We start from the raw sequence: 57,671 nt of genomic DNA, 5'->3' as shown, positions 1-57,671 counted from the left end.
TAAATTAGGAAAACTGCATAATCTAATGCTCCCAGTGTTTTCATAAGTTCCGGTTATAGGCTTAATTAAATATGTCTGTTGATCAGATTTTCCAGGAATTCCTGTCTGCCGCTTAAAGTTTGTGGCTCACCATTCTGGATTGCATAATCGCGCAGATCTTCAAGGGTTAAACTACCGTTTTCAAAATCTTTTCCTTTACCGCTATCGTAAGATGCATATCTATCTGTTCTGATTTTTTTATAATCAGAGTTTTGAAGAATATCATCAGCTACAATAAGTGCGCGGGCAAACATATCCATGCCACCAATATGTGCATAGAACAAATCAGCCTGATCAGTCGAATTTCTGCGGATTTTAGCATCAAAGTTAATTCCACCCTGACTAAAACCACCTGCTTCAAGAATGATCAGCATAGATTCAACCAGTTCGTTTATGTTATTTGGGAACTGATCTGTATCCCATCCATTTTGATAATCGCCTCTGTTTGCATCGATAGATCCAAGCAAACCTGCATCAGCGGCTACCTGTAGTTCGTGTTGGAAAGTATGGCCGGCAAGAGTTGCATGGTTTACTTCAAGGTTCAGTTTAAAATCACCAAGAAGATCATATTTCTGAAGAAAACCTAAAACTGTTGCGGCATCGTAATCGTATTGATGTTTGGTAGGCTCACATGGTTTTGGCTCAATTAAGAATGTGCCTTTAAATCCATTCTTTCTGGCATAATCTTTTGCAGTATGAAGGAAACGTGCAAGGTGCTCTTGCTCTCTCTTCATATCTGTATTTAATAATGACATGTATCCTTCTCGACCGCCCCAGAATACATAATTCTCGCCACCTAATGCAATAGTTGCATCTAAAGCAGCTTTTACCTGCGCAGCACCATGCGTTAATACATGGAAATCAGGATTTGTTGCCGCACCGTTCATGTATCTTCTGTGCGAGAACAGATTTGCTGTACCCCATAATAATTTAACGCCGGTCTCGTCTTGTTTCTTACGAGCATAGTCAACCAATGCCTGTAGTCGTCTTTCATTTTCTTTGATGTCGTTACTGTAATCTACAATATCCACATCATGAAAGCAGTAATATGGGATGTTAAGCTTGGTTAGAAACTCAAACGCCGCATCCATTTTATCTTTTGCACGTTCTACCGGATCGTTTTTTTCGTTCCATGGAAAAATATGACTTGCTTCGCCGAAAGGATCTGCACCATTACCACAGAATGAATGCCAGTAAGCACCTGCAAAACGAAGGTGATCTTTAAGTGTTTTACCAGCTACAATTCTTTCAGGATCATACCATTTAAACGCAAGAGGATTATTGCTTTCACGCCCCTCGAAATTAACCTTACCGATATTTTTAAAAAATTCGCTCATAGTGATTGTTTATTTGTTGAAATACTATTTATTTAATGGTTCTAATTGTTGTTGAAGAAGTTTTTTCCAGGCTTGATACTCGTCTTCCAATGTTTCTTTTGTTGGTTCAACAAGCTTAACAGGCTTTTTATTGCTAAATGCTTCGCTTACGGTTTTAAATATGTTTGCGCCGATACCTGCCCCTACAGCCGCACCGTAACTGCCATCGTTTTCATACAGCTCAACAGGCACTCCGGTTACGTTAACAAAGGTTTGAGAGAAAATATCACTCATGAAAAGATTTGATCTGCCCGCCCTGATAACCGAAGGCTGCATTCCATTTTCGCGTAAAATATCTAATCCATAACGGAAAGAGAATGCTATTCCTTCCTGTACTGCACGGAAAATATGGGCCTGAGTATGCAGGTTAAGATCTATATTTTGTAAATGTGCACCTACTATTTTATTATTTAGCATACGTTCTGCACCATTACCAAATGGAAGTACATATAGGCCATTGCTGCCAGCTGCAATATTACTTGCCGCATTATTCATAGCAATGTAGTTAGTTGATGAACCTATCAGATCTCTTGTCCACCGGTTCATACTTCCTGTTCCGTTTATACAAAGCAAAACTCCCAAACGCTGATCCTGAGCCGTATGATTTACGTGGGCAAAGGTATTTACGCGTGATTGTTTATCGTACAGAAGCTGATCTGTAACACCATAAATAACTCCTGATGTTCCGGCTGTTGCAGCCACCTCTCCGGGTTGAGTTACGTTTAATGAAAGAGCATTATTCGGCTGATCTCCTGCCTTATAAGCAACAGGAATACCAGCCTTTAAACCTAGTTTTTCAGCAATCGATTCCTTTACTTTTCCATGTTCAGAAAACACTGGTTTAATTTCAGGAATAATACCTGATGAAAAACCAAACTGTGCCATAATATGAGCAGAAATAGTGTTGGTTTTAAAGTCCCATAGTATCCCTTCTGATAAGGCAGAATTACTTGTTGTAACCTCTCCTGTAAGCTTCATGGCAATAAAATCTCCGGGCAGCATCATTCTGGCTACTTTACTATAAGTTTCGGGCTCATTCTTTTTAACCCATGCCAGTTTTGAGGCAGTAAAATTACCTGGCGAGTTAAGCATATGGCTCAATACCTTTTCTTTTCCTAAAGCATTAAATGCTTCTTCGCCGGTTTCAACAGCCCTACTGTCGCACCATATAATACTGTTCCTCAAACTGTTTTGAGATTCATCTACAATAACAAGTCCGTGCATCTGATAAGCTATACCAATGGCTGCAATGTTTGCCGGGTTATATCTGCCCAGGCTATTGCATTTTAATATAGCTTGCTGAACATGCTCCCACCACATATCTGGCGACTGCTCTGCCCACCCTGACCTAAGCGAAATAATTTCTGATTCACTATCCGGATATTGAGCACTTGCAAGAATGTCGCCGGACTCAACATCAACCACCGAAACTTTGACAGATGATGTTCCTACATCAATACCTAATAGCAGCATGTTTTTCTTTATATATTTGGTTTGAGTTTAAAATTAATATTTGATAAAACGAAATTAGTAAATTATTTAATTTAAGCAATCGATTGCGGAAAAAATATTTTATCATATTTATCCAATTAATAAATTGTACTATTGCTTAACTTTTTATAAAAGAATATACTGATGAAAAATCAGAAAAGAACAACCATTTATGATATTGCCAAGAAGCTAAATTTAAATGCTTCCTCTGTTTCCAGAGCTTTAAGTAATAACAGTAATGTTAGCGAGGCCACGCGTAAGCTTATTTTAGATACTGCGAAAGAATTAAATTATAAACAAAATAGCCTGGCATCGAACTTAAGAAAAGGGCATAATCAGACTATTGGGGTAATTGTTCCGCGCATTAATCAAAATTACTTTGCAGATGTAATTGCCGGTATTGAAGAGGTTACCTATCAAAAAGGTTACAACCTTGTAATCTGCCAATCTAATGAATCTTCGGCAAGGGAAGTTAAATGTGTAAACACCCTAATTAATCAACACGTAAGTTGTATTGTAATTTCTATTAGTGCCGATTTTGAAGACGATAAACATCTTCAAACCATTAAAGAGCATGGCATTCCACTTATACAGTTTGACAGGGTGGCTGAGCATCTGGATACTTTTAAAGTATTAAATGATAACGAGCAAGCTTCTATTGATGCTGTTAGCCATTTAATTGAGCAAGGTTACAAAAGAATTGCACTTCTTGAAGGTCCACAAAATGTAAATATTTTTAAACAGCGGAAAGCCGGTTATCTTGCCGCATTAAAGAAACACAATTACCCTATCCTACCAGAGCTTATTAAGGAGAATGCATGGACAAAGGAGCTCGGGGCAGAATCAACCAAAGAATTACTAAGTCTTGCTGAACCGCCTGATGCAATATTTGCCTCTACTTCAGATTTCTCTGCACTTGGAGTTTTGGAAGTAGCTACAAGAATGGGTTTAAAAGTACCTGAAGAATTGGGAATTTGCGGCTATTCTAACGAAGCATTTACTGAGATAACCAGTCCTTCTATTACTACAATAGACCAATACAGTGTTAGCATGGGTAAAACAATTGCCAATTTGTATTTTCAGGAAATAGAATCATCGGAAAAAGACAATAATCCTAAAATAGTGAGCATAAAACCAAAGCTTATTATCAGATCGTCAACACTTAGAAACAAAACAGATTAGGTCTCACCAATTTATTACTGCCCAAACTTGTCTCTTAAATAATACAGTTTATCAATCACATACACATACAAATTCCTTTACCTTTAATATCATTAAAACAAGAAAAATGAAAACCTTAACAAAAAACTCTTTAACTAAAGCACTAACACTGCTGTCATTAATATTAATCATGTTCAGTGCCGTATCGGCATCTGCAAAGAAAAACCCGAAAATCCTTGTGTTCTGCAAAACAGCTGGTTTTCACCACGATGCAATTGAGTTTGGTGTTCCTGTTCTCCTTAAATTAGGAGCAGAAAACAATATAGACATTGATACTACTACCAATTCAGAAAAATTCACTGCTGAGAATTTAAAACAATATAAAGCTGTAATGTTTTTTAATACTACCGGTGATGTTTTAAATGACACTCAACAAGCTGTATTTGAAAAATACATTCAAGGTGGTGGTAACTTTATTGGGGTACACTCAGCTACCGATACTGAATATGAGTGGCCTTGGTATGGTAAACTTGTAGGTGCTTATTTTGTTAGTCACCCACATCAACAGGAAGCCTCTTTAAACGTGGTTAACCGCAATCATATCTCTACAAAACACCTTCCCGAAGTATGGAAAAGAAAAGACGAATGGTATAATTTTAAATGGGTAGCTGATGGCTTAAATGTATTAATATATATTGATGAGAACAGCTATGAGCCTGGTAATGGTAAAATGGGTGCTAAACACCCTATGGCATGGTATCATGAATATGATGGTGGTCGCGCTTTTTATACTGAACTTGGCCATACTAAGGAATCTTATAGTGATCCACTTTATCTTAAACACCTTTTAGGTGGAATAAAATATGCTTTGGGTGCAAAAAAATAAACACACCCTAAACCTAAAAAACACACAAAACCAAATATAATGAAACCAAATAAGCAATGGGTATTAGGCATGCTCGGCTTGTCTATGCTAGTTTACACCTGTAAAGTATCGCAAAATGCTTTAAAACGAGATGCAAACGGAAAGGTGATTGTTGATACCAACCCCTCTCCTGCCTATTTAACACCGCAGGAGAGTTTAAAAACCATACATCTCCCAAAGGGCTACCACCTTGAACTTGTTGCCTCTGAGCCCATGATACATGAGCCCGTAGCCATTACCTGGGATGGCAATGGACGTATGTATGTTGCAGAAATGAATACCTATATGCAGGATGCGGATGGAACTGGTGAGATGAAGCCTGCATGTACTATTAAAAGGCTGGAAGACACCGATGGCGATGGTAAAATGGATAAATCTGTAGTTTATCTTGATAAATTACTATTGCCGAGAATGATTCTTCCGCTTGATGACCGACTTCTGGTTGCAGAGACCTTTGACAACAGTATTTACAGTTACCGCGATACCAATGGAGATGGCGTGGCTGATGAAAAGAAAATGGTTTTCAAAAATGAATCGGAAAACAAAAGTAACCTGGAACATCAAAGAAGCGGACTGGTATGGAATCTTGATAATAAGATCTATGTAACCGTTGAAAATGTACGCTATAAGTTTGAGAATGGTTTATTAAAATCTGAGTTCCAGCATGAAGGATCAGGTGGCCAATGGGGACTTGCAAATGACAACTACGGCCGACTATTTTTTTCATCAGCAGGTGGCGAAGCTCCGGCAGTAAACTTCCAGCAAAACCCGTTCTTCGGATATTTAGATCTTGGTGGTCAGTATGATGAAAAATTTCAGGATGTTTGGCCTATAATCTCTACTCCTGATGTTCAGGGTGGTCTTGGCAGACTCCGTCCGGACAGCACTTTAAATCATTTCACAGCATGTACCGGACAATCAATTTTTAGAGGTAATTCATTACCTGAGGATCTTAAAGGAGACCTACTGATATGCGAGCCGGTTGGACGATTAATAAGAAGGGCTAAAGTTACCAATACGAATAGCAAAATAACACTTAAAAACGCTTACGAGAAAGAAGAGTTCATTGCCTCTACAGACATGAATTTCAGGCCTGTAAACAGTGTTACCGGACCAGATGGTTGTGTTTATATTGTAGATATGTACCGTGGAATTATTCAGGAAGGTAACTGGACAAGGAAAGGCACTTATTTACGTAAGCAGATAGACGACAAGAAGCTGGACAAAAATATTGGCAGAGGAAGAATATACAGATTGGTTCATGACGGTATAAAAAGGGATAAAACTGTCCCAAAAATGCTTGATCTTACCAGTGATAAGTTAGTTCCATATCTTTCGCATCCTAATGGATGGTGGCGTGATAATGCACAGAAAATTATAGTTGTGCGCGGAGACAAATCGGTTATACCTGCACTAAAAGAACTGGCTTTAAACTCACCTTTACAACTGGCAAGAATCCATGCATTATGGACAATGAATGGCCTCAATGGATTAGACAGACCTACCCTATTGGCAGCATTAAAAGATAAAGATGCTGAAGTAAGGAAAACTGCGCTATGGATAAGCGAGGAACCTTTAAGAAAAGGAGATGAAGCATTACTTACAGCGGTTGAGCCGTTAAAGAATGATCCAAGTGCAGATGTGCGTTTGCAACTTGGGCTGTCGTTAAGATTTAGCCACTTAGATAAAGCACAGCAGATTATTGCCGAGATTATTAAAAATCATCCGGAAGATCAGGTACTTGCTGAATCGCACAAAAAGTATCAGCGACAAATTGAGGACAAAGAGGCTGCAGAAAGAAATTCAAAATTACTGGCTGCTGCTGATCAAAAACTTATAAAAGAAGGCGCATTAATTTTCAAGCAGCTTTGTGCTACCTGTCATGGTTCAGAAGGTAAAGGAGTTATAAATGGTGGCAAGGATATGCCTGCTCCTCCATTGGCCTCAAACCATGATGTATCTGGCGATCCTGAAAAGATAATTCGCATTTTACTTCATGGCCTATCCGGACCTGTTAATGGCAAAGCCTATGCAGATGTAATGCCTCCGCTGGGAGGAAATACTGATGAATATATTGCATCGGTAATAAGCTATATCCGCAACGACATGGGAAACAAAGCCTCAACAGTTAAAGCTGATGACGTTAAAAAGGTAAGAAACCAAACCTCGGGAAGAACAAAAACATGGACCTGGAATGAGTTAAATTCCATTAAGAAATAGAAATAAACACCAATAAAAAAGGCCAATCATGAAGATTGGCCTTTTTTATTGTTTTACTTTATAAGAAGTTTAATGTGCAACTTCGGCAGCAGGAACAAGTTTTGTTTTCTTTTGCCAGAAGAAGAATATAAGGAACAATACTATCAGTATAGAAGGGAAGGCCAGCATTTTCACTAAAGTATCCTGACCTGCAGCCAACTCAAGAGCCCCTCCTTTTAAACCTAACGCTGTATTTTCTGCTCTTGCTGAATCAATCCAGCTTCCGATGAAAGGTTGAAAAATAGCTGTTGAAAACATACCTACTCCGCCAACAATCGACATTCCCAAAGCACCGCTCAGTGGAACACGTTGCGCAACCGCACCAATCATAACCGGCCAGAAATAACATACACCCAAAGCAAATATTACTGTGGCAACATATGCAAGTGGGCCGGTAACTACACTAAACATGTAAATACCTACCGCAGCAAGTATAGCCGACATTAATAATACCCCTGTTTGGCCTAATGTATGAACAACAGGGCCTGCAACAAATCTACCTAAAGCCATCAAACCGCTCGTAAGCGCAAGAATTAACATCGGGCTGGCACCACTGTTACTCATAATAACACTTACCCATTGGTTAGGTCCAAACTCGGTAATTGCGGTAAGCGCCATACAGATAAATAAAAATATAAAAACAGGATTAAGCATTGCTTTCAGGTTCTCGGCAATAGAAGTGCTTCCATCCTCTCTTGGTTCAACAAATTTCTTTCCGTAGAACAAAGCAGCATAGATAATAGTTGGAATCATGGTAACCCACATTTGAGCTTGCCATCCCATTCCAAAATCAGTCATAAATTTAGAGATAAGCGCTCCAATCAAAATCCCCCCAGGGAACCACATATGGAACCTGCTAAGCATTTTATTCATTTTTGGACCTGCATATGCATCAGCTATCAGCGGGTTACAAGCCGCTTCTGTACATCCGTTACCAAATCCAATAAAAAGTGTAGAAACAAGCAGTCCAACATACCCTCCTGCATAAATTGTTAATATAATCCCGATAGTGTGTGCTACAAAAGCAGCTTTCATAATATTTTTAGGACCAAAAGTATGGTATACCAAGCCCCCAATGATCATGGAAATAGGAAATCCTAAAAAGAACATAAGATTTATAAATCCAAGCTGCTCAGCTGTCAGGTTAAACTGCGCTCCGAGCTGGGGTAAAATACCTGCCCTTATTGAGAAGGTAAAAGCGGTTGTAATAACGGCAAAACAACTTCCGTTGAATAAGGCACTCTTGTTAATGTTTTCGTTCATAATATAATAGGTTTTATTTGGTTTGCAAAATCTCCATTAGGGACAGATTAAGTGTCCCGAAATATACAATTTATTTGTTTTTTAAAAAATAGTCTGCTTTGTATTAAATTTATTCACTAACGAAAGTGTATGTTTTGCCCGCAGCGGTATCAAAATCATACGAAATGGTCTCGTTAATTGACGGTTTATTCAAATTAGCCTTTGCAGATACAACTGGTGTCGCGATCTTGTCAATCTGATAAAACTGGTTTGGGTTATCGCCATCTGCTTGTTTAAGTGAATTTCCTGTTATTGCATTAGGAACACGTAAACGACAATTACCACCTAGTTTTGATTTAATAACAACCTTGCTCAGTTTTCCATTTTTCCAGGTAATGTTTTCAATTTCAAAACCTCCTGGAGCTCTTAAACCACTAATACTTCCGTCCTGCCATTCATCAGGCATTGCCGGAAGTAATTGGATAGCACCATCATGAGTCTGCAACAACATTTCGGTAATACCGGCAGTACATCCAAAATTACCATCAATTTGAAATGGAGGATGGGCATCAAATAAATTAGGGTAAGTTCCCCCGCCGCTATTTTCGCCCCCTTTGTTTAGTCCCGTAGGCGTAAGCTGGTTTCTAATCAGTTTATAAGCATGATTGCCATCCTGTAACCTGGCCCACAGATTTACCTTCCATCCCATAGACCAACCTGTAGAAACGTCACCTCTCTGAATTAATGATGTATGCGCTGCATCAAACAATTCAGGGGTACGCAGAGGAGAAATCTGATTTGCGGGATATAAGCCAAACAGATGCGAAACATGCCTGTGTTTATCATTAGGATCATCCAGATCCTGCATCCATTCCTGCAATTGTCCGTATTGCCCTACTTGCATAGGCGCAAGTTTATTACGCATAACCTTTATTTTTGCCACCAGATCTTTATCAGTATTTAATGCTTCGGCGGCTCTTATTGTGTTAGAGAACAGATCAAATACAAGCTGATTGTCCATAGTTGCACCCGCGGCTATAGATTTGCCCTTATGAGATCTTGGAGCATTTTCTGGCGACATAGAAGGCGATACCACCATCCATTTGTGTACCGGTTCTTCTACAAGGAAATCCAAATAAAACTCTGCCGCTCCTTTTAATGCCGGATACACAGTGGCAAGATATTTTTTATCTCCGTTGTACAAATACTTTTCCCAAACATGTCTGCTTAACCATGCCCCTCCCATTGGCCACATTGCAGAATAAATACCATCAACAGGCCCGGTTATTCTCCAAAGATCTGTGTTATGGTGCGTTACCCAGCCTCCGGATCCGTACATAACCCTTGCAGTTTCGCGCCCTGTTTTAGAAAGGTCTTTTACCATTTCTATAAGCGGATTATGCATTTCTGTAAGGTTAGTTCCCTCGGCTGGCCAGTAATTCATTTCTGTATTAATATTAATGGTATACTTGCTACCCCAAGGTGGATCCATTTTATTATTCCAAATACCCTGTAAATTTGCAGGCTGACCACCCGGCTGAGATGAGGATATTAATAAGTAACGGCCAAACTGATAATAAATAGCTGCCAATTGTGGGTCATTGCCACTTGCAAAATCCTTTAACCTTACATCCGTAGGATTTTTTACAGAATCAGTTTTGCCCAAATCTATTTTTACACGGTTAAAATATTTTCGATAAGCAGCAACATGATCCTTTAATAATTGTGGATAGTTTTTCTTTAATACAGCATTGAGGTATGCCGAGGAGCGCTTGTTTTCATCAGCAGAAATATCATTGTAATTAACAAAATTGGTTGCTATTGAAACATATATAGTTACACTGTTTGCGTCTTTAACATTAATCTGTTCATCAGATAAAGAAAGTTGACCGCCTTCATTTTTAACTTTCGCAATGGCATTAAATTTAACCTTACCGGGAACATTCTCTCTGTCGCTACTTATTCCCGACAGGTGTATTTCATTTGTATTTTTGGCTTTAACTGCGCCCTTATGCTCACTTGCCATTGATGCGCTAAACGTTATGCTATTAGGCTTACTGGCAGTTAACCTGATTACTATTGCCTGATCTGGTATAGACGAAAAAACAGTGCGGGTGTAAGTTACCCCATTAACTACATAGGTGCTTTTAACTATAGCATCAGCCAGATTAAGTTCACGGTAATAGTTCGAAAAGTTTTCATGGCCGGGAAAGTCCAGGTTTAAATCGCCAACCGGCTGATATTTCATTCCATTGTTCTTTTTAGACTGGATTGTTTTTGTGGCCAGGGCATCTGCTTCAACATATTTATCTTCAAAAATCAGCTTTCTTACTTCTGGCAAAGCTTGCAAGGCATCAGGATTATCGTTTCGGTTTGGGCTGCCGCTCCATACTGTTGATTCATTTAAGCTGATCTTTTCATGTGCTGTATTTCCATAAATCATGGCAGCCAATCGTCCATTTCCAATAGGAAGAGCGGCTTCCCAAACAGATCCTGCCGGAGACTTATACCATAATTTCAAATCTTTCTCTTGCGAGAATGCGGATGTTGTTATGCCCATAACTAGAGCATAAACCACAATAATTGTTTTCAGGTTCGTAAACATTGGTGTGTTATATTTGGTTGGTGTGATAATCTTTTGCCTAATTAAAACATAAGCACTAAAAAAAATTTAATATAGGATTAATTCTCTAATGCTTTATCTAATTCGTTGAATTATCGTGTTTAAACATCGTTACCACACCCCGATTTATGTCTAATCTATTTACCGTAGAAATTCGGAGTAATATAAAAAACAGTATCTATAAAATAAAGAAGACCATCACGGCAAAGAACATTTTCATCGTGCAAATCTTCAAAAATGACCCCCAACTTAGTATTTTGATAATCATTATTTCTGATGTGATCGAACTGGTTATATTCAAGAAAAAGTTTAAGTTCTTTCAGGTCAGTTGCTTCTGTTGCCAGAATGAATTCCTATTTAACGACAGCAAAAAGGGAATCATCAATTATTTTAAAACCCAGAAATTCATATAAAGTTGATTTAAAAAAATAATTATGAATCAGAGGGCTATTAAAATAGTCTAACCAATATTCATAAAAGATGCTCCCATTAAGTTTTATTACACTATGATCATCAAAACGATAAACCTTTTGTTCGGCTCCTTCGGTTAAGGCCAAGCCCTCACATAGTTCACACATTCTACACACATCCTTCACAAACAGTTACGTGGCTGTTGCAGAACAATAAAACATTTCTAATTATTTCCAATTATTTTTTAGATTGGGTATATTAAAGCCATGCAAGGCAAAAAGGGTTATAATGAAAAGTTGTTTACTAATTTCCAATTATCAAACCATGTTCCCCAGGAGAACTTTTATCGTAGGCTTCTAGAAACAATTGATCTTAGTTTTCTATATAAAGACACTAAATTTCTATACGGAAATACATGAAACCCGTCTATTGATCCTGTATTTTTCTTTAAACTGATGCTAACAGGTTATCTAGAGAATATCACATCAGACCGGAAGCTGGTTGAGCATTGCGCTATGCGAATGGATATACTTTATTTTTTAGGATATGACATAGATCAGGAGCTACCTTGGCACTCCACCATTAGTCTCAGTAGACAATTATATTCCATCTCTTTATTTGAGACCCTGTTCAATAAGGTGTTTAGTCTATGTGTAGTGGCAGGGTTGGTGTCTGGGCATACTCAGGCAATAGACTCAGCACCAGTTAAAGCTAATGCATCAATGGAATCCCTGGCCTTAAAAGTTCCTGTTGAATCAGTTGGAAGTTATCTTAAGAAAGCAGATTCAGAGAATAGTGAAGATAAAAGAAACAATAAACCGATTAAAGAGCAACATATCACTGCTCCAGAACATCAGTTAAAACCAGTGGAAAGGCTCCAGCAGAAAATACGCAATAGCGAAGTGAAACCTATGGGCGCTTCCAATAAACAGGCTCAACTAGTTAGTAATAAAACACACTATACCCCTCATGATCCCCACGCCCGTATTTCAGTTAAACCAGGTAAAGCAAGAAAGCTAAATTATCACTGCAGCATGGCTGTAGATACAGCACAGGGAATCATTAGCCATGTACAAGCTGATTTTGCGGATGGTCGTGATAGCCAATATTTACCTGGATTAACCAATAAGATACAGCACCGTCTGCAGAAAAATGAACTGATGTTAGAGAACCTGTTAGCAGACACGGGGTATTCTAATGGGTTTAACTATCATTTTTTAGCGCAAAGAAATATTACCGCATGGATACCTGTTTTTGGCAGGTACAAACCAGAAATAGAAGGATTCCCTTATGACAAAGAAAAGGATCAGTATACTTGTACAATGGGCAAATCAATACCTTTTAAGAGGTTTAATAAATCTCAAGACGGTAGTTTATTGAAGAATTACTGGTCAGCTCACAAGGACTGTAAAAACTGTCCTTTAAAGACTGACTGCATCCCAAATAGCAACTCGAAAAAAATCAACAGATCAGCCTATGGAGAAGAGTATCAAAGAGCATATAGTCAGCAGCATAGCAAAAGAGGTAAGCAAATGAAACGATTACCTCAAAGCACCGTGGAGCCAGTATTTGGAAGTCTTGTTCATTACTACGGCTTGAATAAAATTGGTGTAATAGGAAAACCCGGTGCACATAAAGTCATGTTGATGTCTGCAATAGCTTTCAATCTTAAGAAATACATGAAATTCAGAGTAAGGAAAGCCTCAGATAACCTCTTTAAGTATGTACAAAAAGTAAAGAGTCATCAATATAAACTAGATAATGCTCCAGATCAAGCATTTGTCATAAGCCTGAATTAATTAGCCTATAAACTACAATTCATCATATAAAAACGAATATGCTCAAAATTATAAGACTTCTGCAACAGCCACGTACCTGTTTGTGTATTTGGTGTGAAGGAGGTGTGCAGAAACACTAATCTTGTGAAGAACTGAATATAAAATACGTCATAGGTAAACAAAAAATATCAGTAATTCCTTGCCTACTTATTAAGATTTAGCAGATATTTACAGCTTATGGTAGAACCCCTGGTGTTATATTCAGTAAGTGAGCGTATAGCTACTATTGCTATTAATCGCCCCGAAAAGCGTAATGCATTAAATCCCGATCTTATTCAGCAGCTAACAGATTCCTTCATTAAAGCTTCTGAGGATAATGACGTAAAAGTTATTATTTTAAAAGCTAATGGTGCTGTTTTTAGTGCAGGGGCAGATTTGGCTTATTTACAGCAATTACAATTGAACACTTACGAAGAAAACCTTGCCGATTCAGAGAACCTAAAGCGACTGTTTACCACCATTTACTATTTGCCTAAGGTTGTTATTGCACAAGTAGAAGGCCATGCAATTGCAGGTGGCTGTGGACTTGCAACAGTATGCGACATCATCTTTTCTGTTCCTGAGGCCAGTTTTGGATATACCGAAGTAAAGCTGGGCTTTGTTCCGGCTATTGTAGCCTGTTTTTTACTCCGAAAAACCAGCGAAACTATCGCTAAAAAAATACTACTCACCGGAAGTCTATTTTCTGCACAGGAAGCACTTAATTATGGATTAATAACGTTTGTAACAAACAAAGAAGAGATTAGTCATAAAGTGAAAGATTTTGCATTAGATTTGTGTAATGAAGCTTCTGCAAATTCGTTAATGGTAACTAAACAGCTAATTGGCCCAACTACAAATCCTTTATTGGAAAAAAGCTTAGCCATGGCTGTGCAGATAAATGCCAGGGTAAGAGATACAGAAGATTTCAAAAAAGGTATTGCTGCTTTCATTAACAAAGAAAAAATAAAGTGGTAATTGCTTTTTAAATGTGACAAACAATAATAAAACTATACTTATACATAAAAAACTAAAAACCAGAAAATGTTTAAATCAATTAAAACCGGTGTTGTAGCAGCCCTGCTTATTGGTACTGCACTTTACGCTCAAGCACAAAAAAAGGTAACCGAAGGCACACTTACTTATGGTATGGAATACGCCCTTACAGATGAACAGCAACCTATGGCCGCATTTTTACCTAAAGAAACTGTAGTTAAATTCAAAAATGAACTCTCTACAATTAAAATGGAACAAGGCCCGGCAATGATCACTGTTATCATTAATGGCGTTGCTAAAAACGGCTTATTATTGCTTGATATTCCTATTGCTCAAAAGCAATTTGCAGTAAAAATGGATAAGGCAGAATTAGACAAGAGAAAAGAAGGATCGCCTAAATTTCTTGATTTTAAACCTACCGGTGAAAAACAAACTGTAGGTACTTTTAATGCAGATAGATATACCTATAAAGATGATAAAGGTGGAGCTTATGAGCTTTGGACAACTACAGATCTTGAACTTCCTGCCGGCCACAAAGAGGATGACTTTGTAGATATTAAAGGTACACCTGTAAAATACACTGTGTTTCAGAATGGTATAAAAACCACCATGACCTTAAAAAATTACAAAGAAGAAAAAATCCCTGAAATGTCTTTAACACCACCAAGTGGTTATGAGCTTAAAACAATGGATGAATTAAAAGCGATGCAGGGTGGTGGCCAATAACATTAAAATAAAATGTTAAAAAGCTTCTTGTTCTTTACGCGTTTCTTTCTGTTTTGGCTGTTATTTTTTTTTGCTGACCGCCTTACATTTATCTTTATAAATTCAAAAAAGCTTGCCATGGTTCCCTTATCGGAAATCATGGCAACTTTTTATCACGCCCTCAAGCTAGACCTGTCAATGGTGGCATACATACTTGCAATTCCACTTTTCAGCTACATATACTGGCTTTTAAATGGCCGCAAGGTGGTAGAGTTAAAATGGCTAACCGTTTACAACAAAATCCTTATCGTATTATTCAGCATTATCTCTGTAGTAAATTTCAATATTTACAGGGAATGGGGTAGTAAAATAAATGCCAAGGCTGTAGGTTTTGCTATCTCAACTCCAAATGAAGCCCTTGCATCCAGCGCTTCCTCTCCTATTGGCTTAACCTTATCGCTACTTGTTCTGTTAATTGTAATAGGCTTTGTTTTACAGCGCCATGTTGTGCTCAGAAAACTTGAATTTAAGGCAAGTCCGATCTGGCTAAGGGGAATTGCCGTGATTATATTGTTCTTTTTAAATTTTCTTTTAATACGAGGCGGATTTGGCGGTTCTCCAATTAATCAAAGCATGGCCTATTTCTCTAAAGAACAGGTTTTAAATCATGCCGCAGTAAATACAGAATGGAACCTGATATCGAGTGCAATTGCAGCCCGGATGACCAAAACTAATCCTTATAATTACTTAAGTAAGCAGGTTGCCGATGCAAATATTAAAGAACTTTACACTCCTGCAAAGGATACAACAATCAACATCCTTAAAACCAAAAGGCCAAATGTAGTTTTGGTAATTATTGAAAGCTTTACTGCTGATCTGACCAAAACACTTGGTAATGAGGATGGCATTACGCCTAATTTTGATACGTTAATACATAAGGGGGTTCTTTTTAGCAATATCTATTCTTCAGGAAGCCGTACCGATAAAGGGCTGGTGGCTACATTGGCCGGTTTCCCTACTCTTGCGGCTGGTAGTATTGTAAAATGGCCAGAAAAAATGCAGAAAATCCCGGGCATCTCTCAGCCGTTTTTTAAAAATGGTTATCAAACCTCTTTTTTTTACGGAGGGGAATCTGAATTTGACAATTACAAAGCTTTTATTCTGAGCCACAATTACCAGAAACTGATTGACCGAAATAACTTTAAAGGCGGAAAGGTAACCAAATGGGGACAGTTTGATGAGGCAGTTTTTGAGAGACAGATTGAAGATCTAAATAAGGAAAAACAGCCTTTCTTCTCTACCCTGCTTACGCTTACCAATCATGAGCCTTATAGCTTGCCGGGTACTTACAAGTTTGGAGAAGCAGACAACATTGCAAAATTTAAAAGCACTGCTCATTATACCGATTCCTGTATTAATGCTTACTTAAACAATGCTAAAAAGGAAAGCTGGTATAAAAATACGCTGTTTGTGTTTATTGCAGACCACGGCCATATTTTACCTAAAAACAGTCACGAAATTTATGTCCCTCAACGTTATCATGTGCCCTTACTATTTTACGGAGATGTGATTAAAGATGAATTTAAGGGTGCAAAATTTAATGATGTAGGTAGTCAGGCCGATGTTGCCGCTACAATACTTGCACAGCTGGACATCAGTGCAAAGGAATTTGTATGGAGCAAAAACCTTTTAAATCCTTATGCAAAACATTTTGCATTTTTTAGCTGGGATAATGGGATGGGCTTTATCGATAACCAGCAATGTGTTACCTTTGATAATGTAGGTAAAACAATATTATACAATAGTAATGCTAAGCGTAAAGACCTAACTTTAAAAACACTTAACAGTGCAAAATCATACCTACAAAACGTTTATCAGCAATTTATTGAACTATAAAAATGAACTTTAAACACATTTTTTTTAAACTGGCTTTAGTCTTTACCTTAGGACTACTTGGAAAAGCCAACGCTCAGGATATTAAATGGGCTAAAGATGGTAATTCATATTACGAGGTAAGCCAGGGTGAACTTGTATCTATAAGCCTGCCTCAAAACGAGAGAAAAACTATTGTTAGCAGGAACTTGCTTTACTCAAGCGGTAACAGTGGATTAAATGACATCAAAAGTTTCCAGATATCTGAAGATGGCACCAAAGTTCTGCTTTATACCAACAGCAAAAAGGTTTGGCGTTATGAAACACGCGGAGACTACTATGTAGCCGATTTGAAAACCAATCAGGTTACCCAGGTTGGAAAAGATAAGCCTGCTTCGTCGTTAATGTTTGCTAAATTTTCTCCCGATGGGAATAAAGTTGCCTATGTAAGCAGGCACAATCTGTATGTTGATGACTTAATGACTAAAACCAGCAAAGCGCTTACAACTGATGGTACTGACAGGTTAATTAACGGTACTTTTGATTGGGTATATGAGGAGGAGTTTGATTGCAGGGACGGTTTTAGATGGAGCCCTGATGGTCAGTCTATAGCTTACTGGCAGTTAGATGCTTCTAAAATCAAAAACTTTTTAATGATAGATAACACAGATTCTATCTATTCATTTACTATTCCGGTTGAATATCCTAAAGTTGGCGAAAATCCTTCATCCTGCAAAGTTGGTATCGTTAACATTGCTTCGGCAAAAACCAATTGGCTGGATGTACCCGGAGATCAGATTCAAAACTATATCCCTAGAATGGACTGGATTCCAGCCAGCAATGAAGTAATTTTACAGCAATTAAACCGTGAGCAAAATGTAAGCAAGTTATTTGTTGCTGATGCAGGAAGCGGCGAGGTAAAAAACATTTATACAGAAACTGATAAGGCATGGATTGATGTTGCCAAAGGATGGGACTGGATAAATGGTGGTAAAGAATTTATCTGGATGAGCGAAAGCGACGGATGGCGTCATCTTTACCGCATCAGTAAAGACGGTAAAAAGCATACGCTAATTACCCAGGGTAATTTCGATGTGATTGAGAATTCATTAATAGATGAGAAAAATGGTCAGATCTATTTTATTGCTTCTCCAACAAATGCTACACAGAAATATTTATTTAAAACCAAGCTTAGTGGTGGCAAAGCTGAAATGGTTACCCCTTCTATTCTGAAAGGCACCCACTCTTACGAGATATCTCCTAATGGAGTATTCGCCCGTCACACTTATCAAAGTGCTATAGTACCCCCAATTACTGAATGGATGAAACTTACTACCTTAAACCCATTAACTATGGAAGGTAGTATAACCAATCAGCTTGGGCGAATGAAACCGCCAAAAAACAAAGTAGAATTTTTTAAAGTAACTACTGAGGATGGGGTTGAACTGGATGGATGGATGAAAAAGCCTGATAATTTTGACCAGACTAAAAAATACCCTGTAGTGTTTTATGTTTATGGTGAACCTGCTTCGCAAACTGTAACTGATACTTACGGTGCCGGGCGTAACTGGTTGTATGCCGGCGATATGCCTAAAGATGGCTATATCTATATTTCAGTTGAAAACAGAGGAGCTCCTGCACCTAAAGGAAGAGAATGGCGTAAAAGTATTTTCCAAAAAATAGGCACTTTAAACATCCGCGATCAGGCTATGGCTGCTAAAAAAATAATGGAATGGCCTTTTGTAGATAAAAACAGAGTAGCTGTTTGGGGATGGAGCGGTGGTGGTTCATCAACATTAAACCTGATGTTCCAATACCCTGAAATATACAAAACCGGTATCGCCATTGCGGCCGTAGGAAATCAGCTAACCTACGATAATGTGTACCAGGAAAGGTATATGGGTTCGCCATTAAAAACCAAAGAAGCCTACGTTAAGGGCTCTCCTATTACATATGCAAAAAACCTGCAAGGTAAGCTTTTGTACATCCATGGAACGGGTGATGATAACGTACATTATCAAAATGCAGAGATGCTGATCAATGAGCTGATAAAAAACAGAAAAGTATTTCAACTAATGTCGTACCCTAACAGAACGCATAGCATAAATGAAGGCGAAGGTACCTCAGAGCATCTTGCCTTAACCTACACAGAATTTTTACAACGAAACTGTCCTCCCGGAGGCAGGTAATACAAGAAAAGGTGGTCATAAAATATGGCCGCCTTTTTTAAAACCTTTTTAGCCGGTATTCCGTTTATATATTGGGACATTTACAAGACAAAAACACCCAAAAAATACTGCATATTTGCGAAAAATCATGTAAAAATGACGATAGCATACAATTTTTTATACTGTCGAATATTAGTTTTGCATAATTATGGCGCATAATTTGATAGTGAGTGATCGCTGTCAAAAACCTTATGATAGTAACATTCTAAATCTAATAATAAGATATTAAGGCATATACATGGAGAAAAAAGCTGAGAGCCAGGAAACCTCAAATGATGAAGTAAAAACACCTGGTAAATTATCCAGAATGTTTATAACGTTTTATGATGTTTTTCAGTTTATGGGCCGCTTTTTTAAAGAAGGCTTTTTGCCTCCTTATGAGGGTAAGGAACTAATGAAGCAGTGTTATGACATTGGCTACCGCTCTTTAGCGCTTATTTCACTTACCGGATTTATTACAGGCATTGTATTTACCAAGCAATCCAGACCATCACTTGCTGAATTTGGAGCAACTTCATGGCTTCCATCATTGGTAGGGATTGCGCTCCTGAGAACACTTGCTCCCCTATTAACTTCTCTTATTGCTGCCGGAAAAGTAGGTTCAAGTATTGGAGCCGAATTAGGATCAATGAGGGTTACAGAGCAAATAGACGCTATGGAAGTATCAGCAACCAATCCGTTTAAATTTCTGGTAACCACAAGGGTGCTTGCATCAACAATTACTATCCCTATCCTTACATTCTACACTGCAATGGTAGGTATGTTGGGTGCATTGTTAAATGTTTCACTAAGCGAGGGCACAAGTGCAAAGGCGTTTTTTCAGTCTTCTTTGGAATCGATTAGCTTTTTAGATATTACAGCATCCACTATTAAGGCTGTTATATTTGGTTTTACAATTGGAATGGTAGGTTGCTACCAGGGTTATAACTCATCAAAAGGAACAGAAGGTGTAGGAAAGGCTGCAAATTCAGCAGTAGTTATTGGCATGTTCCTTATTTTTATTGAGGAAGTGGTTTCAGTACAGTTTTTTGGTTTATTCAGGACCTAATTTTTAAGCTATGGAAGAAAAAAAGCCCCTGTCAGAACAAGAAAAAGTAATAGAAATTAATGGCCTTTATAAGTCTTTTGGCAACTACCATGTTTTAAGAGGTGTTGACTTAGAGCTTTATAAACGCGAAAACCTGGTAGTATTGGGAAAATCAGGTACTGGTAAATCTGTACTGATAAAAATTGTGGTTGGGCTGTTAACTCCCGATCTTGGAGAAGTTAAAGTGCTAAACCAGCATGTTGACCAGATTACCTATAAAGAACTGTTGGCACTTAGGCTAAAAGTAGGGTTTTCGTTTCAAAACAGTGCACTTTATGATAGTATGACTGTTAGAGAGAACCTTGTATTCCCTTTGGTTAGAAATCAAAGAAAACTGACAAAAGGTGAAATAACCAGTTCTGTTGAAGAAATGCTGGATGCAGTTGGGTTATTGCATACCATTAACCAGATGCCTTCGGAATTATCAGGCGGACAAAGAAAAAGGATTGGTATTGCCAGAACATTGATATTAAGACCGGAAATTATGCTGTATGATGAACCTACAGCAGGACTAGATCCGATAACCTGTCTGGAAATTAACAGCCTGATTAATGAAGTACAGGAACGCTTTCACACCAGTTCGATCATCATTACCCATGATTTAACCTGTGCAAAAGCAGTAGGCAATAGAGTAGCGATGTTATTGGATGGCAAATTTGAGCGTCAAGGTACTTTTGATGAGGTATTCAATACAAATGATGAACGGGTAAAACCATTTTACGATTACAATTTTATTCAATAGAAATTATGCAGGCAACAGACATACGCCGTAAAATTATAGTTGGAGCGTTTATTCTCCTTGGCATAGCGATATTTATTTTAGGGGTTTTTACATTAGGAAGTCAGAAGAAAGCATTCGTAAAAAGCTTTACTGTTGATGTTGTTTTCAACGATATTCAGGGGCTTAAAACCGGTAATAACGTATGGTTTTCGGGTGTAAAAATAGGGACCATAAAAAAAATCCAGTTTTATGGAACTTCACAGGTACAGGTTTTCTTAAACATCGAAGAAGAAGCACATAAATACATTCATAAAGATGCATCGGCTAGTATCAGTTCCGACGGTTTAATTGGAAATAAGATCATTGTAATTACTGGTGGAACACCAAAATTCCCTTTCGTTGAAGATGGTGACAGACTTCGGGTGAATACCACTTTATCAACAGATGATATTATGAAAACATTCCAGGTAAATAACAAAAACCTGGTTGATGTAACGTCTGATTTTAAAATTCTGGCAAAAAGCCTTGTTGAGGGAAAAGGAACAGCAGGAGCTTTGCTAACTGACGAGCAGATTGCTTCGGATTTTAAAGCGATAGTGGTAAACTTAAAAAATACAACAGCATCTGCAAATAAGATGGCTACAGAATTGGATAAATTCACAAAAACACTAAATACCAAAGGTGGCTTAGCCGACAAATTACTCACCGATACTGCCGTTTTTGCCAAACTTCAGGCATCTGTAAATGAATTACAAAAAACTGCAGGCTCAGCGGCTGCACTTACTGAGAACCTGAATAAAGCTTCGGGGAAATTAACCCAAACAGACAATGCTGTTGGCGTATTACTAAATGATCAGCAAACTGCAGAACAGGTAAAATCTATTATGAAAAATATGGAAACCAGCAGTAAAAAGCTTGATGAGAACCTAGAAGCGCTACAACATAACTTTTTATTAAGGGGATTCTTTAAAAAGAAAGCTAAAGCAGAGGCCGCTGCTGCAGAAACTAAAAAGGAATAAGGCTATTTAAAATATATTTTAAATGTTGTGCCTTTATCCACTACACTGTTTACGGTTACTTTGCCTCCCATGGCATCAATCTGATTCTTTGTAATAAAAAGCCCTACTCCTTTCGAGTCGGGCCTTTTATTAAAGGTTTTATATAGCCCATAAAGCTCCTTACCATGCTTTTCCAGATCTATTCCAATTCCATTATCAGAAATCTGTAAAACAGTTTGTGAATCTTCGATAAATGAGACCAATTCAACAACCGGCTTTCTTTCAGGATGACTATACCTGATTGCATTAAAAATAAAATTCAGCAAAACACTTTCCAGATAAGCAGGATTATATTCTACAATTACATCCTTAGCCACATTATTCTTTATAACTGCTTCAGTTAAAATAACCTGGTCGCTCAATATATTAATGGTTTTGTTAATGTAATTCCTTAAACTAAGTCGTTCTTTTATTACATCTATGCTGGTCTGGATATTAACCACTTTGTTCAAATTCAGCATGGTTTCATTCAAAAGACCCGAAACTGTTTTAAGGACTTCAATCATCTCGGTTCTTTCCTCTTCAGAATCACTTTGCCCAATTAAATTGGTAATAGCCTGAATATTGGAAGTATGTGACCTAAGGTTATGCGAAACGATATATGAAAAATTAAGCAACCTTTTATTTTGTTCTGTAACCAGGTTAAAAGAATGGTTTAAAGCATCCTGCGCTTGCTTATTCTCTCCTACATCAATCATAATTCCTCTCAATAAAACCGGTTTACCATCTTCGGAGATTACATTTACAATATCCCTTAACCACATCACTTTCCCATCCTTTGCAATCATCCTGTACTCAAAATCGTGCTGCATGTTGTTCCTTGTAGAAACCGTACAATACTCAACAGCCCAGGCCCTGTCGTCCAGATGAATATGATCAGCCCAGAAAGTAGGGGTCGATAGCCATTCCTCAACAGTGTAACCTAAAATATCTTCAACCTTTTTACTGATAAATGTAAACTCAAAAGTATTTGGATTTGCCTCCCAAACTATACCGTCAATTGTATTAATTAACGATTCGATTCTTAACTGAGAGTCCAGAACAATCTTTTCTGCTGCCTTGCGATCGGTAACATCCTCAACAATTACAATATGGCTGGTAGGTATTCCATTACCGTTCCACAATGGCGTTTCCAGAATATTACACCATTTTACATCACCCTCTTTATGCTGATACTTTTTTTGAACTTTATATTCCTTAATTATCCCATTCCCTAAAGCTCTGGTATTTTTTTCTTTTCTGCTTTGGGGATTTGGAACAGTTATATCCTGAAAACTTAAATCTAATAGCTCTGATTCCTCATATCCAAGTATACTGCATAATTTCTTATTTACCTTTAAAAACCTTCCCTCAGTTGGGGTTATTAAGGCTATACCTATGGCAGCCTGGTCAAATATGGTTTTAAATTTTGTTTCCGTACTTATCAGCTCTGATTGCTGACTGCTTACCAGGTTCTGTAATTCAGTAGTTTTTTTAACTACCTGGGCAACCAGTAAACTGGATAAAATAGCCAAACTTAACCCAAAAAGTAAAGGATAAAGTATTTGTAATGGAACTTCGCCATAATCGGCGGGGATAATGTAAAGCTTCCAATTCGTTGTAGGAAAAACTGCAAACTGATAGTCCTCTTTAAAAAAATCTGTATTTCCCTTTAAAAAAAACTCCTCTTTTCGGGTAGCGGCATCTATCATCGAAAACTGAAAGTAAAAATTATTGTTTTTATTGCCGTAAATACCAATACTATTAAAAAATGCCTCCTGCTTAATAACTACTGCCGAAAACCCCCAGAACTTATTTTCACGATATATAGGTAATCTTCCAACAATTCCCATCCCGCCTTGCTTCAATTGATAAGGGCCAGCATAATACATCATTTTTGAGGCTATAGACTTATTGGCCATTAATTTCGACTCTTCTGATTTTTCGAACAGATCCAGGTCTATTGCCGACTCATTGCCTTCTAAAGGATATACATGCTTTATAACACCCTTAGGCAACAACTCCATCACCTTATAATCAGGATTAGATTCCATTAATTTAGCAGCAACAGACTCAAAATTCTTTGGAACACCCTTGTCATTTAAAGTTAGCGCGAGGGATAAAGTAGTGTTATAGCCATTGTTCAACACCAGCTGAACATTCTGTTTAACAACATTAAGTGCACTGGCCATTTCCAGCCGTCTCGTCTCCTTAATAATCTGATATCTTTGAGTTACCAGCAGGCTTATCAGCCATAGCAAAAACAAGAATACACATAAACCAATTACCTTGGGCTTGCCTAGCAGCCACCCAATAAACTTCGCTAATTTTTCTTTGGGACGCATCGTTTCTTATTAAAACAAATATAGTTCTTTAAAAACAAACTAGGCACTGCTCTTTGTTACAAAAATTGCCTTTAATTATACAAGTTTCCTTATTTTTGCTTTATAAATACGGCTATGATTTTCCTCGAAAACGAACATTTAAAAGCATCTTTTTCAAGTAAAGGTGCTGAACTACAAAGCCTTGTTAGCAAAGCTACAGGCGCAAATTATCTCTGGGATGGTAATCCGGAATATTGGGGCAAATTTAGTCCTGTACTTTTTCCTGTTGTAGGCGCATTAAAGAACGGCACATATCTGTTTGAGGGAAATGAGTATAAACTTCCCAGACATGGCTTTGCAAGAGATAATGAGTTTAAAGCCGAAAAAATAAGCGACACAGAGGCTGTATTTACACTTAATCAAAATGAAGAAGCTTTAAAAGTATACCCCTTTAATTTTACACTTAAACTTCACTATAAGCTTATTGGCACAAATCTTTCCTGCACTTATGCAGTTTTAAATCCTGGCACTAATGAGTTGCTTTTCTCTATAGGTGGCCATCCTGCTTTTGCTGTACCAACCAACGAGAAGCTTAATTACAATGATTACTTTCTAGAGTTTAATAAAGATGAAAACCTTACTTATTATAAAATTAATGGCGATTTAATTGGCGATGAAACAGATGTTATTTACATGAATAATCATTCATTGCCCTTAACTCATCAGCTTTTTTATAAAGATGCGCTGGTATTTAAGACGCTGAAAAGTGATACCATATCTCTAAAGAATACCAATAATGCACATGGCTTGAGTTTTAGTTTTAAAGATTTTCCATTCTTTGGAATCTGGGCTGCTAAGGATGCAGATTTTGTATGCCTGGAGCCATGGTGTGGCATTGCCGATGGAATAAACCACAATCAGGAACTTAAAGATAAAGAAGGAATTATAGTCCTGCCTGCAAAAGGTAATTGGGAACGTACATGGTCTGTAACTTGCTTTTAATCCTGCAAAGGGAGTTCAACTATAAATGTTGATCCCTTATCATGACCATCACTTTCTGCCCATATTCTGCCGCCGTGTGCTTCAACTAGAACCCTTACAATAGAAAGGCCTAAACCTGTTGAGTTTTCGCCACCGGTAGGTTGTGCACTTAATCTAGTAAAACGTTGATATAGCTTATTTTTGTCATCATCCGTAAGACCTTGCCCCTCATCTTTTACTTTTATCAGAACCCTGCCTTCCAATTTCTTAACACGAACTTCTATACTCGTATTAACTGGTGAATACTTGATGGCGTTATTAATAAGGTTGTCCAATATCTCCGACAATTTACCCTCATCTCCGATTAAGATTACTTCATCTTCAGCAACAAATTTTAAACTTTGATTCTTTCTTTCTGCCAGCGGCAAATTCATAGAAATCACATTGTTAACCAGCGACGATAAATTCAGCTTAATGAACAACAATTGTACTTTCCCGGCTTCTGCAGTGCCAGAAAGCAGTAATTCATCAATAATACGAACCATATTTAGACTGGCCGTTTTTATCTGTTCGCACATCTTATCCACCAATTCCGGATCATTCTTTTTTAACTTTATTAAATCAGCGCGCACTGGTATGGTAGTCAGCGGATTCTTTAGATCATGGGCTGTTGTATTTAAAATCTGATTGGTTTGCACCCCAGCAAGCCTCGATGCAAGTTTTAACTCGATCTGATCCATAACTATATCTCTTAAATCGCATAAAATTGCTTCCTGTTCAGGTCCAAATGTTCTGGGTTCCTTATCGAGAATACAAAACGCTCCAAGGTTAAAGTTATCTATTGTTTTTAGCGGAAGTGCTGCATAAAATTTCAAATCTACCCCACCAAGCGTCATTAAAGTATCCTTATTAGTGTAAAGGCCATCAGATAAAACAGCATTTGCACACAGCCCAACTTCGCGGCTTACCTCTTCAATATCAACACCATACTTTGATTTAAACCAGATTCGGTCTTTGTCAACTATACTTATTATAACTATAGGAACATCAAACAGCTTGGCAGCTAATTTAGTTAGCTTATCAAAAGAACCATCGGGCGGGGTATCCAGAATTTCATACCTGTGTAAGGCTTTTATTCGTTCATCCTCAATTGAGAATTTACTTTGACTTGATTCTATGGCCATTTAATAATAAATTAAAAATTCATAATTGGCTGTCATTTGCAATATAATACAAATCCAGATTAAACTCAAAGTTTATATTATTTAATTACAACGGTTTTTTTGCTGACTGAGTATGCATTAAAAACACCCAGTGCCTTATTATTAAAATTAGATGGCGGATTGGCCGGGGCAACCGGAGGCCCGCCACCACCGGCATTTTGTTCTAAACTGTAAAAGTACTTATAAACGTTTCTATCTATGCATTGAAACTCAACATTAATTGTATCACCATGCACAAGATCCTTTAGGTCGTAAAATATCACATTCGATATTTTATTGCCATCATCAAACCTATCTTCACTTACAGCATCATCCTGTACCTTACCTTTAATGGTTAAAATATACCTGTATTGGTTTTGTACACCCTTAGGGTCGTTATAATTAGCGGCTACATAAGTGTTTTTTGTACCAAAAAAGCTAAAGTCTTTAAAGGTTAAAGAATCCAAAGGAACTTTACCGGGCATAGTAGAACTGGCGGTATAAGTTTTACCCTCAAATGTAACATCTAATGTATATTTCCTGCCAGACTGTCCTCTAAATTTAGGGCTCTGGTATACCCCTTTTGACACCTCAACATATTCCATTATGGTGCCTTCTTCATTTTTTAAAAGCACTTTTGCACCATTAACTCCATTAAACCTGTTGGCATCGGTAAAATCATATGTTTTAGAAACTGTTACCAAATGGTTATCTAATCTGTCACTTAACCCGCCATATATTACCAACTGTGGCTGTGCATTGTCTAGCTTTAAATCAATAACCTTTTCACAGCCAGGCAGTACACTTAAAATCGCTAAAACAAACAGAACTATTGGTATGCTTCTCTTTTTCATTTTATTAGAATTTAAAATTCCAGGTTACCGATGGAATCAGGCCAAACAAAGTGGTACGCACCACTTCTGTTTTTGAAACATCATCCGGGTTATCTCTAAAATCAATTGCAAATGCATTTTGCCTGTTATACACATTGTAGATACCAAACGACCAGCTCGACTGGAGCTTCCTTCCCGGCTTTCCTTCAAGGGTAGCAGAAACATCAAGGCGATGATAAGCAGGTGTACGGTAGCCATTTTTTTCTGTATAATAAAATGCAGTACGTCCATTTATCTGATATTTTCCACTTGGATAGGTAACTGCATTTCCTGTATTGTAAACAAAAACAGAAGAGAAAGTCCACCTGGCGCCTGCTTTATAAATACCAACCAATGATAAGTCATGTGTTCTGTCTTGCTTTGCATAAAACCATTTCCCTTCGTTTATAGCATCAAACTGACGTTGTGTTCTCGACCACGTATAGCCAATCCATCCATTAAACTTGCCAAATCTTTTCTTCAAAAAAAGCTCTATACCATATGCTTTACCATCGCCATACAACAAATCGGCTTCTACATTACCATTACCTCTTAAATCGGTTCCGCTTCTGTACTCAATTTGGTTTTGCATCCATTTATAATACAACTCTGCAGAAAACTCATAGTTGTTATCACCAAAGTTTCTGAAATATCCTGCTGCTATCTGATCCGCAATTTCCGGCTTCACATTATTGCTGTTCATAATGTAAAGATCAGTTGGAGAAGTTGATGTTGAATTAGACATCAGGTGTATATTTTGAACATTCCTGGTATATGCGGCTTTTAATGAACTTGCAGAGCCTAACTGATAGCTTGCAGAAATTCTCGGTTCCAGATTAAAGTAGGTTTTAACCACTTCGCCCGCATTATAAGAGGTTGTTCCGGTTGTATTTCCATCTTCATCATAAGTTTTAAAATTGCCGGGGCCTAATAAAGAGAAACCACTTAACCTAAGTCCGTAAACCAGGTTCATTTTATCGTTTACCGCCCACTCGTCAGATAAGTATGCTGCAAGTTCCAGCCCCTTACGGTTTTCGTAAGTAGTTGCATTAACACTCGATGCGTCACTTGCTGTAAGTTTACCTGGTGCAATTGTATGATGAATGGCATTTAAGCCAAGCTTTAAACTGTGCGAGCTGCTTAAGCTATATTCAAAATCCTCTTTTAAATTAAAATCCTTAATAGATGAATTTACTTCGAAGTTGTTCTCTTCCATTAGATTTTGAATCACATAATTATAATTACTGTATATCAGAGAAGTATTTGAAAACAGCCGGTCGCTATACAAATGGTTCCATCGGAGGGTAAACGTAGCATTACCCCAATTAAAGCCAAATGCATCTGTAATGCCAAGTTTATCACGCCCAAAATAGCCCGATAAGTACAGTGTATTTTTATCGTCCAACTCATAATTGGCTTTAGCGTTTACATCATAAAAATACAGCGTGTTACCACTTATTGCACTATCAGGTGATAATGCTAAAAAGGCATCCAGATAGGTTCTGCGGGCACTAACCATAAATGAGCCCTTATCTTTAACAATTGGCCCTTCTACTTTTAATCTTGATGAGATCAGACCAATTCCCCCTTCGGCAGTATAATCCTTACGGTTTCCATCATTCATCTTAATATCCAGCACCGAAGCTAATCTGCCTCCGTATTGTGCCGGCATGCCCCCTTTATAAACACTTAAATCTTTAATAGCATCAGAATTAAAAGTAGAGAAAAAGCCAAGCAGATGCGAAGCATTATATACAGGAGCTTCATCCAGTAGTATCAGGTTCTGATCTGTAGACCCACCCCTTACGTAAAATCCGCTATTTCCCTCTCCTGCCGATTTAATTCCTGGTAGTAACTGCAAGGTCTTGAGCACATCACGTTCTCCAAGTAATACCGGTACATTATTGATCTCTCTGATATTGATTTTCTGAAGCCCCATTTGCGGACTACTTACATTACCATCTCTTTTATCAGCTGAAATAACCACTTCATTTAACTGATTATCAGTCGGGAGCACAAAACTCTGTCTAACGTTCTTTGAGATGGTTATAGATTGTTTTAATGTTTTATAGCCAATAAAACTTACAGAAAGTTCATATACTCCTTCCAATGCACTTAAAGAATAAAACCCATATGCATTAGTTACAGTACCGGTTGCCTCGGTACCCGTAAGTATAATACTGGCACCAATTAAGGTTTCTCCAGTCCCTTCGTCGGTAACTACACCACTAATTGTAAATTTATTCTGAGAAAAAGCAAATTGACAAAAACATATAAATAATAAAAGTATCGGTACAAATCTCTTCGCTATTGGCATATATACTTAGTCTTTCGTAAAAATAGAAAAGAAAATCTATTCCATCACTACTATCAAACTATTTACCTTTACCTGCTGTCCATAATATCGCATTGCTTACCATTCTTTTCCAATCGCTGTTCATAAGCAAGTCTGGCGAGTGCCCCATAAAAATATAAACATTCTTTGCCTTTACCTTTGTGTTTATCCATACCACAGGATGGTCGCCCATTTTGAACTTAGAATCCGGTCGGTAGCTCGATTCATCTACATTGGCCAGCACATGCACATTTAACCTTGGGCTTTTATTGTAAGTATACCATTCTTCTGTGTCTACTTTAAATGATGGCGATACCCCATTCATTACCGGATGGCTTTTATCCTCTACCCTTACATTGGCAGATGCAAAGTCAGCAATATAATTCGTGAACCTTATACCGCCCATAAAATTAGAAAACCAGTTCCACATAGGATACCCATCAAACTCACCAAGCAAGGTAGCATGATGAAAGCCTAGCCATCCACCCTTCCCATTGTCTATATAATCTTCAAAGGCTTTAACCGCATTTGGTTTCCAGGCATAAGGAGGGTAATCTAATTGAATAACAAGCTTATACTGCTTTAAAAAGGTACTATCTATTTTATTTGTATTGTCAATATAATCAATTACAAAGTGATGCTTTTTAGCAAATTCATCTAACCATGGCCGCGCTGCTTTAGTAAAAGCAATATGGTGACCTCCATTTTCGGCCAAAGCCAAAACTTTAAATAGCGGCTTATCAATTTTAGGTTCATTTAATGTCTCTATTGCCGTTAATGCCTGTAAAAACCATGCAGCGTGAGGTATCCATTGCTCTGTCCACCGCCATTCATTTCCTCCCGCCTCTGTTTTAAAATCTATGCCACTCCCATCGGCATTTCCGTCTTTCCCTGTAATGCCATTAGAAATCCCTCCCTTTTGAGATCCATGACCAAACAAACTCGCCATATAAGGCACATTTTTCTGTCCAAAGCCATACATAAAACACATAGAGTAAGGATTGCTGCCCAAAATCCATGAAAGTTGCTGTTCGGCATAAAGCTCAATATCTTTTCTTACCCCCCAACCGCTTTTTTCAGGGTAAATGAGTCGACCACCAAGTAACGATGCAGTAGCTAAGGAACCCAGGCGTGCATTTTCTCCCTGCCACCACCAGCCTGTTTCATTTTCATGAGGTATAAAAAAGCCTTGCTTCACCTTGCCATTTAGTTTAAAGTACTGCCTTGCATATCCAAAGGGGTTATTAACAGATTTGGTAACCTCCAAATTACCATCTATAGCTTTCTTTATTACAGCAAGTGTTTGCGTTCTGTATTTGGTTTCCTGTTCCTTATCAAGATAACGAACCAAAGCAACAACCGGTAACCCAGCATCGGCTGCATGCCAAAAAGGTCTGTCCTTATCATCGGCTATAAAATATCCCTTATCAGTTATTCTATTCCTTAAATTTGAGGCTCTTTTACGTGCTTCTTCTTTATAGTAGGAACTATCTGTGGCTACCCACAATTCTGTAGCGGCCATTAATGCGCAATAGTCATCAATAATGTTCTCCTTTCCATCATCAGTATATTTCAAATTATTTACAGCCAAATGTGCATATGCTCTTTCAGCAGCTTTAAGGTATTCATTAGCCTGATAATCACCATTTCTGCCCCATAAAGAAATGCGGGCCAGCGAAGCAATTGCCATACCTCCTCCTTCTCTAAATGCACATTGATAGTCTGCTGTAGTAACGCTGTTCGCTTCCAATCCTACAATTCTTCGGGCACTTGCATCCTGTTTAAAATAACTAAATACAGTCATGTAAAAATATCCCTCATCAGATAAAGACCGCATCATGTAATCGGCACCCCATAGCGCTTCCGCTTGCAAATCCTCTTTCATTTTCAGTTTATCCAGTAGCACTGGCATCTTCTCGGTTGCATTAACCATTGACCATACAACCAAAGGGATCTGTTGTGGCGACATAAAGTTTGCATACGCCAAATGAGAAAAGTATTTGCTGATATCTCCCGATGCATCACCCCAGCCCCCATGTACATCTACTCTTTTTTCACTACCAAAAAGCAACATCTTTTTATCGGCTTCTAATTCCTGAGGGGTGTTGGCACGCTGCTTTTTATAATAATTGATAATGCTGGGCAGGGTATTCACCGCAAGTGCCTGGGCTGAAATATCAAAGCTTGCCGAAGTACAATGCTTCCCTTTAAACAGCACATCAATTTTATATTTCCCCGGCTTATTAAATGAAGAAAAATCAGCTGTATAAAACTGGCGGTCAGGAAACCATTCCGCAACAGAGCCTGCGGTTTTAAGAGCGGCACTAAAACTGATCTTTTGATCAGAAGCATTAATCAACGTAAACTTTTTTAATTCCAAAGAGCCACCTTCCAGGCTAATTACAGCCTGCTTTGGTCCTGCTAAATCGTAAGCCACCTGGTTAACGTGAATTACAGGTTGCGCTTTAATGGCAAAAGCAGATGCAAAAAGAAATATTAAACTTGCGATGGCAAATTTCAAGCGTTTCATCATTTTTTAGAGAGGTTTTAAATACATCGGCAAAATTGCTTCATGGCATTCTCAAAATTAGCATTATTTTCTTCCCCTAACAGGATTCGTCAACCACTATTTAACACAACAACCTAAAAAACAACAGTTTAACATACAGCTGTAGTATTATTGTAGGGGCTATTAAAATGCTCCGAAACTTTAACTATCTTGATTTTGTTTATTACCACATGGCATTAATTAAATTTACAAGCAAGGGTATTTATTGTACACAAGGTGATTTTTATATTGACCCATGGAACCCCGTTAACTACGCGGTAACCACTCATGGGCATTCAGATCACGTAAAATGGGGTAATAAAGCCTATTTATGTCATGACCTTACAAAGTCAATTCTTAACCATAGGTTAGGCCCCGACCTGAATATACAAACCTTGCCATACTATAAGCAAATTACCATTAATGGAGTTAAATTAAGCCTGTTTCCGGCAGGGCATGTTATAGGCTCAGCCCAGATAAGGCTTGAATATAAAGGCGAGGTATGTGTAATATCCGGCGATTATAAAGTAGAATACGATGGAATAAGTACCCCATTTGAGCCTGTGAAGTGCCATACTTTTGTTTCTGAAAGCACTTTTGGTTTGCCTATTTATAAATGGCAGCCCCAGCATCAGGTTTTCGATCAGATTAAAGATTGGGTATCAGGAAATAAGGACAAGAACAAAACTTCGGTACTAATGGCCTATAGCCTGGGCAAGGCCCAAAGGCTTATAAAAGGGTTAGCAGGTTATGAAGATATATTTGTGCACAGCTCTATTGCAAATTTAAATGAAGGCTTTATAAATGCAGGTATAAATTTGCCTCAAACCATCAGGATTAGCCCCGAAACTAAAAAAGAAGACCTGCAAAAAGGAATTATTATTGTACCACCAGCCCTTGCAGATGGTAAATGGATAAAATCGTTAACAAATCCGGCTACCGCAGTATGCTCCGGCTGGATGCAGGTTAGGGCTGGCCGGAGATGGCAAAGTGCTGATGCAGGTTTCGCATTAAGCGATCATGCCGATTGGCCAGGCTTATTATCGGCCATTAAAGCTACCCGGGCAGAGAAAGTATTTATAACCCACGGCTATACAGCTACCTTCTCTAAATACCTGAATGAAATAGGCATTGAATCTGAAGAGGTAAAAACCCAATACGGGAATGAAGAGGAGGAGGAAAAATCGTGAAACGCTTTGCAGAATTGATACAACAGCTTGAAACAAGTAACAAAACAAACGATAAAATTGCCGCCCTTGTAGACTATTTCAATGAAGCTGACGACCTGGATAAACCGTACGTAATAGCCATGTTTACCGGCAAACGCCCTAAACGCCCGGTAAGTACTGCTTTAATTAAGCTGTGGGCTATTGAACTGAGTAGGCTACCCGAATGGCTATTTACAGAAAGTTATCATAACGTGGGCGACTTAAGCGAAACTATTGCGCTTATACTACCTCCACCTGCTCAGATCTCTAATCGTAAATTACATGAATGGATAAAGGACCTGGCTTTATTAAATGGACAAGAGGACAGCCATAAAAAAACCTTTATTGTGAACGCCTGGAACAGTTTAGAAACAAGGGAACGGTTTATATTTAATAAGCTCATTTCGGGAAATTTTAGAATAGGTGTATCCAACAAGATGCTTGTAAATGCACTGGAAAAACAAAGCAGCACTGATAGCAGCAAAATAATGCACAGTATTATGGGTAAATGGGAGGCTGCAGACATCTCCTATAATGACCTTATTGCAGGTACTCACGTAAATACCGACAACTCCTGGCCCTATCCCTTTTGCTTGGCTTACGCTTTGGAAGCTGAACCTTCTGGTCTGGGCGAGCCAGGCGAGTGGCAGGCCGAATGGAAATGGGACGGTATTCGCGGACAAATTATTAAGCGGAATGGGGAATTGTTCATATGGTCGCGTGGCGAAGAACTCGTAACAGATCAGTTTCCTGAGCTTCATTTTCTGGCTACTGAATTACCGGATGGCACCGTACTGGATGGAGAAATACTTTCAGTAAAGGATAGCAAAATACAGGCTTTTAGCATACTACAACAAAGACTAAATAGAAAAACTATCAATAAAACCCAGCTTAATGACGCCCCAATAGGTTTTTACACATACGACCTTCTTGAACATAAAGGCCGTGATTTAAGGGAAGAACCACTTGCAAACCGCAGAAAATTGCTTGAACAAACCATTAGCCAATTAGCAGATCAGGGTATTGTAGCATTGTCGCCCGTTGTTATTTTCAGTAACTGGGCGGAACTGGCAGAGCTAAGAGAAGGTTCAAGAGCCATTAATAGCGAAGGTATTATGCTAAAAAAGCTAGATTCATCATATCACTCCGGAAGAAAACGTGGCGATTGGTGGAAATGGAAAATAAACCCTTATACTGTTGATACGGTAATGATTTATGCGCAAAAAGGAAGTGGCCGCAGGGCGAACTTCTTTACAGATTATACCTTTGCGGTAAAGGATGGCGATCAATTAATTACTGTTGCCAAAGCTTACTCTGGTTTAACTGATGCTGAAATTAAAGAAGTAGATAGTTTTGTGAAAAAAAATGCCCTGGAGAAGTTTGGTCCCGTACGCACGGTAAAGCCTGAACTGGTGTTTGAAATAGCTTTTGAAGGTATAGCCGAAAGTAAAAGGCACAAAGCAGGATTGGCATTAAGGTTTCCACGAATTGCCAGGTGGAGAAAAGACAAAAAGGCCGATGAGATAAATACGCTTGACGACCTTAGGCAATTATTACAATCTACTTTATGATACTGGAAAATAGCAAGGGGTATAAACAGGTAATAAACTGGCTAAAACTTAATAAAAAAAGGCCTTTTAAGTTTCAGACCGACGCATGGCAGCATTACGCCGAAGGTTATAGCGGACTGGTAAACGCCCCTACCGGATTTGGCAAAACCTATTCTATATTTTTAGCTGTAGTAATTGATGAGTTAAACAAAAGAGCTGAACTGAAAACCAAAGCACTTAAAAGCAAAACCAAGACGGGATTAAAACTGATCTGGATAACACCTCTCCGATCTTTAGCCAAAGATCTGGCACGTGCCATGCGCGAGGTTTGTGATGAATTGCAACTGGACTGGATAGTGGGCGTTAGAAATGGAGATACGCCACAAAGTGAAAAGCTTAAGCAGAAAAAACAAATGCCAGAAGTGCTGATTATTACTCCTGAAAGCATGCACTTATTGCTGGCACAGAAAAGCACCTTTAATTACTTTGATCAGTTACAATGTATAGTTGCTGATGAATGGCACGAACTGCTGGGCAGTAAACGAGGGGTAATGGCTGAACTGGCCATTTCAAGAATTAAAGGCCTGCTACAGGAACAGCATCCGGAAAGGCTATTGAGAATTTGGGGAATCTCGGCAACAATTGGCAATATGGAACAGGCTATGGAGGTACTGGTACCCTATACTGATCTGCTTAAAGCCATAATAAAATCTGATATTAAAAAGAAAATCGTTATTAAATCAATACTACCAGATCATATAGACATGCTGCCCTGGGCAGGTCACTTAGGCCATAAACTAGCCAACAAACTGATCCCAATTATTAACAAGAGTAAAACCACTTTAATATTTACCAATACACGGGGGCAGGCCGAACTATGGTACCAGACCTTGCTTGCCCAGGATGAGAACCTTGCAGGTTTGCTTGCCATTCATCATGGTTCTATAGATTATGAGTTAAGAAACTGGATTGAAGATGCACTGCACTCAGGAGTGCTAAAGGCGGTGGTTTGCACCTCTTCATTAGATCTGGGTGTTGATTTTAAGCCTGTAGACACGGTGGTGCAGATAGGATCACCAAAGGGTGTGGCCAGATTTTTACAGCGCGCCGGGCGTAGCGGCCACTCGCCAAATGAAACTTCTAAAATCTATTTTTTACCTACCCATGCACTGGAACTTGTAGAAGCCGCAGCAATTAAGGAAGCTGCAAAGACTGAAGATATTGAAAGCAGAGAGCCTATAGTGATGTCGTTTGATACGCTGATCCAATACCTGGTTACCCTGGCCGTAGGTGACGGGTTCGACGACGAAAAGATCTATTTTGAGATTAAGCAAACACATGCTTTTAAAGAAATATTACCACAGGAATGGAATTGGATTATGCAATTTATTACTACAGGTGGAGATAGTTTAACAGCTTATAATGAGTTTAGTAAAGTAAACAAAAGCACAGATGGACTTTGGAAAGTAGAAAACAGGCAGATAGCAATGCGCCATCGCCTGCACATAGGCATAATAGTTAGTGATGCAATGCTTAAAGTAAAATATCTTACCGGAGGCTATATAGGGATGATTGAAGAATCTTTCATATCCAGGATGAAACCCGGCAGCAGTTTTACCCTTGCCGGCAGGGTACTTGAATTTATTATGGTAAAGGAAATGACAGTGCTGGTTAGAAAGAGTAAACTGAAACAGGCCATTAGCCCCAGCTGGATGGGTGGCCGCATGTCGCTAACTGCCAACCTTGGCAGTGTACTCAGAAAAAAATACAATGAAACGCTGGATAAACAGCACAGTGATGAGGAGCTTGATTTTATATTGCCGCTGTTTGAACGCCAGGCAAAGGTATCGCACGTTCCTAAAAGTGACGAATTTTTAATTGAACTGATCAATACTAAAGATGGCTATCATTTCTTTGCTTATCCTTTTGAGGGCAGGCAGGTTCATGAAATAATGGCTGCATTAATAGCCTACCGACTTGGCCGTGTACAGCCCATAAGCCTTTCTATTGCCATGAACGACTATGGCTTTGAATTGCTTAGTGAGCAGCCCATCCCTCTGGAAGAAAACGTCATAAAAGACCTTTTTAGTCCTTTAAACCTTACCGACGACATTGTAGCCAGCATTAATGCAACAGAAATGGCAAGACGAAAGTTCAGGGATATTGCCTGCATATCGGGACTGGTTTTTCAGGGATATCCCGGAAAATATGTTGCCAATAAACATTTACAATCATCATCGTCGTTATTTTTCAATGTTTTTAGCGATTATGATAAACATAACTTATTATTGCGCCAGTCGTACGATGAGGCGTTTTATCAGCAGATTGAAGAGCCTAGACTGGCCGCAGCACTACACCGCATACAAGCCAGCAAGATTGTTGTGGTAAAGACTGATCGTTATACACCACTGTGTTTCCCTATAAAAGTTGACAGTTTAAGGGATAACATGAGCAGCGAAGAGCTAAGCCAGCGCATTGAGAGGATGACTTCGGAAACAGAAAAAAGAGTACAGGTAAAAAGAAAAAAAGCAACACAATGATTATTGACTGTAAAGGCGAGCAACTGATATTAAGTAAGGAAAGGGCTATATACTGGCCTGTAAAAAAAATGCTCATCATTAGTGACTTGCATATTGGCAAATCTGCCCATTTCAGAAAATCGGGCATACAGGTTCCCAACCTGGTAAACCAGACAGACCTGCAAAGATTAACTGCACTTATGTTTGAATTTAATCCTGATACCCTGATTGTTACAGGTGATATGTTCCACAATAACATTAACAGTGATGCAAATGGCTTTATGCACTGGCGACAGCGCTTTGCGAACCTTAAAGTTATCCTGATAAAAGGAAATCATGATACGCTAAAGAATGAAGATTATGAGGCTTTAGACATAGAGGTACACCAGAAAGAGCTGTTGCTTTGGCCCTTTAGGTTTATTCATGATAGGCCTGTTGAACCAGATGAATATTACAGCATAACGGGACACATACACCCCGGGGTAATTATTTACGGCAAGGCTAAGCAGCAATTAAAGTTTCCTTGTTTTTACTTTGGAAAGCATTGCGCTATAATACCTGCTTTTAGTGTTTTTACGGGGTTGAAAATATTAGATGCGGAGCAGGGTGATTGCTTTTATGCCATCACCCCGGCTAAGGTTATAGCTATAAAAGCCTAATTAAGTAATTGCTTACCAAGATTATTCATCCATGAATTGAACATATCCTGTTCAATTTTGATCACTATTTCAGCATGTTTTTCCCAATCCTCATCAAAACTTTTAAGCTGGTTCAACATTTCTTCCAGGTGCCCTTCTTCTTCCAAAATAATCGATTTAACGGTTACTTTACTGCTAGCAGCGGTTAAAACATCCTGATAAATGGGATACAGCTCATCTGCACGCACTTCAATTGCATAGGTTACAAAAAGATAAGCTGCAAACTTTAGTTCATATCCGCTTAAATTAAAATGCTGTTTCAGGTAACGGCAAACTGCTACATCTAAGGCGTTTAAATAGAATTTGGTATCGTTAGGAGCCAACAACTCGCTATTAGTATAGGTTTTGCAAAGATCACCCTCTAATTTACCAAGCTGCTTTTTTAAATAATAAGCGTGGCGATGTTCCTCGGCGGCATGCTTAAGAATAATAAGATTTACGTTTTCTTTATGCTCAGACGCAGAGATTTTTTTGGCACCTGCATTTTCCATATATGATAAGGTATTTAACCATTTGGCATGCAAAAGGTTATCACTTACAATGCTCTCTAAAATCGTTTTAATGTTCATTACTATTTTTATTAATAAAATATAGCCGGTAGCAGGCTACCTTTATATATCGTTTAGTGCTTCAATAATAGCTTGGTAAATATAGTCCAGATCTTCGTTACTGATTACATATGGAGCTAAAATGTAAATAATATTACCAAGCGGCCTCATAATAATACCCCTATCCAGAAAATAGTCATACAGCTGATTCCTTAACCCACTTAAATAAGAAGTATCAGTGCCTGTTTCCCATTCCATCACCAGTATGGTTCCTGCCTGCCTAACATCTTTAAGTTTTGGGTGTCCCTTTATCCGTAAAGCAAATGTTTCGTGCTTAGCTACTACCCTTTGAATGTTTTTAAGCGTTTCTGGATTTAACAAAATATCAAGGCTAGCCAATGATGCTGCGCAAGTTACCGGATTTGCAGTAAACGAATGGCCATGATATAAGGTTTTGAGTTTATCATCGCTCCAGAAAGCATCAAATATTTTTTTGTTACATGTAGTTATCCCCATAGGCATAGTGCCACCTGTAAGCCCCTTAGACAAACAAAAAATATCCGGACGGGTATTTAGTGCTTCGCAAGAGAAGTACTTACCAGTACGCCCAAAACCGGTCATAACCTCATCAGCAATGGTCAGTATTCCATGTTTCTGACAGGTTTCTATTAGCTGGTCCAGGTATTGAGCTTCGTACATTAGCATCCCTCCGGCACCTAAAACCATAGGTTCAAATATAAAACAGGCTACTTCGTTAGAAAGATAATTGATCTTTGATTTGAGCTGCTCTATATTTTGTTCATTTGGCAGATCTATAAACTCTACATCAAACAACAATGAAGCAAAAGGATCAGTAAAAATACTGCGGCCACTTACAGACATTGCGCCAAAAGTATCACCATGATAAGCCTCTTTAAATGCAATAATTTTAGTGCGGGGCTGCTTGGTAGTATTAACCCAATATTGCAAACACATTTTAATAGCCACCTCTACTGCTGTAGATCCGTTATCGCTATAAAACACTTTTTCTTGCTTACCCGGCAATAATGGCAACAAGCGCTCTGCAAGCTGTACGGCCGGCTCATGTGTAAAGCCTGCAAATATTACATGCTCTAAAGTGGTTAACTGAGCTGCAACTTTTGCGGCAATATGAGGGTTCGAGTGCCCATGAATGGTAACCCACCAGCTGGAAACAGCATCAATATAGCGCTTGCCGGTTTCATCAAATAAGTAAACACCTTCTCCTCTTATAATTGGGATATGTGGTGCTGCATCTTTCATTTGCGTATATGGATGCCAGATTACTTTTTTATCCCTTTCAGCTAAACTCATTGGTTTCTTTGTTTAATTAATAGTTCTACTACAGTTTTATCTGTTTTAAAAGTTACATGGTCTGTTTTAAGATCCTGCAGATCAACCCATCTAAATGATTGCAGGGTGTTTTCATCAAAATCGAACACTTCAGTTTTAAAATTCAAAGCTAAGGGGTGCAATGCTTTTACGGTGTAATAAATGCTTAAAATCTGACTGTCGTTAAAAGATGACTGCTCATAGAAGTCTGTAGTGTAAAGGTGATTGAGCACTTCAATTTCGGCATTGCACTCTTCCATAAACTCGCGTTTAAGTGCATCTATCAGCCCTTCGCCCAACTCCAGTCCGCCGCCTGGAAATTTACTGAATATCCTGTCGCCCGATTGCTCGTCGCTAATCAGCACCTGGTTTTCAGCATTAATTAGTAAGCCGTATACTCTTACATTAAAATAACTCATTGATCAAAATGTTTTTGATTTTTAGTGGCATTTTCAATTGTCCATTCAATCTCACCTCTAAAGGCCTCTTCCCGTACCGGACAATCCTTCATCTCACAATAATTACAGCAGGCAGGCAAACAAGGATCTGCATGAATAAACAGTTCCGTTTTGCAGTTTCCATTGCCATTTATAAGCTTATCGATACTTGAAATTTCCTGATGAACACGATTCAGATCAAAATAATAAGGAAGGGTAACGTGGCAGTCTACATGCAGATCGGCGCCATATTGCTGTGCCCTTAGGTTATGCACATCAATCCAGGCTTCCTTACGGTTCTTCTGTAAAATTTCAATAATGTTCTTTACAAGTTCAATATTACTTTCGTCCATCAGTCCACCTACCGAGCGCCTGGTAAGCTTGTATCCATTAAAAATGATGTACAAGCCAAGCAGAATAGAAACTGCACTATCCAGCCAATAAATCCGGGTAAGCTGTATTAAAATTATGCCAACAACCAAACCGGCACTTGTAATGGAATCAGTAAGTAAGTGTTTACCATCAGCTTCGAGGGTAATTGAATTCTCTTTCTTCCCAACATTGATCAGGTAATAACCAATTATTAAGTTTACAATTCCGGTAGCTCCAATGATACCGGCTCCTTCAAAAAGCTGATAAATTGGCTTAGGATAAATTAAATCGTAAGTAGATTTGAAGATGATGATCAGTCCGGCTATGGTGATTAAAGTACCCTCCAGGAAGGCCGAAAAGAACTCTACTTTACCGTGGCCATACGGATGGTTCTGATCTTTAGGAATGGTGGCCAGATAGATGCTGTAAAATGCAAAACTACTGGCCAGTACATTTACAATACTTTCTAAAGCATCGGTTAAAATTGCGTTAGACTGAGTAATGAAATAGGCTACAAATTTTGCCAGCATAAGCACTATACTAACGCATAGAGAAAGAAGTATCGCTTTTTTTTTAGGCTGCACTATATCGAGATTAGCCACCAAAAATACAGTTTCACTATTGAATTATATTAAAAAGTATTTTTTTTAGTTTATAATTCAGTGAGGTTCATATATTTGTTGTTGCACAAAATTAAATTTGCCCACGCACAAATTATTATGACATTTTTATCCAAAAGAATCAATAACCTATCTGAGTCACAGACAATTAAAATGGCTAAGTTAGGCAGAGAGCTATCCGCAAAAGGAATAGACGTTATTAACCTAAGCTTTGGTGAGCCAGACTTCTTTACACCAGAGTTTGTTAAGGAGGCTGCAAAGACCGCCGTAGATGAGAATTACTCATACTACACTCCGGTTTCTGGTTATCCTGAACTACGTAAGGCAGTTGCAGAAAAGTTATTGAGAGAAAATGGATTAAACTACAGTTTTGATCAGATTGTGGTTTCTACAGGAGCTAAACAATCACTTGCAAATGCTGTAATGTGTTTAGTTGATCCAGGAGATGAGGTCATTGTTCCTACTCCTTACTGGGTATCGTACTCCGAAATGATTAAACTTGGTGAAGGCGAAACCGTATTCATCAATGCAACAGTCGAAAACAACTTTAAAATTACTGGAGCTCAATTAGAAGCTGTAATTACTCCTAAAACTAAATTGTTCATGTTCTCTTCGCCATGCAACCCTACGGGATCTGTATACAGCAAAGAAGAATTAGCTGATTTAGTAGCTGTTTTTGAAAAACATCCAAACATCTATATCATTTCTGATGAGATTTATGAGCACATCAACTTTGTTGGTAAGCATGCTTCAATTGCGGAATTTGATTCTATCAAAGACAGAGTAATTTTGATCAATGGCTTCTCTAAATCTTATGCTATGACTGGCTGGAGAGTTGGTTACATGGCTGCAAATAAAGAAATTGCAAATGCTTGCGATAAATTACAAGGTCAAATCACTTCAGGTACGTCTTCTATTGCTCAACGTGCAGCTTTAGCAGCTTACCAGGGAGGTTTAGAAACTGTAAATGAAATGGTTGGTGAGTTCAAAAAACGCAGAGATATTGTTTACGCCTTGTTAAAAGAAATTCCGGGGGTTAATGTAAACCTTCCTGATGGTGCTTTCTATTTCTTCCCTGAAATAAAATCTTACTTCGGCAAAACTGACGGCACTCAAACTATCAACAGTGCAGAAGACCTAAGCTTATACTTACTTAACGAAGCTCACGTATCTACTGTAACCGGCGAAGCATTTGGAAATAACGATTGTATCAGGATTTCTTACGCTGCTGCTGAAGACAAACTTATTGATGCAGTTACAAGAATAAAAGCGGCTTTGGCTAAATTAAGTTAGTATCTAGTACATAGATATTAGTATTTAGACACTGACTATAACAATGAGGGCTATTCCAACAATGGAATAGCCCTCATTTGTTTTTCCAGATTTCTCACGGAGATATTAGAAAATAACAATAGAAAAGCTACCACGGTATTTGGCTAATTACATAATTTAGTAAAGATCAAAATGCTCATCAGCCGAACAAAAACTAAATACCAATATGAAAGTTGCCTTAGCATCGCCACCAATACCTAATTCCTTAGCCGAAGGATTAGCGAATTTAGAAAAACTGGTTAAGGATGCTTCTAAGCGCCAGGCAGAAATTATTTGCTTCCCAGAATCTTATTTGCCCGGATATCTTGGAATGGGATATGCACCTTCAGATCAAAGTGCTGAATCTTTAAAAGCTGCCTTAAATCGCGTTTGTGATATTGCCCGAATTCATTCTATCGCTATTATTATTCCCATGGACTGGCATGGCTCCTCAGGCCTGCAAAACCTTGCCTTTGTGATATCATCTGACGGCAAAACCCTTGGATATCAGACCAAAAATCAACTTGATCCATCAGAAGATAATATTTGGATTCCCGGTACTGAAAGACAAATCTTTGAGGTAAACGGAGTAAAGTTTGGGATCACCATTTGCCATGAAGGTTTTCGATATCCTGAATCGGTAAGGTGGGCAGCACAAAATGGAGCATCAATTGTGTTTCACCCCCAATTTACTGAAGATAAAGAAAATGGGAAACTACCTACAGAATGGGGTAGCATGAACAACCCATATTATGAAAAAGCAATGATCATGCGCTCTATTGAAAATACAATCTATTTTGCAAGTGTAAACTATGCCTCCAAATATATGGAGTCGGCAACTTCAATAATTAATCCTGATGGAACACTTAATGCTTATCAGAACTACGGAACAAGTGGAGTAATTTTTGCCGACATCGATCCCAATAAAGCAACTGGCCTGCTAGCAAAACGATTCAAAAATCAATTGTACTACAAATAAAGAATGATAACGCAGTCCATAAATATTTATCCAAATGACTTAATATTTATTGGACTAGCGAGTTTATGCTGAAGCACCATATTTAAAAACTAAGCCTTCTAGGAAAAGGCATAGGAAATTTTGTGCTTCTTCAGCGCAAAGGATTCCAGCCTTTGAGTAGTAATGCTTAGTTTTTAAGCAAAAATGAAGTCATATTACGAGCGAATTGCTTCTACAGGATCCAGCCTAGACGCCGCATACGCCGGCCAAAAACCCGATATAGTACCTATAATAACAGACACACCTATCCCCAGCATAATGTTCTTCATGAACAAGATCATTTCAAATCCGGCGGCACTGGCAGCCAAAGTTGCCAGGTAAACGAGGAGCAATCCCAGCAATCCTCCAAGCAAACACAGCGCTATTGCTTCAAATAAAAACTGAAGCATAATAAAATAGTTCTTAGCCCCCAGTGATTTCTGGATACCTATAATATTGGTACGTTCCTTAACTGAAACAAACATAATATTTGCAATACCAAAGCCCCCAACAAGAATAGAGAAGCCACCTATAACCCATCCTGCTAAATCAACCATTCCAAACATCGTATCTAGCTGATTAGATGCAATGGTACTCTTATTCAAAGAAAAATCATCCTCAACACCTGGTCTTAGCCTTCTTATTGAACGCATTGTCCCTTTTATTTCACTTTCAATTTCATCAAGTGCAATATGCTCATAACCCCTTACCGTAATTGAGGGGTCGTATCTGTCACTTTCAATATCCATTATACCTTTAGCAAAATTCAAAGGCATTACAATATTTTTATCTTGCGACATCCCCAAAATATCCTCACCTTCCTTTTTGAAAACACCGACCACGTTTAATTTTCGGCCCATAACTATAATAGATTTACCAATAGCAGGTTGTCCGTTAAATAAACCCTCGGCAACAAGGGCACCTATAAGAACAACAGGAGAACCTGCCCTTCCTTCATTATCGGTAAAATATCTTCCCTCCTGAAAATCCAGGGTCCATGTTTTATTAAAATCCTGAGAGGCAGCCCTAATACCAACCCCTTCTACAGAATTACTCCTGTATTTTATTGTACGCTCATTAGCCCAAATCTCATACGACAATCCTTCTGCATGCTCCAGGCGATCTCTAAGCAACTCATAATCTCTAAGTGATGGTTCTGGTCTGTTCACATATTTCCACCAGGGATAATCGCCAAAGCCTCCCCATGGCCATTTCTGAACAAATATGGTTTTAGAGCCCAGTTTATCTATACTTGCCTGCAATTTACTTCTAAAAGTATCAGCGGCAGAAAACACAAATATGATTGCAAAAATACCAATGGTGATCCCCAATAAGGAAAGCATGGTGCGAAGCTTATTTTGGCGGAGAGCATCAAATGCAAATCGAAAACTTTCGCCTATTAGTTTGAGAATGATCATAATTAATGTTTAGACCAAAACTAACCAAAAAGGTTACAGAAAAACATTATATAATATAAAAAATACATTTATGTTTATGATTAAAATCTATCTTGTTTATCTGGATGTAAGTTATTTGCAAAAAAGAAGATTATATTTTGTAAATTTGCGCCCTTAATTATCACATCGAAAAATATGAAGTTATCTCAATTTAAGTTTAATCTACCTGAATCATTAGTTGCCAATAATCCTTCAGAACAAAGGGACGAAGCCCGTTTAATGGTTTTGCACAAGGATAGTGGCAAAATTGAACATAAAATATTTAAGGATATTTTAGGTTATTTTGATGATAAGGATGTAATGATATTGAACAACACCAAAGTTTTCCCTGCCCGTTTATACGGAAACAAGGAAAAAACAGGTGCTACAATTGAAGTCTTCTTATTACGTGAACTGAACAAAGAATTACGCTTATGGGATGTTTTGGTTGATCCGGCCCGTAAAATCCGTGTTGGAAACAAATTATACTTTGGTGATGACGATTTATTAGTTGCTGAGGTTGTAGACAATACAACTTCACGCGGACGTACCATTCGTTTCTTATTTGACGGAACTGATGAAGAGTTCAGAAAAAACATCGAAATTCTTGGTGAAACTCCACTTCCAAAATACATTAAACGTAAAGCTACCGCTCAGGATAAAGAACGTTATCAAACTATTTTTGCAAAACATGAAGGTGCAGTTGCTGCCCCTACTGCTGGCTTGCACTTTAGCAGAGAACTAATGAAACGCCTGGAATTAAAAGGTATTAACTTTGCAGAAGTTACATTACACGTTGGTTTAGGTACTTTTAGATCTGTAGAGGTTGAAGATTTAACTAAACACAAAATGGACTCGGAACAGTTCATTATTGAGCAAAAAGACGCAGATATTGTAAATAAAGCTATTGAAGATAAAAGAAGAGTTTGCGCCGTGGGAACTACCTCTATGCGTGCAATAGAATCAGCAGTTTCTTCGAACAGAACACTTAAGGCGGCTAACGACTGGACTAGTAAATTCATCTTCCCTCCTTATGATTTCAGCATTGCTAACTCAATGATCACAAACTTCCATACTCCTGAATCCACTCTATTGATGATGGTAAGTGCATTTGGCGGTTTCGACTATGTTAGACATGCTTATGAAGTGGCTTTAAAAGAAAAATATCGCTTTTATAGCTATGGCGATGCTATGTTAATCATTTAGTGCTTATTTAGTACATAGTAATTACTATGTACTAAATACTACCTACTAATATCTAATTCTTATGAAATACTACGCCATTTTAGTTGCAGGTGGTTCTGGTAACAGAATGCAAAATGCTATAGCGAAACAGTTTCTATTATTAGATGGCAAGCCAGTGTTAATGCATACACTGGAAGCATTTCATCAATGCTCATTAAGCCCCGAAATACTTTTAGTACTTAATATACACCAACACACCTACTGGGAAGAGCTTTGCAGCACTTACAAATGTGCTATACCACATCAAGTAATAAAAGGTGGTGAACAACGATTTCATTCTGTAAAAAACGGCTTAAAAGCCATTAAAGGTAAAGGAATTGTAGCCGTGCATGATGCCGTAAGGCCTCTGATATCTTCCGAACTTATATCAAAATCATTTGAAATAGCCGAAGAAAAAGGCAATTGCGTTGTAGGCATCACTCCAACAGATTCTATTAGAAGATTGACAGGCAATCAAAAAAGTGAATCGCTAAACAGAAATGAGGTTGCTTTGATACAAACGCCCCAAACCTTTAACCTGGATATTTTAAGAAAATCTTATGAAAAGCCATTCAGGAATGAGTTTACAGACGATGCTTCAGTTGCTGAACATTCGGGTTTCGAGATTAATCTGATTGAAGGAGAAAGAGTAAACATAAAAATCACCTATCCGGAGGATCTTGAAATTGCCTCTGTTTTTCTTAAAAACAGGAAATCAACTCCATAGGGATTCTATTGAATCGGTGAGCGTACTTATAAATTTCGTTGGCACCCTCACCGACCAAAACCAGAACCTATTATGCTGCTCTATTGATAACTTTAAGAATAATTGCAATAACAGCAATAACTAATAAAATGTGGATTAAGCCACCAACATTTGGACCGAAACCATTAAAGAAGAAGCCAATGATCCACAGTATTACTAATACTACGGCAACAAGATAAAGTAGATTTCCCATAACGTTTAATTTTAGGTGTATGTTTTAGATAGATTTCAGGTTGTGTTAAACACTTCCATGACAATTCATGAACAATCATCGTTCCAAAAAAGAAAGGCCCCGGTATGCGGGGGCCTTTCTTTTTTATTAGTTATGGTTAATATTCGTCTTCATTAAAGAAGAAATCGTCCTTAGTAGGATAATCTGGCCATATTTCTTCTATGGTCTCATATGGTTCCCCATCATCTTCCAAAGCTTGTAAATTTTCTATCACCTCTACAGGTGCTCCAGATCGTATACCATAATCTATCAATTCATCTTTTGTTGCAGGCCATGGAGCGTCTTCCAAATGCGATGCGAGTTCTAAAGTCCAATACATATTTCTTTACTATTAAGTTATTCAAATTTATTCGCAAAAGTATATTAAAAAACCTGAGCAAAACAAACTTTTTTTTTACTTTTTTTAAAGCCGCGGAAGCCATATATTTTCTTCCGTTCCAGCATCCAAATTCAGTTTTCGTGCCAAAACAAATAAATAATCGCTTAAACGGTTTAAATAAATAGTCATTTTTTCGTCAACAAAGCTCTCTGTCGCCAAATGTACCGTTAAACGCTCTGCACGTCGGCAAATGCATCTGGCTATATGACAATAAGAAACCACGGTGTTTCCACCCGGCAATATAAAATGCTTTAATTCTGGCAATATTTCGTTCATACCATCTATTTCTTCTTCAAGCAATGTAATGTCGCTTTCATGAAGATCAGGTATTTTCATTCTTGACTTTTCAGGATCTGCAGCTAAAGAAGCACCTACTGTGAATAACCTGTCCTGAATTTGCTTTAGTGTTTCCTGGTGATGCTTATCAATATCATGGCACATGATTAAACCTATGTAAGAATTAAGCTCATCAACCGTACCATAACATTCGATACGCAAATGGAATTTTGGGACGCGGGTACCCCCAATCAATGAAGTTAATCCCTTATCACCGGTTCTGGTATATATCTTCATCAAGAATATTATACTATTTTCTCAAAATCACTACCTATTTTCTCCAGGTTACTAAGTCGTGGTGATACGGTTTTAATATCTTCGTTCTTATAGTCTTTCTCAACCAGACCATCACGCATACGCACAATACGGTGTGCATGCTGTGCAATATCCTCTTCGTGAGTGACCAGAATAATGGTGTTTCCCTTACTATGAATATCCTCAAGCAAGCCCATAATCTCTATTGATGTTTTGGTATCCAGGTTACCTGTAGGCTCATCGGCCAATATAATTGATGGATTATTAATTAATGCCCTGGCAACAGCTACACGTTGGCGCTGCCCTCCGGAAAGTTCATTAGGTTTATGGGTAATCCTGTTACCAAGACCTACGTTTTCTAAAGCTAGCTGAGCACGCTCATCGCGTTCCTTTTTAGAAGCCCCGGCGTAAATTAGTGGCAAGGCAACATTATCTAAAGATGTTGAACGAGGCAGAAGGTTAAAAGTTTGAAATACAAACCCAATCTCTTTATTTCTTACTTCAGCAAGTTCATTGTCAGTCATATGACTCACATTAATTCCATTAAGAATGTATGTTCCTTTACTTGGAGTATCTAAACAGCCCAAAATGTTCATCAGGGTTGATTTACCAGAACCCGAGGGCCCCATTAAAGCAACAAACTCGCCTTTATGAATATCAAGAGTAACTGATTTTAAAGCATGAATAACCTCTGAACCTATGACGTATTTACGGCCTATCTCTGTAATTTGTATTAATGCTTTTTCCATCATTTTTTTCTTTATTAGATGACACTTAACACCCTAATGTTACACCCCAGCTTATTTTTCTATGATTTTAGGAACAAAGAAGAAGCTTTCGTTATGCTTTGCAGCATTCTTCAATCCATCTTCAATTGTAATTTCCTGCTTCACTACATCCTCTCGCCAAATGTTTTCTTCCGGATTCATATAAACCAAAGGCTTTACACCGGTTGTATCCAACTCATTTAACTTCTCCATAAATGTAAGTATCTTATTCATGTCGGCAATCAATGTATCAACTTCTTTATCTTCAATAGCTATTCTGGCTAAATCAGCAACTTTATTTATGGTTTGCTTATCTATAATCATTTATCAGCAAGTTTACTGTTTATTAAATCAAAAACCCGGTTCTTTAATACATCAAAGTCATCTACTCCCAAATCTTCAGTACCTATCGGTTTGTGGATGTAAATATCGCAAATTCCCGGACTTGTTCCATATTTTGAACCATCATCCCACATTCTTTTCCAAATATTAACCATACTTACCGGAACAATAGGTATATTTTTTTCAATAGCCAGCCTGAAGGGTCCGTTCTTAAACGGGATTGTTTTAGGGGGATACTGATCTTCTATCCTTCCTTCCGGAAAAATAATCAGACTCATTCCCTTTTCCAGATTATCCCCTGCCTTTTTAAACGCTCTGAATGCCGATATCTTACTTTCCCGCTTAACCGGAACATCAATAGTATTAAAAAACAGCTTTAAAACAGGGTTAGCCAGCAATTCCTCTTTCCCCATAAAATGAAAGCGCCCCTTTGCAATTACGCAAAGTATCATAATATCAAAATTGGAAGTGTGATTTGCACAATAGATATAAGCCTGATCGCTTTTTATAACTCCCTCGAACTTAACCCGATATACCAATCCTATAAAAAAACTACAAATCATGCTGTTCCATTTACGCAGCCTGTTCATCAGATCGTAATACTTCGGATTTCTTGAAGCCAGATAATAAAACGGATAAAACAAGGCCGAAAATACAAAAAGAACAAATAAGGAATAAATGCGGTGCAGGTGTCTGAGAAGTTTGATCATTAAATTCAAACATACAAATTTTTAGAATTCAAATCATTAAAGTAATGGCGCTGTGAAAATAATTAGCCAATTAAAGAAATAAGGATAAAAATGAAATTATAAGCAGGTCGAATTACGGTTTTTTATTAATTTCGGCCTATGAAAGAAACGGTAGTTAGTGGCATTCGTCCAACAGGGAAATTACACTTAGGAAATTATTTTGGTGCAGTCACCAACTTTGTAAAAATGCAGTATGATTACAACTGCTATTTTTTTATCGCTGATCTTCATTCTTTAACAACTCATCCCACTCCTCAGGATCTGCATGGCTACGTTAGGCATGTTCTGGTAGAATACCTTGCCTGCGGAATTGACCCGGAAGAAACAACAATCTATATCCAGTCTGATGTTCCGGAAGTTGCTGAACTGTATTTATACCTTAATATGAATGCTTATATGGGCGAGTTGGAAAGAAGCACATCATTTAAAGATAAAGTAAGATCTCAGCCAGATAACGTTAATGCAGGTTTATTAACCTACCCTACCTTAATGGCTGCTGATATTTTGATACATAAAGCTACAAAAGTACCGGTTGGAAAGGACCAGGAACAACACCTGGAATTTACACGTACTTTTGGGAACCGCTTTAACAGGCTATATAACTCAGAATATTTCCCTGAGGCTTTTGCATTTAACTATTCACAAAATCTGGTTAAAGTACCCGGATTAGATGGCAATGGAAAAATGAGCAAATCAAGCGGAGAAGGAAACTGCATCTATTTATCAGACAGTCCTGAAGTTATCCGTAAAAAAGTATCGCGTGCAGTAACAGATAGTGGGCCTTCAGAAGAAAATCAAACAAAACCTGAAGCGATCCAGAATCTTTTTGATTTAATGAAAATTGTTTCGCCTGCTGATACACTTGAGCATTTTGACGGATTATACAATAAAATGGGAATTCGTTATGGCGACTTCAAGAAACAATTGGCTGAAGATATGATTGTTTTTAATACACCTATACGTGAACGTATAGAGGAGCTTTCTAAAGATAGTTCATACTTGCGTCAGGTAGCCATACATGGCGCTTTAAAAGCAAGAGAAAGCGCACAAAAAACGATAAGAGAAGTTAGAGAATTAATTGGTTTCAAATCATTTTAACTTATTGGGTAAAATAACTACCTTAATAATCTTCAATAAAAGTATATGCACATAGCGATAGTAGGAAATATAGGAGCCGGAAAAACCACTTTAACCGGCTTACTTGCTAAGAATTATGGTTGGGAAGCTTTGTACGAAGCTGTAGATAATAACCCTTACCTAGAAGACTTTTACAGCGATATGAAAAGGTGGAGTTTTAATCTTCAAATCTACTTTCTTAATAGCCGTTTTCAGCAAATCGTAGACATACAGAACTTTAACAGAAACGTTATACAGGACAGGACTATATATGAGGACGCTCATATCTTTGCAGATAATTTGCATGATATGGGATTGATGACGACCAGAGATCATCAAAACTATAAGGCAATTTTTGCCAATGTTACCTCGTTCATTAAACCTCCTGACTTGCTTGTTTACCTTAGGGCATCTGTACCAACCCTTGTAAACAACATCCAGCGCCGCGGCAGAGAATATGAAGCTGGCATCAGAATAGATTACCTTTCTAAATTAAATGAAAAGTATGAAGCCTGGATTAAAGACTATAAACTAGGGAACCTGCTTATTCTTGATAAGGATAAACTGGATTTTACCAACAACCCTGAAGATCTGGGAACGATAATACAAGCTATAGAAGCTGAAATAAACGGATTATTTTAAATGAAAATTCTTGGAATTATACCTGCCAGATATGCCTCAACCCGCTTTCCGGGCAAACCTTTAGTTCAGATCAAAGGAAAAAGTATGATCCAAAGGGTTTATGAACAGGCCGGCAAAGCCAAAAGCTTATCGGAAGTGATAGTGGCAACCGACGATGAACGTATTGCTAATGAAGTACAAAGCTTTGGGGGTAAGTTCATTTTCACTGCCAGTACTCATTTAAGTGGTACAGATCGCTGTGCAGAAGTAGCTGCTACTGTTTCTGGCTATGATGCAATTATAAATATACAAGGCGATGAACCATATATAAATCCGGAACAGATTGACCTCCTTGCTTCCTGCTTTATCGAAAAGGATGTGCAACTGGCTACATTAATAAAAAAAATACATACAGAAAACGAGCTTTTCAATATCAATATCCCTAAGGTTGTTATTAATACTAAAGGTGAGGCTACCTATTTTAGCAGGCAAACCATTCCATATGTAAGAAATCAGGAAAAGGAAAACTGGTTAAATACCCATCAGTTTTACAAACATATTGGCATTTATGGTTACACCTACCCTGTTCTTTTGGAAATTACCAAACTCGCTCCTTCATCTTTAGAACTTGCAGAAAATTTGGAACAATTAAGATGGATAGAAAATGGATACAGGATCAAAACCAAAGTAACAGAAATTGAAACTATTGCTATAGATACTCCTGAAGACCTTATTAAAATAAACAACGGCGTATGAAACAGTTAATAACCTGCTTTTTTCTCTGCACTATTCTTTTAATTGCCTGTAACAGTACTGATAAAAACAATGTAGCAGCAAAAGATCTGGTTAAATCTGTAACTAAGCCTTTTAGTGACTCTTTAAAAGCTGACACCTTTAAGGTTCAAATATTGGGTGATAAACCCGAAAATATGTATCTGGCATTTTCTATTAACTCTTTTGAGGGCAAACAGATTTATGATGTAGATATTAAAGCTGCTGAATTATTCAAGAATTATATTGCTACCATAGATCTTACCAAAAAGAAAAACCAGATCAAATTTCTGGAGGATGAAGTGAACCGTTTTTTTGACGATGAGAACTTTATGGAGCCTGCAGTAGATGAAACTGATACACCTGACGAGAACGTACCGGATAAAGAATTTTACGAGGAACTTAAAAAAACCAGGTTAAATGGTTTTATTTACCGATTAGGTAAAGAGACCAAAAATTATATAGCCTGGTCTGAAAAAGAAAGTAAGGTAAAAATCTATTATACCTGCTGCACCAAGTAAAATCTTATATTTTAATATAAATTCCTATCAACACAATAAATGCTTATTTGATACGTTAAAAGGCATTCTTCTAAAATTGTTGAAAATAATTGAAAAAAATATTATGATAATTTTAAATTTAACACTATGTTTATATAACGAAATAAAAAGAACCACTTAATAGCTTATAAATAAACAACCTAGAATATTCTAACCAAATATACTTTAAAGAAAGAGCCCGAAAATTTTCGGGCCTTTTTTTTATCTGTCTGTCATAAAAACCTCAAGTTGTCAAAAAACATTATTTTAGCTCTAATAATAAATGTCATCCGATAATTTATGCTTAAGAGGTTATCCATTTTCATTTTCCTAACCCTATCTTACCTCACCGTAACTGCCCAAAAAGCAACCGTTACAGGGCGGGTTATTGATACATTGGAAAAAAGAGATCTGGAGCATAGTTCAGTACTTTTATTAAGATCAGCTGATTCTATAATGGTTAAAACAACCAGAACAAACTCAGAAGGAAGGTTTGAATTTAAAAATGTTGCCAAAGGAGATTATAAACTGCTGATCACCTTTCCTAAAATGGCCGACTATATTACTAACCTGAGGCTTTCTGATACTTCGCATATTAAACTTGGCGACATAAAAATGGAGCTTAAATCAAAACTTTTAAGTGAAATAGTAATACAGGCAAAAAGCGCTGTACGCATGAAAGGTGATACACTGGTGTTTCAGGCCGATAGTTTTGCTGTGCGTACCAATGCCAATGTTCAGGAATTACTAAAAAGGTTGCCCGGGGTTGCTGTAGATAAAAATGGGAATATAAAAGCACAGGGTAAAGATGTTAAAACAGTTTTAGTTGACGGTGATGAGTTTTTTGGCGACGACCCGCTGTTAGCTACAAAATATTTAAAGGCCAATGCGGTTGAAGAAGTTCAGGTTTTTGATAAAAAAAGCAAAGCAGCTGAGCTTACAGGGATAGATGATGGTATAAAAAATAAAACCATCAACATTAAATTAAAAGAAAATGCCAAGAACGGATATCTGGCATCGCTGGATGCAAATCAGGGCAACAATAAGTTTAGAGATTATGGTGCAATGATGGGTATTTTTAAAAGTAAACTCAAAGCCGCGGTATATGGAACTTATTCGAATCTTACTAACGATTCTAAAATTAACCGGTCTATGCGCAAGCTTAAAGGTGAAGATTACGATGTAATTGAGGTTGGTGACGATGGCAGTTCGGTAATGTACTCTTCTGGGGGTGATGACGATGAAGATTACAGCTCCCCTACCAGTGGCTTGCCTAATAATTTTAATATGGGCGGGCACTTTGCCGATAGGTTTGAAAACAATACCATGGGTATAAAACTTAATTTTAAAGGTTTTGATTATAAAAACAAGAACATAAGAACTTCTAAATCAGAAGAACTCTTGCCCAACGGATCGTTATTTTCAAGTTCAGGAAGAAAGGAAGACAGGTCGAAAAATACGGGCGAGAGTTTAAGGGGTGGTTATACCTATAATATAGATTCACTTTCGACACTAAAAATAGCTTTTGGAGCAAAACAAAACAGAAATCAGTTAAACTCCACCAGTGATGATTTTACAAGAGATCAGAGAGGCCTATTTATCAGTACCAACAGACAAACCAATACCGGATCAGGCCACAGTGAGGCTTTTAATGGAAACATCAACTGGTCAAGAAGATTTAAAAAAAGAGGAAGAACACTTTCAATAGACCTCCAGCCGGAGAACCTGTCGAGTAAAAACATTGAGAAAAGTATAAATCAAACAAAATATTACGATAATAATGGTAGCGAAAACCGGGTCGAAAACACCAACCTGAATAAAGACAATGCAAATGAACAAAACTCAATAGGCACAAGAGTAAGTTATACTGAGCCCTTGTCAAAAAGATGGACTTTAGAAGCCGGGTACAGCTTTAAAACCATATCATCAAGCAGTTACAGGCTTGTATCAGACAATAACATCAACAAAATAGACTCTTTAAGTAATAACTTTAAGTTCATCAACTTTTCGAATGTTGGAAAAATAGTAACACAGTACAGGGTTAAAAATTTCTCTATATCAACAGGTATGGAGGCTACACAAACTAACTTTGAACTTAAAGACCTGGATAAGAAAAGTGATTTTGATCGTAACTATTTAAACTTGTCGCCCAGCACAAACCTCTTTTATAAAATAGACAACAACAGCAACTTATCTGTAAACTACAATGGTTATATGCAACAGCCAAGCATTAACCAGATACAACCAGTTAGACAATTAAATAATCCATTGTTTCAAATTGTAGGTAATTCATCCTTAAGGCCATCTTTTACCAATAACTTTAGCCTTTCTTACAACAGCTTTCAGTTTTCAACCGATCAGTACATATCTGGCTATTTTAGTTATGGCTTTACCAATAATGCTATTGTAGATACTGAAATAGTTGATGATTTTAATAAAAGGATTTCGAGCTACACCAACCTTAACGGAAACAATTCAATAGCAGGAAATGTATATTATTCCAAAGGTTTTCCGAAGTTAAACTTCCGCTTTGGAGTTGACCTTGGGTTTAATACTGCTAATAATCAGACTATTTTAAACTTTACCAGAAATAAAACCAGGAATACCCAGTTCAATTTAAGAACATCATTTAATTACTATACCCATAAGCTTGATTTAAGTTACACCCCATCGGCCAGCTTTATGTATGGCAAATCATCTATTGGTAGCTTAAATGATGGTAAAAGTTTAATTCATGACCACGAATTTTCTGCAACAGTACAATTACCTTATAAATTTGAGTTTAATACCACAATGTCCTTATCATTTCGCCCGGCCAATTCATCTTTCGATAGAGATTTGGATGTTGCAATATGGAATGGCTATCTTGCTACCAAGGTATTAAAAAACGAAGCGCTTGAAATTAAACTATCCATTACTGACATTCTTAATCAAAAAATTGGGTATAACAGGTATGTTGGTGGAAATATAAAAAGTGAAAGTACGTTTAGCTATATTCCTAGGTATGTATTATTTGGGATAAATTGGAATTTAAGTGGTAATTTTATTAAAAATTCCAGCGTTAAATAGCTAATAAATGAATAGGCCGGTTTTTTTTATTTCTTTTCTGTGTACTGCCTTTTAAATTGCTTGCCCAGCAGCTTTTTATCCCAAACGGAAAAATTACGTTCGAGAAAAAGATAAACATGGTGCGTGCCCTGTCGGAATTAGGTCTTTCAGACGATGTTAAAGCAAGCATGACCAAATATAAAAGCAACAACTGGGACCTTTATTTTGACCGCTCAAGATCTATATATAAAGCCCAGAAAAAGGACGACAATGACGATGACCTTATGTATTTTATGAGTCCTGGCGAATCAACCAATCAACTTTATGCAGATTACACCAACAAGACCAGGGTACTAAAGAAAAACCTAATGGGCGATGATTATCTGCTAAAAGATACCATACCTAAAATAAACTGGAAAATTATGCACGACATCCGTATTATTTCAGGATATGAATGTAGAAAAGCAATAGGCAGAATTAACGACACTGTATATGTTGTTGCTTTTTATACAGACGAAATTTTACTGCGTGGCGGCCCCGAAGGATTTAGTGGTTTACCCGGTATGATATTAGGCCTTGCAATACCCAGATTAAATACTACCTGGTTTGCTACCAAGGTTGAAGCGTTTACAAATTTCAATAACGAAATACAGCCCCCTACCAAGGGTAAAAGAGCCGAAACAGACCGTGAATTGAAGAAGTTAATTGAGCTATTTACCCGATACAACGGAAATAAAAACGAGAAACCCGAAGAAATACTTAAAACTATATATGGTTTTGTACTTTAAAAAGGCACCTATATATAATTGCTAGTCAGCACGTACACCACAAATTACATTAAGAAATTTATTGAAACATTTTTTGCTTTACGAATATTTAAAAAAAGAGCCTTAAAGCTTCGGTTTATTTGCTAACTTTGTATCCCGTACAAAAACAATAAGGACAGTATAAAAAACTGCCTTTATATCAGAAATTCACAAACATGACTAAGTATATTTTTGTTACGGGCGGTGTTACTTCCTCTTTGGGTAAGGGCATCATCTCCGCTTCATTAGCCAAATTATTACAAGCACGCGGCTACAGTGTAACCATTCAAAAGTTCGACCCGTATATCAATATCGATCCGGGAACGCTAAACCCTTACGAACATGGCGAATGCTATGTTACTGAAGATGGCGCAGAAACTGACCTTGACCTTGGACACTATGAGCGTTTCTTAAATGTTCCA

Annotated in this window: 48 protein-coding genes and 1 pseudogene (2 of these 49 running past the window's edge); 27 read left to right on the top strand and 22 right to left on the bottom strand. The window is 37.8% G+C overall.

What is annotated here, in order from left to right; genetic code table 11:
• The 3 genes in view from CPT03_RS05165 to CPT03_RS05155 are tightly spaced (at most 24 nt apart) and all read right to left on the bottom strand, a layout consistent with a single transcriptional unit that may run on beyond the window.
• Positions 1-44, bottom strand: the beginning of a protein-coding gene (locus CPT03_RS05165) for a sodium/sugar symporter (protein ID WP_099437841.1). Its footprint begins 1,645 nt before the window's first position; the window shows 44 of its 1,689 coding nt (coding positions 1-44); its start codon is at positions 42-44; the stop codon falls past the left edge of the window.
• A gap of 21 nt (positions 45-65) precedes the next feature.
• On the bottom strand, positions 66-1,376 hold the full coding sequence (xylA, locus tag CPT03_RS05160; protein WP_099437840.1) for a xylose isomerase: 1,311 nt from the start codon (positions 1,374-1,376) through the stop codon (positions 66-68).
• 24 nt (positions 1,377-1,400) lie between these two features.
• Positions 1,401-2,888, bottom strand: a complete 1,488-nt coding sequence (locus CPT03_RS05155; RefSeq protein ID WP_099437839.1) for a xylulokinase — start codon at positions 2,886-2,888, stop codon at positions 1,401-1,403.
• Positions 2,889-3,050: 162 nt separating this feature from the next.
• On the opposite strand from CPT03_RS05155, the gene CPT03_RS05150 reads away from it, so the two are divergent.
• From CPT03_RS05150 to CPT03_RS05140, 3 genes are all read left to right on the top strand, one after another.
• Positions 3,051-4,088, top strand: coding sequence for a LacI family DNA-binding transcriptional regulator (locus CPT03_RS05150; RefSeq protein ID WP_099437838.1), 1,038 nt, complete (start codon positions 3,051-3,053; stop codon positions 4,086-4,088).
• A gap of 106 nt (positions 4,089-4,194) precedes the next feature.
• Positions 4,195-4,953: a ThuA domain-containing protein gene (locus CPT03_RS05145; RefSeq protein WP_099437837.1), complete on the top strand. Its 759-nt coding sequence runs from the start codon at positions 4,195-4,197 to the stop codon at positions 4,951-4,953.
• 39 nt (positions 4,954-4,992) lie between these two features.
• Positions 4,993-7,212 (top strand): c-type cytochrome, encoded by a 2,220-nt coding sequence (locus CPT03_RS05140; protein WP_099437836.1) that lies wholly within the window; start codon positions 4,993-4,995, stop codon positions 7,210-7,212.
• A gap of 69 nt (positions 7,213-7,281) precedes the next feature.
• Here CPT03_RS05140 and CPT03_RS05135 read toward each other — a convergent pair whose 3' ends face one another.
• From CPT03_RS05135 to CPT03_RS23345, 3 genes and pseudogenes are all read right to left on the bottom strand, one after another.
• A complete protein-coding gene (locus tag CPT03_RS05135) occupies positions 7,282-8,514 on the bottom strand; it encodes an MFS transporter (protein ID WP_099437835.1) in 1,233 nt (410 codons plus the stop codon).
• 109 nt (positions 8,515-8,623) lie between these two features.
• The gene (locus CPT03_RS05130) at positions 8,624-11,098 is read right to left on the bottom strand and encodes a glycosyl hydrolase family 95 catalytic domain-containing protein (protein WP_099437834.1); all 2,475 of its coding nucleotides are present in this window, start codon (positions 11,096-11,098) and stop codon (positions 8,624-8,626) included.
• 155 nt (positions 11,099-11,253) lie between these two features.
• A pseudogene (locus CPT03_RS23345) lies at positions 11,254-11,694 on the bottom strand (hypothetical protein).
• A gap of 288 nt (positions 11,695-11,982) precedes the next feature.
• Between CPT03_RS23345 and CPT03_RS05120 the strand changes: the two are divergent.
• From CPT03_RS05120 to CPT03_RS05085, 8 genes are all read left to right on the top strand, one after another.
• Positions 11,983-13,326 (top strand): transposase, encoded by a 1,344-nt coding sequence (locus tag CPT03_RS05120; protein WP_216641608.1) that lies wholly within the window; start codon positions 11,983-11,985, stop codon positions 13,324-13,326.
• Positions 13,327-13,542: 216 nt separating this feature from the next.
• Positions 13,543-14,322, top strand: coding sequence for an enoyl-CoA hydratase/isomerase family protein (locus CPT03_RS05115; RefSeq protein WP_099437832.1), 780 nt, complete (start codon positions 13,543-13,545; stop codon positions 14,320-14,322).
• A 66-nt stretch (positions 14,323-14,388) separates the two neighbouring features.
• Positions 14,389-15,066: a hypothetical protein gene (locus CPT03_RS05110; RefSeq protein WP_099437831.1), complete on the top strand. Its 678-nt coding sequence runs from the start codon at positions 14,389-14,391 to the stop codon at positions 15,064-15,066.
• A gap of 117 nt (positions 15,067-15,183) precedes the next feature.
• Positions 15,184-16,941, top strand: a complete 1,758-nt coding sequence (locus tag CPT03_RS05105; RefSeq protein WP_245869978.1) for an LTA synthase family protein — start codon at positions 15,184-15,186, stop codon at positions 16,939-16,941.
• A 2-nt stretch (positions 16,942-16,943) separates the two neighbouring features.
• Positions 16,944-19,106 (top strand): S9 family peptidase, encoded by a 2,163-nt coding sequence (locus tag CPT03_RS05100; protein ID WP_099437829.1) that lies wholly within the window; start codon positions 16,944-16,946, stop codon positions 19,104-19,106.
• A gap of 277 nt (positions 19,107-19,383) precedes the next feature.
• A complete protein-coding gene (locus tag CPT03_RS05095) occupies positions 19,384-20,193 on the top strand; it encodes an MlaE family ABC transporter permease (protein ID WP_099437828.1) in 810 nt (269 codons plus the stop codon).
• A 10-nt stretch (positions 20,194-20,203) separates the two neighbouring features.
• Positions 20,204-20,974 (top strand): ABC transporter ATP-binding protein, encoded by a 771-nt coding sequence (locus CPT03_RS05090; RefSeq protein ID WP_099437827.1) that lies wholly within the window; start codon positions 20,204-20,206, stop codon positions 20,972-20,974.
• A 5-nt stretch (positions 20,975-20,979) separates the two neighbouring features.
• Complete coding sequence (locus CPT03_RS05085; RefSeq protein WP_099437826.1) at positions 20,980-21,972, top strand: MlaD family protein; 993 nt, start codon at positions 20,980-20,982, stop codon at positions 21,970-21,972.
• A gap of 2 nt (positions 21,973-21,974) precedes the next feature.
• Here CPT03_RS05085 and CPT03_RS05080 read toward each other — a convergent pair whose 3' ends face one another.
• Entirely contained in the window at positions 21,975-24,335 is a 2,361-nt protein-coding gene (locus CPT03_RS05080) for a PAS domain S-box protein (RefSeq protein ID WP_099437825.1), read from the bottom strand.
• Between the two features lie 114 nt (positions 24,336-24,449).
• On the opposite strand from CPT03_RS05080, the gene CPT03_RS05075 reads away from it, so the two are divergent.
• Complete coding sequence (locus tag CPT03_RS05075; protein ID WP_099437824.1) at positions 24,450-25,316, top strand: aldose 1-epimerase family protein; 867 nt, start codon at positions 24,450-24,452, stop codon at positions 25,314-25,316.
• On the opposite strand, the gene CPT03_RS05070 is transcribed toward CPT03_RS05075, so the two are convergent.
• The 4 genes from CPT03_RS05070 to CPT03_RS05055 all read right to left on the bottom strand — a co-directional run bounded on the left by CPT03_RS05070 (position 25,313) and on the right by CPT03_RS05055 (position 32,237).
• Positions 25,313-26,479 (bottom strand): sensor histidine kinase, encoded by a 1,167-nt coding sequence (locus tag CPT03_RS05070; RefSeq protein WP_099437823.1) that lies wholly within the window; start codon positions 26,477-26,479, stop codon positions 25,313-25,315. The two genes, CPT03_RS05075 and CPT03_RS05070, sit on opposite strands and share 4 nt — an antisense overlap.
• A gap of 77 nt (positions 26,480-26,556) precedes the next feature.
• Positions 26,557-27,351, bottom strand: a complete 795-nt coding sequence (locus CPT03_RS05065; protein WP_099437822.1) for a DUF4249 domain-containing protein — start codon at positions 27,349-27,351, stop codon at positions 26,557-26,559.
• Positions 27,352-27,355: 4 nt separating this feature from the next.
• Entirely contained in the window at positions 27,356-29,686 is a 2,331-nt protein-coding gene (locus CPT03_RS05060) for a TonB-dependent receptor (protein WP_099437821.1), read from the bottom strand.
• Between the two features lie 58 nt (positions 29,687-29,744).
• A complete protein-coding gene (locus CPT03_RS05055; RefSeq protein ID WP_157766359.1) occupies positions 29,745-32,237 on the bottom strand; it encodes a ThuA domain-containing protein in 2,493 nt (830 codons plus the stop codon).
• 206 nt (positions 32,238-32,443) lie between these two features.
• Here CPT03_RS05055 and CPT03_RS05050 point away from each other — a divergent pair, with 206 nt between their 5' ends.
• The 4 genes from CPT03_RS05050 to pdeM are packed head-to-tail and all read left to right on the top strand — an operon-like array spanning position 32,444 to position 38,188.
• Positions 32,444-33,442: a ligase-associated DNA damage response exonuclease gene (locus CPT03_RS05050; RefSeq protein ID WP_099437820.1), complete on the top strand. Its 999-nt coding sequence runs from the start codon at positions 32,444-32,446 to the stop codon at positions 33,440-33,442.
• On the top strand, positions 33,439-35,031 hold the full coding sequence (locus CPT03_RS05045) for an ATP-dependent DNA ligase (RefSeq protein WP_099437819.1): 1,593 nt from the start codon (positions 33,439-33,441) through the stop codon (positions 35,029-35,031). Before CPT03_RS05050 ends, CPT03_RS05045 begins: the two co-directional genes overlap by 4 nt.
• Positions 35,028-37,550, top strand: a complete 2,523-nt coding sequence (locus CPT03_RS05040; RefSeq protein WP_099437818.1) for a ligase-associated DNA damage response DEXH box helicase — start codon at positions 35,028-35,030, stop codon at positions 37,548-37,550. The genes CPT03_RS05045 and CPT03_RS05040 overlap by 4 nt, the downstream gene beginning before the upstream one ends.
• Positions 37,547-38,188: a ligase-associated DNA damage response endonuclease PdeM gene (pdeM, locus tag CPT03_RS05035; RefSeq protein ID WP_099437817.1), complete on the top strand. Its 642-nt coding sequence runs from the start codon at positions 37,547-37,549 to the stop codon at positions 38,186-38,188. Before CPT03_RS05040 ends, pdeM begins: the two co-directional genes overlap by 4 nt.
• On the opposite strand, the gene CPT03_RS05030 is transcribed toward pdeM, so the two are convergent.
• Genes CPT03_RS05030 through CPT03_RS05015 form a run of 4 tightly spaced genes read right to left on the bottom strand, consistent with a single transcriptional unit; the run spans position 38,185 to position 41,464 of the window.
• A complete protein-coding gene (locus tag CPT03_RS05030; protein ID WP_099437816.1) occupies positions 38,185-38,796 on the bottom strand; it encodes a hypothetical protein in 612 nt (203 codons plus the stop codon). The two genes, pdeM and CPT03_RS05030, sit on opposite strands and share 4 nt — an antisense overlap.
• Before the next feature lie 42 nt (positions 38,797-38,838).
• Positions 38,839-40,107: an adenosylmethionine--8-amino-7-oxononanoate transaminase gene (gene bioA, locus CPT03_RS05025; RefSeq protein ID WP_099437815.1), complete on the bottom strand. Its 1,269-nt coding sequence runs from the start codon at positions 40,105-40,107 to the stop codon at positions 38,839-38,841.
• Entirely contained in the window at positions 40,104-40,544 is a 441-nt protein-coding gene (locus CPT03_RS05020) for an NUDIX domain-containing protein (RefSeq protein ID WP_099437814.1), read from the bottom strand. Before CPT03_RS05020 ends, bioA begins: the two co-directional genes overlap by 4 nt.
• Positions 40,541-41,464: a cation diffusion facilitator family transporter gene (locus tag CPT03_RS05015; RefSeq protein WP_245869977.1), complete on the bottom strand. Its 924-nt coding sequence runs from the start codon at positions 41,462-41,464 to the stop codon at positions 40,541-40,543. Before CPT03_RS05015 ends, CPT03_RS05020 begins: the two co-directional genes overlap by 4 nt.
• A 189-nt stretch (positions 41,465-41,653) precedes the next feature.
• Here CPT03_RS05015 and CPT03_RS05010 point away from each other — a divergent pair, with 189 nt between their 5' ends.
• On the top strand, positions 41,654-42,847 hold the full coding sequence (locus CPT03_RS05010) for a pyridoxal phosphate-dependent aminotransferase (RefSeq protein ID WP_172954138.1): 1,194 nt from the start codon (positions 41,654-41,656) through the stop codon (positions 42,845-42,847).
• A gap of 205 nt (positions 42,848-43,052) precedes the next feature.
• The gene (locus CPT03_RS05005; protein ID WP_099437812.1) at positions 43,053-43,844 is read left to right on the top strand and encodes a carbon-nitrogen hydrolase family protein; all 792 of its coding nucleotides are present in this window, start codon (positions 43,053-43,055) and stop codon (positions 43,842-43,844) included.
• A gap of 194 nt (positions 43,845-44,038) precedes the next feature.
• Here CPT03_RS05005 and CPT03_RS05000 read toward each other — a convergent pair whose 3' ends face one another.
• On the bottom strand, positions 44,039-45,280 hold the full coding sequence (locus tag CPT03_RS05000) for an ABC transporter permease (protein ID WP_099437811.1): 1,242 nt from the start codon (positions 45,278-45,280) through the stop codon (positions 44,039-44,041).
• A 174-nt stretch (positions 45,281-45,454) separates the two neighbouring features.
• Between CPT03_RS05000 and queA the strand changes: the two genes are divergently transcribed.
• Positions 45,455-46,504, top strand: a complete 1,050-nt coding sequence (gene queA / locus CPT03_RS04995; RefSeq protein WP_099437810.1) for a tRNA preQ1(34) S-adenosylmethionine ribosyltransferase-isomerase QueA — start codon at positions 45,455-45,457, stop codon at positions 46,502-46,504.
• 61 nt (positions 46,505-46,565) lie between these two features.
• A complete protein-coding gene (locus CPT03_RS04990) occupies positions 46,566-47,249 on the top strand; it encodes a 2-C-methyl-D-erythritol 4-phosphate cytidylyltransferase (protein WP_099437809.1) in 684 nt (227 codons plus the stop codon).
• A gap of 70 nt (positions 47,250-47,319) precedes the next feature.
• Here the strand turns inward: CPT03_RS04990 and CPT03_RS22765 are convergent, their stop codons facing one another.
• From CPT03_RS22765 to CPT03_RS04965, 6 genes are all read right to left on the bottom strand, one after another.
• Positions 47,320-47,481 carry a lmo0937 family membrane protein gene (locus CPT03_RS22765; RefSeq protein WP_152542334.1) on the bottom strand — a complete coding sequence of 54 codons (162 nt, stop codon included), beginning with the start codon at positions 47,479-47,481 and terminating at the stop codon, positions 47,320-47,322.
• A gap of 136 nt (positions 47,482-47,617) precedes the next feature.
• Positions 47,618-47,839: a DUF2795 domain-containing protein gene (locus CPT03_RS04985; protein WP_008240955.1), complete on the bottom strand. Its 222-nt coding sequence runs from the start codon at positions 47,837-47,839 to the stop codon at positions 47,618-47,620.
• 84 nt (positions 47,840-47,923) lie between these two features.
• The gene (locus CPT03_RS04980; RefSeq protein ID WP_099437808.1) at positions 47,924-48,472 is read right to left on the bottom strand and encodes a cob(I)yrinic acid a,c-diamide adenosyltransferase; all 549 of its coding nucleotides are present in this window, start codon (positions 48,470-48,472) and stop codon (positions 47,924-47,926) included.
• An 8-nt stretch (positions 48,473-48,480) separates the two neighbouring features.
• A complete protein-coding gene (locus CPT03_RS04975) occupies positions 48,481-49,239 on the bottom strand; it encodes an ABC transporter ATP-binding protein (protein ID WP_172954214.1) in 759 nt (252 codons plus the stop codon).
• A 51-nt stretch (positions 49,240-49,290) separates the two neighbouring features.
• Positions 49,291-49,581 (bottom strand): Asp-tRNA(Asn)/Glu-tRNA(Gln) amidotransferase subunit GatC, encoded by a 291-nt coding sequence (gene gatC, locus CPT03_RS04970; RefSeq protein ID WP_099437806.1) that lies wholly within the window; start codon positions 49,579-49,581, stop codon positions 49,291-49,293.
• Complete coding sequence (locus CPT03_RS04965; protein ID WP_099437805.1) at positions 49,578-50,309, bottom strand: lysophospholipid acyltransferase family protein; 732 nt, start codon at positions 50,307-50,309, stop codon at positions 49,578-49,580. Before CPT03_RS04965 ends, gatC begins: the two co-directional genes overlap by 4 nt.
• A 138-nt stretch (positions 50,310-50,447) precedes the next feature.
• On the opposite strand from CPT03_RS04965, the gene trpS reads away from it, so the two are divergent.
• From trpS to CPT03_RS04930, 7 genes are all read left to right on the top strand, one after another.
• Positions 50,448-51,446 (top strand): tryptophan--tRNA ligase, encoded by a 999-nt coding sequence (trpS, locus tag CPT03_RS04960; RefSeq protein ID WP_099437804.1) that lies wholly within the window; start codon positions 50,448-50,450, stop codon positions 51,444-51,446.
• 45 nt (positions 51,447-51,491) lie between these two features.
• Positions 51,492-52,106 (top strand): deoxynucleoside kinase, encoded by a 615-nt coding sequence (locus CPT03_RS04955; RefSeq protein ID WP_099437803.1) that lies wholly within the window; start codon positions 51,492-51,494, stop codon positions 52,104-52,106.
• Positions 52,107-52,841, top strand: coding sequence for a 3-deoxy-manno-octulosonate cytidylyltransferase (kdsB, locus tag CPT03_RS04950; RefSeq protein ID WP_099437802.1), 735 nt, complete (start codon positions 52,107-52,109; stop codon positions 52,839-52,841).
• The gene (locus tag CPT03_RS04945; protein WP_099437801.1) at positions 52,838-53,377 is read left to right on the top strand and encodes a hypothetical protein; all 540 of its coding nucleotides are present in this window, start codon (positions 52,838-52,840) and stop codon (positions 53,375-53,377) included. Before kdsB ends, CPT03_RS04945 begins: the two co-directional genes overlap by 4 nt.
• A 318-nt stretch (positions 53,378-53,695) precedes the next feature.
• Positions 53,696-56,464: an outer membrane beta-barrel family protein gene (locus tag CPT03_RS04940; RefSeq protein WP_099437800.1), complete on the top strand. Its 2,769-nt coding sequence runs from the start codon at positions 53,696-53,698 to the stop codon at positions 56,462-56,464.
• A 56-nt stretch (positions 56,465-56,520) separates the two neighbouring features.
• On the top strand, positions 56,521-57,231 hold the full coding sequence (locus CPT03_RS04935; RefSeq protein ID WP_245869976.1) for a GLPGLI family protein: 711 nt from the start codon (positions 56,521-56,523) through the stop codon (positions 57,229-57,231).
• 194 nt (positions 57,232-57,425) lie between these two features.
• A protein-coding gene (locus tag CPT03_RS04930) for a CTP synthase (protein ID WP_099437798.1) crosses the window boundary here: on the top strand, positions 57,426-57,671 show its 5' end (the start). Its footprint extends 1,371 nt past the window's final position; 246 of the gene's 1,617 nt are visible here — the first part of the coding sequence; the start codon lies at positions 57,426-57,428; the stop codon falls past the right edge of the window.

The sequence above is a fragment of the Pedobacter ginsengisoli genome (genome assembly GCF_002736205.1).
GTDB classification, from domain to species: Bacteria; Bacteroidota; Bacteroidia; order Sphingobacteriales; family Sphingobacteriaceae; genus Pedobacter; species Pedobacter ginsengisoli_A.
This window is presented reverse-complemented; position numbering and strand designations above follow the sequence as displayed.

Coding starts and splice junctions, on each gene's coding strand:
- xylA (WP_099437840.1), bottom strand. CDS start 1,376: ATGAGCGAATTTTTTAAAAATATCGGTAAGGTTAATTTCGAGGGGCGT.
- CPT03_RS05155 (WP_099437839.1), bottom strand. CDS start 2,888: ATGCTGCTATTAGGTATTGATGTAGGAACATCATCTGTCAAAGTTTCG.
- CPT03_RS05150 (WP_099437838.1), top strand. CDS start 3,051: ATGAAAAATCAGAAAAGAACAACCATTTATGATATTGCCAAGAAGCTA.
- CPT03_RS05145 (WP_099437837.1), top strand. CDS start 4,195: ATGAAAACCTTAACAAAAAACTCTTTAACTAAAGCACTAACACTGCTG.
- CPT03_RS05140 (WP_099437836.1), top strand. CDS start 4,993: ATGAAACCAAATAAGCAATGGGTATTAGGCATGCTCGGCTTGTCTATG.
- CPT03_RS05135 (WP_099437835.1), bottom strand. CDS start 8,514: ATGAACGAAAACATTAACAAGAGTGCCTTATTCAACGGAAGTTGTTTT.
- CPT03_RS05130 (WP_099437834.1), bottom strand. CDS start 11,098: ATGTTTACGAACCTGAAAACAATTATTGTGGTTTATGCTCTAGTTATG.
- CPT03_RS05120 (WP_216641608.1), top strand. CDS start 11,983: ATGCTAACAGGTTATCTAGAGAATATCACATCAGACCGGAAGCTGGTT.
- CPT03_RS05115 (WP_099437832.1), top strand. CDS start 13,543: ATGGTAGAACCCCTGGTGTTATATTCAGTAAGTGAGCGTATAGCTACT.
- CPT03_RS05110 (WP_099437831.1), top strand. CDS start 14,389: ATGTTTAAATCAATTAAAACCGGTGTTGTAGCAGCCCTGCTTATTGGT.
- CPT03_RS05105 (WP_245869978.1), top strand. CDS start 15,184: ATGGTTCCCTTATCGGAAATCATGGCAACTTTTTATCACGCCCTCAAG.
- CPT03_RS05100 (WP_099437829.1), top strand. CDS start 16,944: ATGAACTTTAAACACATTTTTTTTAAACTGGCTTTAGTCTTTACCTTA.
- CPT03_RS05095 (WP_099437828.1), top strand. CDS start 19,384: ATGGAGAAAAAAGCTGAGAGCCAGGAAACCTCAAATGATGAAGTAAAA.
- CPT03_RS05090 (WP_099437827.1), top strand. CDS start 20,204: ATGGAAGAAAAAAAGCCCCTGTCAGAACAAGAAAAAGTAATAGAAATT.
- CPT03_RS05085 (WP_099437826.1), top strand. CDS start 20,980: ATGCAGGCAACAGACATACGCCGTAAAATTATAGTTGGAGCGTTTATT.
- CPT03_RS05080 (WP_099437825.1), bottom strand. CDS start 24,335: ATGCGTCCCAAAGAAAAATTAGCGAAGTTTATTGGGTGGCTGCTAGGC.
- CPT03_RS05075 (WP_099437824.1), top strand. CDS start 24,450: ATGATTTTCCTCGAAAACGAACATTTAAAAGCATCTTTTTCAAGTAAA.
- CPT03_RS05070 (WP_099437823.1), bottom strand. CDS start 26,479: ATGGCCATAGAATCAAGTCAAAGTAAATTCTCAATTGAGGATGAACGA.
- CPT03_RS05065 (WP_099437822.1), bottom strand. CDS start 27,351: ATGAAAAAGAGAAGCATACCAATAGTTCTGTTTGTTTTAGCGATTTTA.
- CPT03_RS05060 (WP_099437821.1), bottom strand. CDS start 29,686: ATGCCAATAGCGAAGAGATTTGTACCGATACTTTTATTATTTATATGT.
- CPT03_RS05055 (WP_157766359.1), bottom strand. CDS start 32,237: ATGATGAAACGCTTGAAATTTGCCATCGCAAGTTTAATATTTCTTTTT.
- CPT03_RS05050 (WP_099437820.1), top strand. CDS start 32,444: ATGGCATTAATTAAATTTACAAGCAAGGGTATTTATTGTACACAAGGT.
- CPT03_RS05040 (WP_099437818.1), top strand. CDS start 35,028: ATGATACTGGAAAATAGCAAGGGGTATAAACAGGTAATAAACTGGCTA.
- pdeM (WP_099437817.1), top strand. CDS start 37,547: ATGATTATTGACTGTAAAGGCGAGCAACTGATATTAAGTAAGGAAAGG.
- CPT03_RS05030 (WP_099437816.1), bottom strand. CDS start 38,796: ATGAACATTAAAACGATTTTAGAGAGCATTGTAAGTGATAACCTTTTG.
- bioA (WP_099437815.1), bottom strand. CDS start 40,107: ATGAGTTTAGCTGAAAGGGATAAAAAAGTAATCTGGCATCCATATACG.
- CPT03_RS05020 (WP_099437814.1), bottom strand. CDS start 40,544: ATGAGTTATTTTAATGTAAGAGTATACGGCTTACTAATTAATGCTGAA.
- CPT03_RS05015 (WP_245869977.1), bottom strand. CDS start 41,464: ATGCTGGCAAAATTTGTAGCCTATTTCATTACTCAGTCTAACGCAATT.
- CPT03_RS05010 (WP_172954138.1), top strand. CDS start 41,654: ATGACATTTTTATCCAAAAGAATCAATAACCTATCTGAGTCACAGACA.
- CPT03_RS05005 (WP_099437812.1), top strand. CDS start 43,053: ATGAAAGTTGCCTTAGCATCGCCACCAATACCTAATTCCTTAGCCGAA.
- CPT03_RS05000 (WP_099437811.1), bottom strand. CDS start 45,280: ATGATCATTCTCAAACTAATAGGCGAAAGTTTTCGATTTGCATTTGAT.
- queA (WP_099437810.1), top strand. CDS start 45,455: ATGAAGTTATCTCAATTTAAGTTTAATCTACCTGAATCATTAGTTGCC.
- CPT03_RS04990 (WP_099437809.1), top strand. CDS start 46,566: ATGAAATACTACGCCATTTTAGTTGCAGGTGGTTCTGGTAACAGAATG.
- CPT03_RS22765 (WP_152542334.1), bottom strand. CDS start 47,481: ATGGGAAATCTACTTTATCTTGTTGCCGTAGTATTAGTAATACTGTGG.
- CPT03_RS04985 (WP_008240955.1), bottom strand. CDS start 47,839: ATGTATTGGACTTTAGAACTCGCATCGCATTTGGAAGACGCTCCATGG.
- CPT03_RS04980 (WP_099437808.1), bottom strand. CDS start 48,472: ATGAAGATATATACCAGAACCGGTGATAAGGGATTAACTTCATTGATT.
- CPT03_RS04975 (WP_172954214.1), bottom strand. CDS start 49,239: ATGGAAAAAGCATTAATACAAATTACAGAGATAGGCCGTAAATACGTC.
- gatC (WP_099437806.1), bottom strand. CDS start 49,581: ATGATTATAGATAAGCAAACCATAAATAAAGTTGCTGATTTAGCCAGA.
- CPT03_RS04965 (WP_099437805.1), bottom strand. CDS start 50,309: ATGATCAAACTTCTCAGACACCTGCACCGCATTTATTCCTTATTTGTT.
- trpS (WP_099437804.1), top strand. CDS start 50,448: ATGAAAGAAACGGTAGTTAGTGGCATTCGTCCAACAGGGAAATTACAC.
- CPT03_RS04955 (WP_099437803.1), top strand. CDS start 51,492: ATGCACATAGCGATAGTAGGAAATATAGGAGCCGGAAAAACCACTTTA.
- kdsB (WP_099437802.1), top strand. CDS start 52,107: ATGAAAATTCTTGGAATTATACCTGCCAGATATGCCTCAACCCGCTTT.
- CPT03_RS04945 (WP_099437801.1), top strand. CDS start 52,838: ATGAAACAGTTAATAACCTGCTTTTTTCTCTGCACTATTCTTTTAATT.
- CPT03_RS04940 (WP_099437800.1), top strand. CDS start 53,696: ATGCTTAAGAGGTTATCCATTTTCATTTTCCTAACCCTATCTTACCTC.